Source organism: Shinella kummerowiae (assembly GCF_009827055.1).
GTDB lineage: Bacteria > Pseudomonadota > Alphaproteobacteria > Rhizobiales > Rhizobiaceae > Shinella > Shinella kummerowiae.
Window position 1 is genome coordinate 225,519 of record NZ_WUMK01000008.1, and the last position, 55,592, is coordinate 281,110.

Here is a 55,592-nt window from a genome sequence, read left to right on the forward strand (position 1 = left end):
TGAGCAGGTTTTCGATCGCCGCCCGCTCGAAGCCGCCGATGCCCTCGGAAATATCGGCCTTGATCGCTGCGGCCACGGCATCCTCGTCGCGTTTGCGCAGCGCCTCGATCGCCTCCTGGTGGCGATCGACGAAATAGAGCTGGGCGACATGCTCCATGGCGATGCCGAGGAACGGGCCGAGCTGGAGCCAGATGCTCTCCACCATCGGCATGATCACCTGCTCGGGATTGGCAGTATATAGCGTGCGATGGAACTCTTGGTTCAGCAACAGGGCCGTCGCATTGTCCTTGCGGGAAATCGCCTCGTCCTGCGCCTTGTCGATCTCGGCGAGCCGGTCGATGCGTCGTTCCGTGATATGCGGCACGGCGCGGCGGGCGGCATGCTGCTCCAGCACGGAGCGCAGCGAGACCAGCTCGCTGAAACGATCCGCCGTCATGCGCGGCACCATGATTCGCCGGTTGTCGAGCACACGCAGCGCCCCTTCCGACGAAAGCCGCCGAAGGGCTTCGCGCACGGGGGTGGGACTGCTCTCCATCGCTTCGGCAATGCCACGGATGGTCAGCGATTCGCCCGGCCGGATGGAGCCCACCATGATCGCCTGGCGCAGACGCCGATGCGCATATTCATGCGTCGTCATGCCGTCCGGCCGGTCCAGCGGCTCAAGCGCCAAATTACCCAATCCATCCCTCCTGTGACCGGCTCCGGGGTGTTATCCTACCCCTTGCGACAGGTTCTAGCAGCTTGACCGACGACAAGAAAGTGTGCATATTTTCGAAATGTGATCACAAAAATGCTTATTTGATACAGAAAGACGAGGGCGATGAACGAAGATTCCAATTGGCTGATCGGTGCTGACGGCGTGGAAAGCATCCAGGCCGTTGTCTGCGATCTGAACGGCATCCTGCGCGGCAAGCGCGTGCCCGTGGGACAAGCGGAAAAAGTGCTGAAGGGCGGCATCCGCATGCCGCTGTCCATCGTCGGCGTGGACGTCTGGGGCGAGGATATCGTCGGCTCCAGCCACGTCTTCGCCTCGGGCGACATGGACGGCATCTGCGCGGCGACCGGCCGCGGCGCGCTGCCCGTCAGCTGGACGCTGAAACCGTCCGCCGTCGTGCCGCTCTGGCTGTTCAAGGAGAGCGGCGAGCCCTTCCTTGCCGATCCGCGCCAGGCGCTTGCCAACATCGTGCGCCAGTACCACGAACTTGGCCTGCGCCCCGTCGTCGCCTCGGAGATGGAATTCTACCTGATCGACGCCGAGCCGGACCATGCGCAGCCGCCAATCTCGCCCTATACCGGCAAACGGCTGGATTCCGACGCCATCCTGTCGATCGACGAACTCGACGACTTCGGCCAGTTCTTCTCCGACGTCTATGCGGAATGCGAGCGGCAGAACGTGCCGGCGGATTCGGCCGTTGCCGAAAACGGCATCGGCCAGTTCGAAATCAACCTGATGCATTCCGACGACCCGCTGAAGGCGGCCGACGACGCGCTGTTCTTCAAGCGCATCGTCAAGGGCATCGCCCGCAAACACGGCTTTGCCGCCACCTTCATGGCAAAACCCTACGGCATGCGCTCGGGTTCCGGCATGCACATGCATTTCAGCCTGATCGACGAAGACGGCAACAATGTCTTCGACGACGGCACGCCTGAGGGCTCCGACATCATGAAACATGCCGTCGCGGGCCTGACGCGCGGCATGGCGGAATCGACGCTTCTCTTCGCGCCGCATTTCAACTCCTACCGTCGCCTGCGGCCGGATACGCACGCACCGACCTCCGTCTCCTGGGGTTATGAAAACCGCACTGCGGCGATCCGCATTCCCGGCGGCAGCAACAAGGCGCGCCGCATCGAGCACCGCGTCGCCGGTGCGGACGCCAACCCCTATCTCGTCATGGCCGGCATCCTGGGTGCCGCCCTCGTCGGCATCCGCAACAAGTGGGAGCCGCCGGCACCGGTCTCCGGTCGCGCCTATCTCTCGCAGCTGCCGCGCATTCCCTCGGAATGGGGCTCCGCGGTCACCGCCTTCGAGAACGGCGCGATCGTATCGGAAATCTTCGATACGGACCTCCGCTCCATGCTGATCGCCTGCAAGCGGCAGGAAATCGCCGGCTTCTCCGAACAGGTGACCGACTTCGAATTCAGCGCCTACCTGGAAATCGTCTGATGGCTACCAATGAATCCTACGCCGGCAACGGCGCCTATCCCGACAGCTACTACGCCGCTTCCCGTAACATCGTCCGCACGCCAAAGGTGCTCGAAGGCGCGGTGACCGCTGACGTCGCCGTGCTCGGCGCCGGCTACTCCGGCCTGTCCACCGCCATCCACCTTGCCGAAAAGGGCTACAAGGTCGTGATGGTTGAAGGTGCCGGCATCGGCTGGGGCGCGTCCGGCCGCAATGGCGGCCAGATCGTCAACGGCCTGAACGCCAGCCTCGACACGATCAAGCGCCGCTATGGCGACCAGGCCGGCGCCTTTGTCGGCAGCCTCGTGCAGGAAGGTGGCAAGATCATCCGCCGCATCGTCTCGCAATACGACATCGATTGCGACATGAAGACCGGCAACATCTATGCCGCCTATACGCCCGCCCACATGAAGGACCTGGAGCACAAGAAGGCCCTGTGGAAGAGCTACGGCATGGACGACCACCAGATGCTCGACAAGGCGGCGATCCAGAAGCTCGTCAAGACCGATGCCTATATCGGCGGCATGCTGGACACGACCGGCGGCCACATGCACCCGCTGAACCTCACGCTCGGCGAGGCCAAGGCACTCGAATCGCTCGGCGGCGTGATCTACGAACAATCGCCGGTCATCCGCGTCGAGCATGAGGCCGAAAAGCCGGTCATCCACACCGCGCGCGGCAGCGTGACGGCGAACACCGCCGTGATCTGCGGCAACGCCTATCTCGGCCATGTCGTGCCGAAGCTGGTCTCGCGCGTCATGCCCGTCTCGACCCAGATGGTCGCCACCGAACCGCTCGGCGACCGCGCCGACGCGCTGATTCCGAGCGACATGTGCGTGGAAGACGTGCGCTACATCCTCGATTATTTCCGCCTGTCAGCCGATAAGCGCATGATCTTCGGCGGCGGCACCGTCTATGGCGGCACCGACCCGGCGGATGTACGGGCAAAAATCCGCCCCAACCTCGAAAAGGTCTTCCCCTCGCTGAAGGGCGTGAAGATCGACTATGCTTGGAGCGGCAATTTCGCGCTGTCCTTCTCGCGCGTGCCGCAGATGGGCACGATCGGCAAGAACACTTATTTCGCGCACGGCTATAGCGGCCACGGCGTCACCGGCTCGCACCTCTTCGGCAAGATCCTGAGCGAGGCGATCCACGGGGATCTCGCACGCTTCAGCCAGTTCGAGAAACTGCCGTGGATCCCCTTCCCCGGCGGGCGCATGTTCCGCGCGCAATATTCCACCATCGGGTCCTGGTGGTACCAGTTCAAGGACGCCTTCGGCCTCTGAGGCCGCAACCTCCCAAGCAAAAGGCCCGCTGTTGTTTCCAACAGCGGGCCTTTTCATGGACAGGTGGTCAATCAGCCGCGACGGTTGCGGGCGGCAAGCGTGCGCAGGCGCAGCGCGTTCAGCTTGATGAAGCCGGCGGCATCCTTCTGGTCATAGGCGCCCTGGTCATCTTCGAAGGTGACGAGCTTGTCGGAATAGAGCGACTTGTCCGATTCACGGCCGGTGACCATGACATTGCCCTTGTAGAGCTTCAGCGTCACTTCGCCTTCGACATGCGTCTGGCTCTTGTCGATAAGGGCCTGCAGCATCTCGCGCTCCGGCGAGAACCAGAAGCCGTAATAGATCAGCTCCGCATAACGCGGCATCAGTTCGTCCTTGAGGTGCGCCGCACCGCGGTCGAGCGTGATGGATTCAATAGCGCGGTGTGCCGCAAGCAGGATCGTGCCACCGGGCGTTTCGTAGACGCCGCGCGATTTCATGCCGACGAAGCGGTTTTCCACGAGGTCGAGACGACCGATGCCGTTGTCGCGGCCATAGGTGTTGAGGGTCGCGAGCAGGGTCGCCGGCGACATGCGCACGCCGTTGATCGAGACGGCATCACCGCGCTCGAAGCCAACCTTGATGGTGGTCGCCTTGTCGGGAGCGGCTTCCGGCGAAATCGTGCGCATATGCACATATTCCGGCGCCTCGACAGCCGGGTCTTCCAGCACCTTGCCTTCGGAGGAGGAGTGCAGGAGGTTCGCGTCGACGGAGAACGGCGCTTCGCCCTTCTTGTCCTTGGCGACCGGGATCTGGTGCTGCTCGGCGAATTCCAGCAGGTGCGTACGGCTCTTGAACGACCAGTCGCGCCACGGGGCGATGATCTTGATGTCCGGGTTCAGCGCATAGGCCGACAGCTCGAAACGGACCTGGTCGTTGCCCTTACCGGTGGCGCCATGCGCGATGGCATCGGCGCCGGTCTTGGCAGCGATCTCGATCAGGTGCTTGGAGATCAGCGGGCGGGCGATCGACGTGCCGAGCAGGTAGACGCCTTCATAGACCGCATTGGCACGGAACATCGGGAAGACGAAATCGCGCACGAATTCCTCGCGCACGTCCTCGATGAAGATCTCCTTGATGCCGAGCATCTCGGCCTTCTTGCGCGCCGGCTCCAACTCTTCACCCTGGCCGAGGTCGGCCGTGAAGGTCACGACTTCCGCATTGAGCTCGGTCTGCAGCCATTTCAGGATGATCGAGGTGTCGAGGCCGCCGGAATAGGCCAGCACGACTTTTTTCACGTCTTTGTAAGATGCCATGGTGATGAGGTCCGTTGCATGGAGAGGATCTGCGGCAAGCCCGCAAGGCCCGGTGTCGCGGCACTTTTAGCGAAGTTGGCGCGTGACGCAAGGGTGACGCGGGCGGCTTCCTGATGCAAGCCAGGTTTGACAGCGCGCCGCAGCAACCCATATTCGCCTCAGTGAACCATGGAAGGGATGCCCCATGACGAACATCAAGGACATCATCAAGCAATCCAATGTCGCCGTCGTCACCGGCGGCGCCTCCGGCATCGGACTGGCCGCAGCACGGCGTTTTGCCGAAGCCGGCATGTGCGTCGTGATCGCCGATCTCGGCGGCGACCGGCTGGGTGAAGCGCGCCTGGAACTCGAGGCCATCGCCGGCGAGGCCAACATCATGGCCGTGGAGACGGACGTCGCCCACCGCCACGAACTGGAGGCGCTGGAACGCGCCGTGCTGCAACGCTACGGCCGGGTGCATGTGCTGATGAACAATGCCGGCATCCAGCCCGCCACCTCGATCTTCAGCGCCGGGGCCAACTGGGACCATATCCTCGCCGTCAACCTGATGGGCGTCATTCACGGCAGCCAGGTTTTCGGCCCCAACATGCTGGCCCATGGCGAACCGGGCCTTATCATCAACACCGGCTCCAAACAGGGCATCACCACGCCGCCCGGCAATCCGGCCTACAACGTCTCCAAGGCCGGCGTGAAAGTGTTCACCGAAGCTCTCCAGCACGAATTGCGCAACACCGAGGGCGCAAACATTTCTGCCCATCTGCTCATCCCCGGCTTCGTCTTCACCGCATTGACCAAAGGCGACCGCACGGAAAAGCCCGATGCCGCCTGGACCTCGGCCCAGACCGTCGACTTCATGCTGGATAGCCTGGGACGCGGCGACTTCTACATCCTCTGCCCGGACAACGACGTTCCCCGCGCGCTCGACGAACGCCGCATGGCCTGGGCGATCGGCGACGTCATCGAGAACCGCCCGCCCCTGTCGCGCTGGCACAAGGACTTTTCCGCAAAATTCACGGCCTTCGTCGAAGGGGAATAGCGCCTAAAACCCCGCAATCTTCGTCGTGGTCGGGCTGGACCCGACCAGTGATGTCGCGCCTGCTACGTGGATCCTCGGCTCAAGGCCGAGGATGACGACGCGGGCGGGGCGGGCAAGTTTGTTGGCAAAACCATCGCGTTCATCGAGCGCCATGACGGTCTATCACAAGCTTTGATTGGTAATTTTCGGAAAGCCGGCTTAGGAGTTTCGCATTCTCTCCGGCCTTCAGGTACCGCCATGGATGTCCTGCCCACGCTCCCGACGCTTCTCGCCTTCACGGCCGCAAGCCTGCTGCTCGCCGCCACGCCCGGACCGGACATGACGCTGTCGATCAGCCGGGCGCTGTCGCAGGGCCGCGGTCCAGCACTCTTCGTGGTGGTCGGCACCGGCCTTGGCATCGTCGTGCACACCCTGCTCGTCGCCTTCGGCATTTCGGCGCTGATCACCGCCTCGCCGACGGCCTTCATGATCCTGAAGACCGGCGGTGCCGCCTATCTGCTGTGGCTCGCCATCCAGGCGATCCGCTACGGCTCGAATTTCACCGTCAACGCCGCAGCCGGCCCGCGCGGCACGGCGCTCGCCAACATTTCGTCCGGCTTCTGGGTGAACCTGCTCAACCCGAAGGTCATCATCTTCTTCATGACCTTCCTGCCGCAGTTCATCTCGGCCGGCGACCCTGATGTCACCGGCAAGCTGATCTTGCTCGGCCTGTTCTTCATCGTCGTCGGCATGCCGATAAACATCATCGTCATCCTCGCCGCCGACAAGCTCGCCGCCTGGCTGCAGCAGAACCCGAAGGTGCTGCGCGGCATCGACTACACCTTTGCCGGCGTCTTCTCGGTCTTCGCGATGAAGATCTTCTTCACGCAGGCAAAGTAGCGGCGGTCACACGCCGTAGCGGTAGTGCCCGGTGATCGGGTAGGCAAACAGCACGTCCTCCAGACGCGCGCCTGCACCGATATTGTGAACGACGAGCGGCCGGGCGCCATCGGATGAATGGGCATCCGCCACGATGCCGATATGCGGTAGATTGCCCGGCAGCATCTGCGAGATGATATCGCCCGGCCGGTAATCCGTGCCATTCTCGCTCAACGCCAGGGCCGCACCCGCGCGCTTGAAGAACGCCTGGAGGTTGGGTACCCGGCGGTGGTCGATGTTGCGGTCCGTCTTCTTCAGGCCCCAGAGCGCCGGATAGTCGGAGAAGGCGCGCCGCATGTCCTCATGCACCAGCACCTGAAGGTCGATGCCAAGCCCATCCCGGTAGGCCCGGACGAGCACATCGGTGCACACGCCCCGTTCGCGCGGCACGTCGCCGCCGGGATAATCGAGCCTGGAATAGGCTGCGTCATAGGTCAGTGTTACGCCGATCTGCTCTCGAGCCGCGGCAACGAGCCGATCCGCCGCAGGCGCCTCTGCCCGCAAGACCGTCGGCAAGGCGAGCACGACCCCTGAAGACAGGCCACCAGCCAGCAGCGTACGGCGAAACAGCATGCGCATCCCCCAAAATCCGACGGAAGAAAGCTGCTGGCGGATTCGGGCGCTTTGTGGGCGTCAGCCGATCAACAAGGCGTCGTCGTCGAGCGTCTGGCCGCGCATCTTGCGGAACATGGCGATCAGATCCTCGACCTGGAGGTCCTTGCGGCTGTCGCCGGCCACGTCCAGCACGATTTCGCCGCCATGCAGCATGACAGTGCGGTGCCCGTAGTCGAGCGCCTGGCGCATCGAATGCGTCACCATGAGGGTGGTCAGCTTGCGCTCGGACACGATCTTCTGCGTGAGGGTCATGATGAACTCCGCCATGCCCGGATCGAGCGCGGCCGTGTGTTCATCGAGCAGCAGCACATCGGAACCGGCAAGCGTCGCCATGACGAGCGAGACCGCCTGACGCTGGCCGCCCGAAAGCAGGTCCATGCGGTCGCGCATGCGGTTTTCGAGGCCGAGGTTCAGTTCGGCGATGCGCTCGCGAAAATGCGTGCGGCGCTGGGGGCCGAGCGCCGACGAAAGCCCGCGCCGTTCGCCGCGACGGGCGGCAAGGGCGAGGTTTTCCTCGATCGACAGCGCGCCGCAGCTTCCGGTCAGCGGATCCTGGAAGACGCGCGCGACCCGGCCGGCGCGCGCCGCCGTGCCCTGGCGGGTGACGTCCGTCGTGCCGATCTTCACCTGGCCTTCCGTCGCGATCACATCGCCGGCGAGAACGCCGAGCAGCGTCGACTTGCCCGCACCGTTGGAGCCGATGACGGTAACGAACTGGCCTTCCTCGATGGTCAGGCTGACGCCATTGAGCGCCTGTTTCTGCAGCGGCGTGCCCTTGCCGAAGGTGACCTTGATATCGGAAACGGAAATCATCAGGCGGCTCCCCCGCGACGAAGGCGCGGCAGAACGAGCGCCACGGTGACAAGCAGCGCCGTCACGAAATTGAGGTCGGAGGCCTGAAGGCCGAGCACGTCGGAGGACAGCGCCAGCTGGATTGCAATGCGGTAGAGGATCGAGCCGAGCACGCAGCCGATCAAGGCCATGAGAATACCGCGTGCGCCAAACAGCGTCTCACCGATAATGACGGCGGCAAGGCCGACGACGATGGTGCCGACGCCGGAAGTCACGTCGGCAAAGCCGTTCGTCTGGGCAAACAGCGCGCCGCCAAGCGCCACAAGCGCATTGGAGAGGGCGATGCCGAGATAGATCTGCCGGTTGGTATCGACGCCCTGCGCGCGGGCCATGCGGGCATTCGCACCCGTCGCACGCATCGACAGGCCGGCGTCGCTTTCCAGGAAGCGCCAGACGACGATGACCGCGACGACGACGAGAAGGCCGACGAACAGCGGCCGGACATAGAAGTCACGCAGGCCGAGGCCGAAGAACGGGCTGATCATCGTCTCGGCATTGATCAGCGCAACATTCGGCTTGCCCATCACGCGCAGGTTCACCGAAAAGAGCGCGATCATCGTCAGGATCGAGGCCAGCAGATTGAGGATGCGGAAGCGCACATTCAGCATCGCCGTCACGAGGCCCGCGCCGCCACCGGCCACCATGGCGACCGCCGCCGACAGCCAGGGGTTCACGCCCGCAATGATCAGCACCGCCGTAACGGCAGCGCCGAGCGGAAACGAACCGTCCACCGTCAGGTCCGGAAAATCCAGCACGCGGAAGGCAAGATAAACGCCGATGGCGACAAAGGCATAGACCAGCCCCAGTTCGACGGCACCCCAAAAGGCAATCAGGCTCACGGCTCTTGGCTTTCTCTTTTTTTGCCCTTTCCGCGGTCTCGCGGGAAGGCCCCTTTTAACAGATCAACCGCTGCCGGGCGATCCGGCAGCGGTTGGCTGCGATTGGAAATGTCCGGCGAACCGGCGGCTTATTCGATGATGCGGGTCGCGCGGCCGACGACGGCTTCCGGAAGGGTGACGCCCATCTTGGTGGCGGCGGACTTGTTGACCACGAGGTCGGTGCCCGCGGCAACCTTCACGGCGATGTCGCCCGGCTTTTCACCCTTAAGGATGCGCACAACGATCTCGCCCGTCTGCTTGCCGACGTCCTTGTAGTTGAAGCCGAGCGCGGCGATGGCACCGCGCGAAACGGAATCCGTGTCGGCGGTGAAGAGCGGCAGCTTGGCCTCTTCGGCAACGGCGACCGCGCCTTCCAGCGCCGAAATGATCGTGTTGTCCGTCGGGATGTAGATGGCATCGGCGCGGCCGACAAGCGCACGGGCGGCACCCTGCACTTCCGCGGACTTCGTGGCAGCGGATTCGACCACCGTCAGGCCGGCCTTCTCGGCTTCGGCCTTCAGCACGGCGAGCAGCGACACGGAGTTCGCCTCACCCGAATTGTAGAGGAAGCCGATCGTCTTGGCGTTCGGCAGGATTTCCTTGATCAGCGCCAGATGTTCGGCAACCGGCGACAGGTCGGACAGGCCGGTGACGTTGCCGCCGGGCTTGTCCATGTCGGTGACGAGCTGTGCGCCGAGCGGATCGGACACGGCCGTGAAGACAATCGGGATATCCTTCGTCGCGGAAACGACGGCCTGCGCCGACGGCGTGGAGATCGGCACGATCACGGTCGGATCCTCGCCGGCAAACTGGCGGGCGATCTGGGCGGCCGTCGCGGGATTGCCCTGTGCCGACTCGTAGAGGAACTTCAGGTTCTCGCCTTCCTTGTAGCCCGCCGCTTCCAGCGCTTCCTTGACGCCGTCACGGGCGGCATCCAGCGCCGGATGTTCGACGATGGCCGTTACGGCCACGGTGACGTCTTCGGCCTGGGCCGGCAGCGAAATCGCGAGCGTTGCCGCGAAAGCGAGCAGAAGTTGACGCATGGAGGGTCTCCCTAGAATGATTTTGACCCGTTTCTAGGCAAAACGGCCGTTCAAATCAATTCTCGGAATCCGCTTGTCCGATCACAATTTCTGATAGGAGCGCGGCAAAACAGCCGGATAAGGGAGTGCCCGAGAGCCCTCAGTCGTCCTCGCCATGGCCGACGATCATCATCGCCTCGAAGGCCATGCGGTCGACCTTGCGCATGCGCTCGGATTCCGACTTCAGCTGGCCGCAGGCGGCGAGAATGTCGCGGCCGCGCGGGGTGCGGATCGGCGAGGCATAGCCGGCCTGGTTGATGAAATCGGCGAAACGCTCGATCTGCTCCCAGTCCGAACACTGGTAGTTGGTGCCCGGCCAGGGATTGAACGGGATGAGGTTGATCTTCGCCGGAATGCCCTTCAGCAGCTGGGTGAGCAGCTTGGCGTCCTCCAGCGAGTCGTTGACGTCCTTCAGCATCACATATTCGAAGGTGATGCGGCGTGCATTCGACAGGCTCGGATAGGCCCGGCAGGCCTCGAGCAGGTCCTTCAGCGGATACTTCTTGTTGATCGGCACCAGCATGTCGCGCAGGTCGTCGCGCACCGCATGCAGCGAGATCGCCAGCATGACGCCGATCTCGGAGCCGGTGCGGTAGATTTCCGGCACGATGCCGGAGGTCGACAGCGTCACGCGGCGCCTGGAGAGCGACAGGCCGTCGCCGTCGGTGGCGATCAGCAGCGCCGTCTTCACGTTCTCGAAATTGTAGAGCGGCTCGCCCATGCCCATCATGACGATGTTGGAGACCTTGCGGCCTTCGGCCGGCGCAATCATGCCGACCGGCGTGTCGCGGTCGGGGAAATCGCCAAGGCGATCGCGGGCAAGCAGCAACTGGGCGAGGATTTCCTCGGCCGTCAGGTTGCGCACCAGCTTCTGCGTGCCGGTGTGACAGAAGGAGCAGGTGAGCGTGCAGCCGACCTGGCTGGAAATGCACAGCGTACCGCGACCTTCTTCCGGGATATAGACGGTCTCGATCTCGACCGGCCGGCCCGCGCCGCGCGGCGGGAAACGCAGCAGCCACTTGCGCGTGCCATCGGCGGAAACCTGCTCCTCGACGATCTCCGGACGGGCGATGGTGAAATGCGTCTTCAGCATTTCGCGCATGTCCTTGGAGATATTCGCCATGTCGTCGAAATCGGAAACACCGCGCACATAGAGCCAGTGCCAGAGCTGGCTGACGCGCATCTTCACCTGCCGCTCGGGAATGCCCTTTTCGGCGAGCGCCCGGCCCATGTCCTCACGCGAAAGGCCGATCAGCGACGGCTTTTCCGCGGCGGGAAGGGTGCGGACGACCGGTGCCTTGACGGGATCGGCCGTGTTGAGAAAATCCATGCTTGCCATCGGGTCATCCTCAAGAACAGGCCAGGCTGGCGCAGGCTGTTGCGCCGCAAGCGGTCCATGCTCGACAGAAGTTCGTTGCGGGCCCACCGGCGCCGCTCGATGCGGCTCAGGGCCCAGTTGCCGGCCCTTTAGCATTGTTCTGGCAGAAAGTCACCTGCCTTGCCGGCGCAGACCTCGCGGAAGCACTGGCGCAGCCAGCGATGCGCCGGATCGGCATCCATCCGCGGATGCCAGAGCATGGAAATGGTGAACTCCGGCAGATCGATCGGCAGCGGAAAACTCGCCATGTCGTCGCGCAGCGACAGGGTCGAACGGTCCGACACCTGGGCAATCAGGTCGGAATGCCGCGCAAGCGTCACGGCCTCCGCAAAGCTCGCGACGGTCACGGCGACGGTGCGCGTCAGCCCCATCAGAGCCAGTGCCTCGTCGGCCGGGCCGCGCTCCCGCCTGCCGCGGGACACGAGGATATGGCTGCCCTCAACGTAGCGCTCCGGCGTGATCGGGCCGGCGAGCAGCGGGTGCCCCTTGCGCACGACGCCGATGAAACGATCGCGAAACAGCGCCTGCGCGCGCACTTCCGGTCCCGTCGTATCGCCGATCACGCCGGTTTCGAGATCGACCGTTCCGTCGCGCAGCGGCGTGCTTTCCTTGTCCGGCTTTGGAACGAAGCGGATTTTCACATGGGGCGCCTCCCGCGTGAGGCGCGCCAGCAAGGCGGGCCCGAACGTATCGACGAAACCCTCACGGTTGCGGAGCGTAAACGTCCGCGCGAGGGTTGCGAGATCAAGATGCTTTGCCGGGCGCAACAGCGCTTCGGCTGCCGCAACGACCTGGCCGACCTCGTCACGCAACTCCAGCGCCCGCGGCGTCGGCACCAGCCCCCGTCCGGCGCGCACGAGCAGCGGATCGCCGGTCACCTCCCGCAACCGCGCGAGCGCACGGCTCATCGCCGAGGGGCTGAGCCGCAGCCTTTGCGCCGCCCGCGCCACATTGCCCTCGGCGAGCAGCACATCGAGCGTGACGAGAAGATTGAGATCGGGTCGTGACATGGTCCGATCCTAGCATGCCCGCGAAAAGATGACATGGCGTCAAACGCACGAATAAAATGCAAATGATGCGTCTTCCGCCTTATCACGCGGAGGACTACCTGCTCTGAGGACCCCAAGGAGCAAAACCATGCACGATACAGAGACCATAACGGCGAACCGTCACCGGGCCGGAGCCCTTGCCGGCCTCTCGCTCGCCATCCTCTTGTCCTCCCTCGGCACCAGCATCGCCAATGTTGCCCTGCCGACACTAGCGGATGTCTTTGCAGCACCCTTCCAGCATGTGCAGTGGGTCGTGCTCGCCTATCTCCTGACCAGCACCGTGCTGATCGCCAGCATCGGCCGCCTCGGTGACCTATTCGGCCGACGCCGCCTGTTGCTGGCGGGCCTTGCGGTGTTTTCTGCCGCCTCTTTGCTGGCGGGCCTGTCGCCGTCGCTGCCCCTCCTCATTGCCGCCCGCGCCGTTCAGGGGGCGGGTGCGGCTGCGATGATGGCGCTTGCCATGGCCTTCGTCAGCGAAACCGTGCCGAAGGAAAGGATCGGCAGCGTCATGGGCCTGCTCGGCACCATGTCCGCCGTTGGCACAGCGCTCGGCCCGTCGCTCGGCGGTCTGCTGATTTCGGGCTTCGGCTGGCACGCGATCTTTCTCGTCGCCGTACCTTTCGGCCTGTCCGCCTTCGCCCTCGTCCACCATTTCCTGCCCGACGACCGCAAAGCCGCCACGACCGGCCGTTTCGACCTCGTCGGCGCCGGCCTGCTGGCAGCAACGCTGGCGGCCTATGCACTGGCGATGACGGTGGGCGAGGGCCGGGTCGGTCCGCTGAATGTCGCGCTCGTCGCCGCCTCGGCCGTGGGTGCCGGACTCTTCGTGCTTCGGCAACGCCGGATCGCCTTTCCGCTGATCCGGCCTGCCGCCTTCCGCCGTCCCGGTTTTCCCGCAAGCCTTGCGGCGAATATCCTCGTTGCGACGGTGATCATGGTGACGCTGGTCGTCGGACCGTTCTACCTGTCGCGCACGCTCGGCCTCGGTCCGGCCCATGTCGGCTTCGTGCTGGCGATCGGCCCCGTGGTGTCCGTGCTGACCGGTGTTGTTGCCGGACGGTTCGTCGATCGGTTCGGCGCAACACCCATGGTCGCCGCCGGGCTCGCCACGATGGTGGCGGGCACTGCTAGCCTGCCCGTGCTGTCCGCCCTGTTCGGCCTTTCCGGCTATATCACGGCGATCGTCGTACTCACGCCCGGCTACCAGCTCTTCCAGGCCGCCAACAATGCAGCCGTCATGACGGGCGTTCCCGCAGAGGAGCGCGGCATCACATCAGGCCTGCTCAACCTGTCGCGCAATCTCGGCCTGATCACCGGCGCCTCGCTGATGGGCGCGATCTTTACGCTCGCCGTCGGCACGAAGGACATGATGGGCGCCAGCGCGCCGGCCGTCGCAACCGGCATGCATGTCACCTTCGCCGTGGCCGCCGTCTTGCTGCTGGCCGCGCTCACTCTTGTGCGCGGCGTCAAGCGCAAGGCCTGAAACGACAAGACCTCCGCCGAACGGCGGAGGTCTCTCCAGAACACAGCAAACCGGCCTCGACAGCCTTCGTTCGATCAGCCCATGCGCTCGGAAGCGTAGGAACCGGGGCTCGGCGGGAAGACGATGGTCTTGTTGCCGTTCATGAAGGTGCGGTGGTGGATATGCGCATGCACCGCACGGGCAAGCACCTGGCTCTCCACATCCCGGCCGATCGACACATAGTCCTCCGCCGACTGCGCATGCGTGATGCGCGCCACATCCTGCTCGATGATCGGACCCTCGTCGAGATCCTCCGTCACATAATGCGCCGTAGCACCAATCAGCTTCACGCCGCGCTCGAACGCCTGCTTATACGGATTTGCCCCCTTGAACGACGGCAGGAACGAGTGGTGGATGTTGATGATCCGGCCCGACATCTTCTTGCACACCGCATCCGACAGAACCTGCATGTAACGGGCGAGCACGATCAGTTCGGCACCGGACTGCTCCACCACCTCCATCAGGCGGGCTTCGGCCTGCGGCTTGTTCTCCTTCGTCACCTTGATGTGGTGGAAGGGGATGTCGTGGTTGACGATGACCTTCTGGTAATCGAAGTGGTTCGACACGACGCCGACGATGTCGATCGGCAGCGCGCCGATCGTCCAGCGATAGAGCAGGTCGTTCAGGCAATGGCCGAAGCGCGACACCATCAGCAGCACCTTCATGCGCTCGTCGCTGTCGTTGAAGCGATAGGTCATGCCGAAGGGCTTGGCGACCGGAGTGAAGCCCTGCTTGATGTCCTCCTCCGAAACACCTTCTTGGCTGAGGAAGGTCAGGCGCATGAAGAACAGGCCCGTTTCCAGGTCGTCGAACTGCGAACTGTCGGAGATGTAACACCCCTTCTCGGCGAGGTAGCCGGTGATCGCGGCGACGATGCCGCGGGTCGATTGGCACGATACTGTCAGGACGTGGCTTTTCATCGGTTCGTTTCTCGCGTTCGGCCGATGCTGGGGCAAGCACCGGCGATCCCCTTGTCATGCGGGCCGCACGTGCGGCACGGCGCATATTTCAGTCCGCTTGCGCCAGCGCAAGCCCCTGCAATGGCGAGAAGCTACGCCGCCTCTTGCAAGGAATCCCTCCGGTTCGCGACATCCAGTGCGTCGAAAATGCCAACGGTGCCGTTCCAAGGCGTCGTTCGCCTCGCGCCGCCGTTCCGCATGAGCCCGCGTGAAAGGCCGCCGCATCGAATCTTTCACGGATGCAAGCCCGCCTGCCGTGCCGCCAAAATCCATCTGGACACTATTGTGGACACATGTTCTAAGAATTGGACATAACCAACTGGAGCACGCCATGCACCTTTCCATGTGGACCTACCCCTGGGACATCCAGGACCAGGGGCTCGAGACGCTTGCCGCCGATCTTGCCGGCCGGGCCGGCCTCAACACGGTGAGTGTGGCGACCTCCTACCATGCAGGCCGCTTCCTCCAGCCGCGCAGCCCGAGCCAGAAGGCCTATTTCCCGGAAGACGGCACCGTCTATTTCCGCCCGGACGACACGCTCTGGCAGGACAAGGTGATCCGCCCACTGGTGGCGCAGAACGTTCTCGATCGCGGCGACATGGTGGACGCGCTGACGACGGCGCGTGAAACGACCGGCCTGAAGGTTTCCTGCTGGACCGTCTGCCTGCACAACAGCCGCCTCGGCCTGCTGCACCCCGACCACGTGACCCGCAACGCCTTCGGCAACGCCAACTACTACAATCTCTGCCCGTCGAGCCCGGCGGCGCGCGACTATGTCGTGACCCTCGTGCGTGACATCACGACGAACTACCGGCCGGATATGCTGGAACTCGAAAGCCCCAATTTCATGGGCTTCGCGCATGAATACCACCATGAGAAGGACGGCGTCGGCCTCACCGCCGAGGACGATTTCCTGCTCTCGCTATGCTTCTGCGACCATTGCACCGCACGCGCTGAGAAAGCCGGCGTGCCGGTGGAAGGCGCCCGAAAGACGGTCGCCCGTTTCATTGCCGAACTGTGCGAGCGGGCCGTGCCCGAAAAACAGTTTCCCGATTTTCCCGCGGCCGGCATCGATGCCTTCCGCGCACATCCCGATCTTCACGCCTTCCTGGTCTGGCGCTTCGAACCGGTAACCAGCCTGATCGGCGAGATCAAGGCGGCCGCCGACCCGGCGACGCGCATCGTGCTGATCGACCTCAAGGACGGCTGGCTCGGCGGGGTCGACCTTGCAGCCGTGGCAAAGCTCTGCGACGGCGCGATCCTCTGCTGCTACGACATGACGCCCGAGGCCGTCGCCGATGTCATGCGCACCGGCCGCGCCCTGCTTGGCTCGGAAAAGTTCTTGGGCCTGGGCCTGCGCGTCTTCTATCCCGAAGTCGACGGGCCGGCGATCCTGGCCGCCCGCGCCAAGGCCGCCGTCGAGGCCGGTGCCGACGGCGTGAACTTCTACAACTACGGCCTCATTCCGGCAAAACGCCTCGACTGGGTCCGCGCGGCGGTCGACGCGATCACCTGATCGCGACGACAGCTGTCCTCACCCGTCGATCGGCTCGGCGACCTGGATCAGGCAGTCGCCGGCCTGGCTGTCGCAATGCAGACGATGGGAGATGACGATGCCGCCTTCGGCAAAACGCAGCTCCTCCTCCGGCTGCTCCAGCCGTTCGAGATCGTGATACCAGCCGGCACGGTCGCCGACCGCGACCCGTGTTCCGAGTGCGACAGCCGGCTCGAACCAGCCGCGGCGATTGGCATAGATGCCCTGACTGTGCCGTGACAGCGAGAGAAGCTGTAACGCCGGCGGCGCCGGCAGGGATGCGCGCGACAGCACGGGAGCCTGGACGATGCCGAGCGCCACGAGCAGGCGGTCGATCGCCCCGGCCGTGAACGCCATGGTCTCCGGTGTCACCGTGCCCCCGCCACCGAACTCGCCCGAAAGGCCGATCGCCCCGGCCCGGCCCGCTGCCCCCATCGAAGTCGGTGCTGCCGGCCCGTTGTCGGCGATGAAGGCATGCGCGGCACCCATGGCCCGCATCAGCGAGACGGCGCGGGCAAAACGCGCGGCATCCGCCTGCCGCTCGATCAGTGTGCAGGGCAGATGCGCCATGGAGGTGCCACCCGAATGCAGATCGAGCACCACGTCGTGCGCCGGGAAAAGCACGTGTTCGAGGAAATGTGCCATCCGCGCCGTCGGCGTGCCGGCCGGATCGCCGGGAAAGGCGCGGTTGAGATTGCCGCCGTCGAAGGGCGAGCAGCGCTTCGCCGCCATCACTGCCGGCAGGTTCGCCATCGGCAGGATGGTGACGGCGCCGCGGATCTTGCCGATGTCGAGCAGACGCATCAGCCGCCCGAGCTGGAGCTCACCTTCATATTCATCGCCATGATTGCCGGCGATCAGCAGCAGGCTCGGCCCCTCACCGTTCCTGAGGCGCAAGATCGGTACGCGGATCTGATAATAGGGCGAACGGTCGATCGAATAGGGAATAGCAAGATGGCCGGACTGCCGGCCTTCCTGCGCAAAATCGATCGGGTTGACGAGGCCGCTGTGCATGATGCGCCTCTCAAAGCGCCGCGACGGCGGTCATTTCGACGCGCAGGTCGGGATCGGCAAGGCGCGCCTCGACACAGGCGCGGGCCGGCGGGTTCGCCGGGTCGATCCAGGCATCGTAGACGCCGTTCATGGCATCGAAATCGACGATCGCCGGCAGGAAGACATTGACGGCAAGCAGCTTCGAACGGTCGGTGCCGGCCTCCGTCAGCAGGGCGTCGATCTTGCCGAGCACGTCGCGCGTCTGGTCCTCGATGGCGGCCTTGCGGTCTTCCGCAACCTGGCCGGCAATATAGACGAGCCCGCCGAAGCTGACGGCCTGGCTCATGCGCGAGCCCTTCTGATAGCGCTGGATCATAGCGTGTTTTCCTTTTTTTGCCTTGGGAGGAGGGGGTCAGCCGAAGCTGGTGAGATAGGCGGTCACGACCCTGTGGTCCGGGTCGAGGCCGTAGAGGATGGCGTGCCGGTCGAGGCAGGTGCAGGGATGCGAAATGCCGAACTCGACCACGTCGCCGATGGCCACATCGCTGCCGGCGGGCAGGGTCACGAAGGCGTGCTGGTCGTTGAGGCGCAGCACGGCGGCACCGATGAAATCGGCGCGGCGCGCGCCGTCCCGATAAAGCGCAAGCGGCCGCGGCAGGCCCTGGTCGATCGCCACGTCGCGGAGGCCCATGCCGCAGATTGCAAGCCCCGGCTCGGGCCGCGACAGCACCTCGGCCCAGACCCGCAGCGCCGGCTTGAAGCCCTCTGATGCCGCGTGCGTCGTTTCTCCGAAGCGGAAACCGCCGCGCGCGTCGAGACCGGCAAGGCCGCGTTCATAAACGCCGTGATCGTGGAAGAAGATCGCCCCGCTGCGCAGCACCAGGCGGCAATCCGGATCGGCCGAGACCGCTGCCGAAAGCCCGGCCACGACCCTGTCGAAAAACACCGAGCCGCCTGCCGTCAGAATAAGTGGTCGCTCGCCGCCGATTCGGGCTCGGACAGTTGGCAGGAAGGCCGCCGTCATGGTGACCAGCCCGTCGATCCGAAGCAGGGTTTCATCGGCATCCGCCGTCGCAGCAGCGCCCTCATAGGCGGCGATGCCGGTCAGACGGAAGTTCGGCGTCTCGGCCGCAAGGATGGCGTCGACAATCGCGCCCGCCGCCTCAGGATCGCGCGCTCCGGCGCGTCCGGCCCCCAGTTCCACCATCAGGCCGAGCGACGGCAGATCGTCGCGCCCGCGCCAGGCGGCGGCCAGTGCGGCGGCGAGCGGGACGGAATCGACGAAGACATGCACCTCCGCATCGGGATAGCAGGCAAGCAAGGTGGCCAGCCGGCGTGCGGCGGCAAGGCCGCCGATCTCGTTGGCAAGCATCAGCCGGCGCTGGCCGGCCTTCAGCATCACCGCGGCCTGGCGGATATCCGCAACCGTCGTGCCCCAGGCGCCGGCCGCCAGCAGCGCAGCGGCAATCGCCGTCGACATCGGCGTCTTGGCATGCGGGGCGATGTCGACGCCATGATCCTTCACATAGGCCATCATCAGATCGATATTGCCGGCGAAAGCCTGCTGGTCGAGCGAGATCAGCGGCAACGCCATCGCACCGTCATAGGGTTTCCAGCCCTGCTCGCCGAGTGCCGCGAGCGGCAGGGGCGCATGTCCCGGCGGAAAACCGCGAATGCGGTCGTCGATCAGCGGATTGTCGGCGCCATTGGCGTGAAGGTCAGACATGGTTTTCTCCTTCGCCCGAGGCAGGATCGTTCATCCCGAGGCGGTAGGTATCGTTGGCGGTGGTGAAGAAGAGGGCCCGCTGCTCATCGATAGAGAGCGGAGCAGCAACGGCGCGGAAAACGTCGTAGACCTCGTCGAAAGAAGCGTGCAGGCCGGCGACGGGAAAATCGCTGGCAAACATCGACCGCTCCGGCCCAAAACAGTCGAGGCAGTGCTCGATCACCGGGCCAAGGCTTCCGGGCGTCCAGGCATTGTCGTAGGCGACGAGGTCGGAGATCTTCAGGCGGACATTCGGCTGCCTGCCGAGCGCACGAAGGCCGCTGCGCCAGAGCGCCATGCCGCCCTCCGTACGATCGGCCGGGCTGCCGCCGTGGTTGAGCACGAAGAGCGTATCGGGAAAGGCACCCACCAGGTCGAGCGCCTCGACCATCTGCCAGGGATAGAGCATGAGATCGAAGACCAGGCCGAGCCTTGAGGCATGGCCCAACCCGGCCCGCCAGACGGGATCGACCATCCGATAGGCGCGCGCGGCAAAACTCTTTGCCGGCTCAGGATGCCAGCTGACGATGTCGCGGATGCCAACCACGTTAGGATTGTCCGCTTCCGCATCGAGCAACCGAAACGCCTCGGGACTATCGAGGGGAACACGCACAACATAGCGCCTCGCCACGCCGGAACTGCGATCGAGGCCGTCCAGCCAGCGGCTTTCCTCGAGTGGATGGGCATCCGACCAGCCTGCCTCGACATGCACGGTGGCGACCACGTTCTGGTTTGCGGCATCGGCACGGTAGTCCGCGATGCCATAGTCGCGCAGGATCGGTACGAGGCTGCCGAAAACCATCTCCTCGCCGGCGATGTGCGCCTTTTCCAGCCAGGGATGGCGTTTCAGCGACAGGTCCCAGAGATGATGATGCGGGTCGATCGCCGGCCCGTCGTACCGCCCCGTCATCGTCGCGCCTCGCGGCCGGATACCAGCAGAAGCGACAGGATCAACGTGCCGAACATGATGGAGCGCCAGCCGGGTGAGGCATTGACGACGGTGATCAGCGCCGTCGTGGTGACAAGCAGGATGGCGCCGGGAATGGTGCCAGCATAGGTGCCGCGCCCACCGAGGATGGAGGTGCCGCCGAGCACGACGGCAGCGATCGACGTCAGCAGATAGGGATCGCCGATGCCGACATAACCCTGCCGGTTCATGCCAAGCACCAGAATGCCGGCAAGGCCCGCGAAGAAGCCGGACAACGCATAGAGGATCAGCGTGTTGCGCGCCACGCTGACCCCGGACAGGCGGGCGGCGAGCGGGTTTGCGCCGAGCGCCAGGAACCGTGCGCCGATCGGCATGCGGTGGATGATGAGCAGCACGGCCGCCGAAACCACGAGCCAGAGCAGGATGCCGGCCGGAACCCCGAGCGGTCTTGCCTGCCCCAAGAGAAGCACGGCGGGATTGCTGACGGTGACCGCGCTGCCGCCGGCGACGACGACAAGCAGGCCTTGCAGGAAGGTCGCCATGGCAAGCGTCATGATGATCGGCGGCACACGCAGATAGGCAGCACCCGCACCATTGAGGAAGCCGATGCCGGTGGCGATCGTCAACGCGAGGGCGACACCAACAAGGCCGGTCGGATCCCAGGCGGGCGAAATCAGCGGCACGAGGATCGCCGTGACGGTGATGACCGCGCCGACCGAAAGGTCGATGCCGCCCATCAGGATCACGAGCGTCTGGCCGGCGGCGGCAATGCCGATGACGGCGGCAAGCTCCAGCAGATAGCGCAGGTGCCCATAGGCGCCGAAGCCGCTCAGCGTGAGGCCGGCAACCAGCCAGACGAGCGCCACAAGAACGAGGGTGAGCAGCGGCGGATTGCGGAACAGGGATTTGACGGCCTTCATCGCCTGGCTCTCCACTGCTTGAGAAGTTCCGGCACCGCAACGGCACCGACGATGATGAGGCCCTGCGCGATGTATTGCGCGACCGGCGGGAAGCCGAGGAAGAACATCACGTTGATCATCACCGACAGCAGCAGGCTGCCGCAGACCGCCCCGCGCATCGTGCCCTTGCCGCCGAGGAAACCGACGCCGCCGAGCACCGCCGCGGCAATCGAGTTGAGCGTGAAGGGCGCGCCGATGACCGGATCACCCGAACCGGTCTGCGCGGCGACAAAGAGCCCCGCCAGTGCGGTCAGCAGGCCGGACAGCGCGAAGGCGGCGATCTTCACCCGCTCGACCGGCACGCCGGAGCGGAAGGCGCCGATCGGATTGTCGCCCGCCGCATAGATGCCGAGGCCGAGCGGCGTCGCCAGAAACACCTTCCACAGAAGCAGGATGAGGACGAGCAACAGGAAGGCGACGGGTGTGTGGCCGGCAAGCCCGGTGGAGAGCCAGCCGGGAATAAAACCGCCCGGGCGTGGCAGAAGAAGCAGCGCCACGCCGGTGATGATGAAGGAGCCGGCCAGCGTGACGATGATCGCCGGCAGGCGCAGTTGCGCCACGATGACGCCGATGACGGCGCCGATGCCAAGGCCGGTCAAGGCGACGGCGAGAATGCCGCCCGGCACGCCGAACACGCCGCCCATGGTGGTTGCCGCGATCACCGCGCCGAGACTGACGAGCGGGCCGATCGCCAGCGTGATGCCGCCGTTTAGCATCAACAGCGCCTGGGCCATGGTGACGAGCGCCAGCGGGAACCAGTTCTGCGTGAACTTGGAAAAGCCGCCGACCGAAAGGATGCCCGGGAAGAGCACGACATAAAGCACGAGGAAGGCGGCGACGACGAGGTAGAGACCGCCAAGGCCGCGATTGCGACGGCTTTGGATGGCACCGTACAGCCAGCCGGAGGACGAAACAGCGCTCATGCGGCCGCTCCCTTTCGATCGACGCCCATGGCCGCGCCGACAATGGCCTCTTCGCTGATAGCGTCACCGACAAGGGTCGCGGCGACATGGCCCTCGCGCAGCACGACGACGCGGTCGCACAGATGCACGAGTTCCGGCGTATCGGAGCTGGCGAGGATGATGAGCCGCCCTTCGGCGGCGAAGGCGCGCAGCATCAGGTAGATCTCCCGTTTGGTCTCGATATCGACGCCGCGTGTCGGGTCGTTGAGCAGCAACACGGAGGGATCGAGCGGCAGCCATTTGGCGAGCGCCACCTTCTGCTGGTTGCCGCCGGACAGCGCCTGAACCGGGCGGGCGACGTCGCCCTTGATGGTGAGCCGGCGCGCCAGATCGGCGATGAGGCCGGTCTCCGCCGGACGGTCGCGAAACCCGTTGCGCGCGAGCCGGCCGAGCGAAGGCAGGATGAGGTTCGATGCGATGGAATGGGGCAGGACCAGCCCCTCATGTTTGCGGTCGGCCGGCACATAGACGAGGCCGGCGGCATTCGCCGCGCCGACATCCGCGGGCAAGCCGGATTTTCCGGAAACCTCCGCGCTGGAGGCCTTGGCCGGGATCGCTCCATAAAGGCCCAGCAGCAGATCTTCCTGCCCCTGCCCGACAAGCCCGCCGATGCCGACGATTTCGCCGGCGCGGGCAGAGAAGGCGATGTCGCGCACGAGGCCTGCGGAAAAACCCGTAACGTCCACGCGCGGCGCGCCGGGCGTGCAGGCCGGGCGCGGCGGAAAGAGGTCACCCGTCTCGCGGCCGACCATCAGGCGCACCAGCCCTTCACCATCGATACCCGATAGCGACTGGTCCGCCGTGACACCGCCGTCCTTCAGCACGGTGACATGCGCGCAGAGCGCCTGCACCTCGTTGAGGCGGTGGGAAATGTAGAGAAGTGCTGTGCCGCGGTCCCGCAGCATCTCGATGACGCCGGCCAGAATGCCCGCCTCATGGGCGGAAAGCGAGGAGGTCGGCTCATCGAGGATGAGCACACGCGGCTTGCGGAACAGCGCCTTGGCGATCTCCACCATCTGGCGACGGCCAAGGGCGAGATCGGCAACCGGCATGTCGAGCGGCTCGGTCAACCCCACCATGGCGCAGACCTCTCGCACACCACGGTGCAGGGCTGCATAGTCGATCAGGCCGAAGCGGCGCGGGAAGGCGCCGAGCCCGATGTTTTCAGCAATCGACAGGTCGGCGGTGAGGCTGAGTTCCTGCTGCACCACGGCGATGCCGGCCGCGCGGGCGGTGGCCGGGCTGAAACGCCCGACCGGCCGACCGTCGACGGCAATCGCGCCGCTATCCGGCTGGAGAGCGCCGGAAAGAAGATTGATGAGTGTGGACTTTCCAGCGCCGTTCTCCCCCAGCAGGGCGTGCACCCTGCCGGGATGAAGGGCGATATCGACGCCCTTCAGAACGGGATTGCCGAAAAATCCCTTGAACACCTGCCGGGCCTCCAGCAGGGGTTTTTTGTCCGTCATGACGGCATCCTTCACGCGGATTACTGGGCGAGCAGCTTGTCGAACAGCGCCTTGTCGTAATCCGAGTAGATGTAACCGTCGGCCGGGAACTTGTCGGCACGGGCGAGGTAGCTATCGATCGTGCTGTCGTCGATGACCGGCAGCGGCACCCTGATGAAGGCCGGCACGTCCTTGCCTTCCAGCGCCTGCACGGCCGTATAGACCGAGAATGCGCCGAGCCAGTTCGGCTGCATGGTGGCCCAGCCCTTCAGGCCCTTTTCCTTCCACAGTTCGAGGAACTGGCGGGCGTTCTCGCCGGTGATCGGCACCTGCTCGCGACCCTGGCGGTCGAAGGCCATGACGGAACCGGCCGAGATTGCGCCGCCGAGCGACAGCACGCCGTCGATTTCCGGATTGGCGAAGAGCAGGCTGGTCATCGCTTCCTGTGCGGGGGCAGCGTTGTATTCGGTGTTCGTCTCGGTGATGATTTCGAGACCCGGATTGGCGTCGAGCACCGGCTGGGCACCCTTGCGGCGGTCGTCGCTGACGGAAATGCCGGCCGGGCCGTTCATGACGATGATCTTGCCCTTGCCGCCGAGCTGCTCGGACAGCCACTTGGCGGCGCCCGCACCCCATTCGGCGGAATCGGTGTTGATCTTCGCCGTCACCTTGTCGGTGTTGACGAGGCTGTCGAAGTTGACGACGGCGATACCCTTGTCGCAGGCGTCCGAAATCACGCGGTCGAGCGCATTGGACGAGCCGGCGATGATGACGATGGCGTCGACATTGGCGTCGATCATCGACTGGATGTGCTGGATCTGCGTCTGCGCATTGCCCTGCGCGTCGGTTATCATCAGATCCTTGACCAGGCCGGCCTTCTTCAGCTCCTCAACTTCGGCGGCAATCGTGCCTTCCGTCTGCTTCATCCAGGTCGGCACGGAATAGATGTTCGCCCAACCGACCGTATAGGGCGCCTTGCGGTCGCCCTTGATGCAGTTGGCGGCGGCCGACGCCGTGCCGGTCGACAGGACGAGGAGGGCGGCGAAAGCGGCAGCACCCGCCAGAAGACGGCTGCGCAGTCCCGTGGAGAGGTGATTTTCAGAATTTTTCATGGCGTTCCCCTTTTTGTTCGGCCAGCGGTTACGGGCTTGCCATCCGCTAAAGTCCAATATACCGTACATATGATCTAAATATTGGACGTCGCGATCTTATGCAGATTTTCACCGCCTGCAAGAGGGGGCTGGAAATTTCATGCGGCGCGACGGAAGCCTGCGGATTGACAGATGTCACGGCGGGCGTGAGAAGCTTGGCTGACGAAGGGCAGGGACCGACAAGAATGGATGCACTTTCCGACGATGCCGGGGGAAAACGGGCCCGCGGGCTCGACCGCGCCTTCGAGATCCTCGATTTCCTGCGCCAGAAGCGCCAGGCGCTGAAACCGAACGAGATCGCCGCGCAGATCGGCGCGCCGCGTTCATCCGTCTATGAGTTGGTGAATCTCCTGCTGCGCAACGGCATTCTGGAATTCACCGGTGGCGAGGGCCGCGTCTATCTCGGCCGCAAGCTCTACTTCCTCGGCGCTGCCTACGAGAACCATTTCGACTTCACCCGCGAATGCGAGGCGGTGCTGGAACGGCTGGCCGACGAGACGCGCGAGACCGCGCAGTTCTGCATGCTAGACGGCAACAAATACACGGTCGTGCGCATGCGCGAGGGTGCGCGACCCTTCCGCATCTCCACGGATGTCGGTCAGTCGGTGCCGATCCCGTGGACGGCGTCCGGCCGACTGCTCGTGGCACATATGAGCAATGAGGACATCCTGACCTTCATTCCGCCGCAGGATTTCTGCCTGCCGAGCGGCGAGTGGCTCGATCCGCAAGCCTTCCTCGCCGAGGTGCGCCAGGCCGAGCGGGACGGGCTTTTTACCTTCAACAGCATCGTCGACAGCTTTACGCATTGCTTCGCCGTGCCGGTCACCGACGAAGAGGGCCATGTGGCGGCAACGCTCTGCCTCGTCGCACCGCGCGATGACGGGCTTGCCAACCGCGAACGTTATCTCGACTGCCTGAAGGACGCAGCCCGCGGCCTCAGCCATGCCCCGGCGCGGCCGAAGCGGAGCTGAAGTCCGGCGTCAGGGCGCCGGATTGCATAGCCAGCGATCCATACCCGCTGCCGCCGCCCGGCCGGTCGCGAAACAGGCCGTCAGGAGATAGCCCCCGGTCGGCGCTTCCCAGTCGAGCATTTCGCCGGCGACGAAGACACCCGGCATAGATTTCAGCATATAGGCCTCGTCGATGGCATCGAAACGAATGCCGCCGGCCGACGAAATTGCCTCGGCAATCGGCCGCGGCCGAACGAGGCCGAGCGGCAAGGCCTTGATCGCGGCGGCCAGTGCTGCCGGCGCGAGGCCCGCAGCATCGGCACGGCATTCGCGCAGCAGCGCCGCCTTCACACCATCGAGCCCCACCGCCTTGCGCAGGCGCGTGGAAAAACTCGCCTTGCTCCCCTGCCGGACGAGATCCGCCGCAAGCCGTTCGGCCGAGCGCCCCGGCGCCAGATCGAGCACCAGCCTTGCCGCACCCGTTTCCTCCAGCGCATCGCGAAGCGCCGCGGCATGGGCATAGATCAGGCTGCCTTCGGCGCCGGTTTTTGCGATGACGAATTCGCCGGGGATCGTTCCGGCCGCCGATGTCGCGGTGACACCCTTGACCGGCGCACCGGCAAACCTTTCCACGAACACAGCCGACCAATCGACGTCGAAGCCACAGTTGGCCGGGCGGAGAGGCGCAATATCGACACCCTTTTCTGCAAGCTCGCCAACCCATGCGGCATCCGAGCCGAGCCGTGGCCAACTCGCCCCGCCAAGCGCCAGCAGCACGGCAGCGAAAGCCAGCACGGCCTCACCCTCCGGCGTTTCGACGAGCAGACCTTCGGACGCAAAACCCTTCCAGCGGTGACGCACGCGGATTTCGACACCCTGTTTTTCCAGCCGCGCCCGCCAGGCACGCAGCAAGGGCGAGGCCTTCATCACCGTGGGAAACACCCGGCCGGACGTGCCGACGAAGGTTTCGCTGCCGAGCGCCAGCGCCCAGGCCCGCAGATCCTCCGGTGTGAAGGCATCGAGCGCCGGGCGCAGCCGGTCATTCGCCGCGCCGAAACGGCTGACGAAACGCGCATACGGCTCCGAATGAGTGATGTTGAGGCCCGACTTGCCGGCCAGCAGGAATTTCCGCCCGATGGTCGGCATGGCCTCCAGCACGGTCACGGCATGGCCGCGTGCGGACAGCGCGTCTGCCGCCATCAGCCCGGCCGGCCCGCCGCCGACGATCGCGATCCGCTTGCTCATGCTGCTCCACCTTGAAAATCCTGGCCATCCTCATAAGTCGTCTCCGATGGCTGCGCCAGTGATCGCGCGCCGTCGGGCGTGTAAGGTCGCACAAACGAATCGGAGACGGTCATGGACATCAAGCGCAACGGCACCAATCCTTCGACGCCCGGCCCGGCGGATTATTTCACCGGCAATGTCCGCCTCGACACGCCGTTCAAGGCCGAGGCGCCCGGCCGCGCCGGCGGCGCGATCGTCACCTTCGAGCCCGGAGCGCGCACCGCCTGGCACACCCATCCGCTCGGCCAGCTCATCATCGTCACCACCGGCCTCGGCTGGGCGCAGCACGAGGGCGGACCGATCGAGGAAATCCGCCCCGGCGACGTCGTCTGGTTTCCACCCGGCGAAAAACACTGGCACGGCGCCACAGACCGGACCGCAATGACCCATGTCGCCATCGCCGAGTCGCAGGACGGCTCGCCGGTGACCTGGCTGGAAAAAGTGACGGACGAACAATACCGCGGCGGAAAGGCCTGACGATCAATCGGCCGACGGATCGTATTTGCGTGTGAAGGGCACGCCGTTGAACGTGTGCGTACAGCAGGCGCAGCCAGGCTCCATATGCTCGACACGCAAGTCCGGGTCGACCTGCCGTAGCCGGTTGTCCGCGTCAACGAAAAGACCACTGTAATAGGCGTTTTCGCCGATCAGCACGAACGGGCTTTTCTCCGTATCCGACCGGGCAACCATCCAGAAGATCGGCTCGGGCCTGTCGAGCCGCGCCACCGCCTCGGCATGCACGGCATCCCAATCCTCACCAAGGCGCGACAGCAGGAATTTGAAGAGCGGCGTATAATCAAGCCCGCGGCGCTGCTTGCCACGCATGGCGCCGTCATGCACCCGGTCTTCCCGGCGCCGCGACCAGCGATAGTCGCCGCCGGACCTATGAAAGACACCGCGGGTTCGCGTGTTGACGCTTCGATAAAGCGGTTTCTTTTGCCGCATGTGTGCTCCAGCCGTGCGATCACACCGCGTTTTAGCGTGAAAGGCCGGCCGAAGACAGCCGGTCAGTTGGGCAGGCCAGGCGCCTCATGGCCGGTCTGCGCGACATATTCGGTATAACCGCCCGGATATTGATGCACATCGTCGCCGTTGAGTTCCAGCACGCGGTTCGACAGCGCACCGAGGAAACGCCGGTCGTGCGAAACGAACAGCATCGTGCCTTCATATTCCGACAGGGCCTTGATCAGCATTTCCTTGGTGTCGAGGTCGAGATGGTTCGTCGGCTCGTCGAGGATCAAAAAGTTCGGCGGATCGAACAGCATCGCCGCCATCACGAGACGCGCCTTCTCGCCGCCGGAAAGCACCCGGCATTTCTTCTCGACGTCATCGCCGGAAAAACCGAAGCAGCCCGCCAGCGTGCGCAACGGCCCCTGCCCTGCCCGCGGAAACTCCGCCTCCAGCCATTCGAACACCGTCAGGTCGCCGTCCAGCAGATCCATAGCATGCTGTGCAAAGTAGCCGACCTTGACGCTCGCCCCGACCGTCACGCTGCCCTCGTCCGGCGTCGCCGCGCCCGCAATGAGCTTCAGCAATGTCGACTTGCCGGCACCGTTGATGCCCATCACGCACCAGCGCTCCTTGCGACGGATCAGGAAGCTGAAATCGCGGTAGATCGACCGGCTGCCATAGGCCTTGTTGACGTTCCTGAGATTGACAACGTCCTCGCCGGAACGCGGCGCCGGCTGGAATTCGAACATCACCGTCTGGCGCCGGCGCGGCGGCTCGACCCGCTCGATCTTGTCGAGCTTCTTCACCCGGCTCTGCACCTGGGCGGCATGCGAGGCGCGCGCCTTGAAGCGCTCGATGAATTTGATTTCCTTGGCAAGCATCGCCTGCTGGCGCTCGAACTGCGCCTGCTGCTGCTTCTCGTTCTGCGCCCGCTGTCCCTCGTAGAAGCCGTAGTCGCCGGAATAGGTGGTCAGCGAGCCGGCGTCGATCTCGATGATCTTTGTCACGATGCGGTTCATGAACTCACGGTCGTGCGAGGTCATCAGCAGCGCGCCGTCATAGCCCTTCAGGAACTGCTCCAGCCAGATCAGGCTTTCGAGGTCGAGATGGTTGCTCGGCTCGTCGAGCAGCATGACGTCCGGCCGCATCAGAAGGATGCGGGCAAGCGCTACGCGCATCTTCCAGCCGCCGGAAAGCTTGCCGACGTCGCCGTCCATCATCTCCTGGCTGAAACTCAGGCCCGCCAGCACCTCGCGCGCCCGACTCTCCAGCCCATAGCCGTCGAGTTCCTCGTAACGCGCCTGCACCTCGCCATACCGCTCGATGATTGCGTCCATCTCGTCGAGCCGCTCCGGATCGACCATCGCCGCCTCGAGGTCACGCAGTTCGGCGGCCACCGTGCTCACCGGCCCCACCCCGTCCATCACCTCGGTGACGGCGCTGCGCCCGGCCATCTCGCCGACGTCCTGGCTGAAATAACCGACCGAGACATTCTTCTCGACCGAAACCTGCCCCTCGTCTGGCGCCTCCTGCCCGGTGATCATGCGGAAAAGCGTCGTCTTGCCGGCACCGTTTGGCCCCACAAGTCCGATCTTCTCGCCACGGTTCAACGCGGCCGATGCCTCGATGAAGAGGATGCGATGGCTGTTGGACTTGCTGATGTTCTCGATGCGGATCATGAAAAGCGGGCCTCGTCGTGTTCCGCGCCCTATGCCATGCCGCAGTGCAGCGAGTCCATGCCGCGGATGCAGGAAAACCGGCAAATTCAGGCTGTAGTGCCGCTCTTCGCGTTCTATCTCGCGCCAGCGGCCCATCTCGGAGGAAGGCGAGAGGCATGAGCCTCATCCATCAAAAAATGCATGTCGATGGAATAAGACGCCAAACGTCCCGTTCTTCCCTCGCAACACGGCAATGGTGCCTGTGAACCGAGGAGTTTTCAAATGGTGACGAAACGCGGAAACGACGACGACAACCGGATCGTCGGCACGAACCAGACGGATTACCTCTATGGCCGTTCGGGCGATGACCTGCTGTACGGCTATGGCGGCGACGACTTCCTCTATGGCGAGGAAGGCAATGACCGTATCGATGCCGGCAGCGGCCACAACCAGGTCTGGGGTGGCTCGGGCAACGACCGTATCGTGTCCGGCAATGGCAACGACAAGCTGTGGGGCGGCGAGGGCGACGATGTGCTGCGCGCCGGCGACGGCAACAACCGGCTGATCCTCGACGAAGGCAACGACTACGCCGTCGCCGGCAAGGGCAGCGATTATATCAGCGGCGGCGAAGGCAATGACAGGATCTATGCCGGGGCGGGCAACGACACGCTTTCCGGCGGCGAGGGTGACGACACGATCTTCGGCCAGTCCGGCAACGATCGCATCGTCGCGCATGAAGGCAACGACGTCCTGAACGGCGGCGCCGGCAACGACCGGATGACCGGCGGCGAAGGCGCCGACCTCTTCGTCTTCAACGGCGGTCGCGACACCCTCACCGACTTCGAGAACGGCGACGACCGCATCGACGTATCGTTCTACAATCAGTTCGACAGCTATTCCAACATTCGCAGCGCCGCCAAGCAAGTCGGCACCGACGTCATCCTCCGCGCCGGCAGCGACTATCTGGTGATCGAGGACACACGCCTCAGCGAACTCAGCCACGACGACTTCAGCTGGTAAGGCGTCGATCGAGGCCAGCTTTGTGCACATCCCGGAGCCAATCAAACGCCGCCGATCCCCCCGGCGGCGTTCGTTGACCGCAACACGGTTCCGCAAACTCAAACGCAGGCTCCCGCCAACCGCCAAGCGGCCCGGAACCCGGCTCCAAGCGCCGGCTCAATCAATTGAAAAGTTGGAATATATGGCGGAGAGGGTGGGATTCGAACCCACGATACGGTTGCCCGTATGCCGCATTTCGAGTGCGGTGCTTTCGACCACTCAGCCACCTCTCCGCTTTGCTGGTCGGCGCTCTTCAGCGCGGGGCGGTACATAGCGGGTGTCGGACGGGCTTGCAAGGGGGCTGGAGGCCGGAATGTTCATCTATTTGTCACGGTGACGGAAATTCCCTTGACAGTTTTCATCGCCTCACCTATTGCGCAAGGTGCAGTGGCATAGGTTTAGCCCGTGCCGCGACGCTGGTTCTTTGTGCCGCACATCCTTGGATCTTTCAAGCGTGGCACCGTGCACGGAACCATTTGGGCCGGTGATGCGCCAATGCATCGCCATAATCGACTGACAAAAAGACGGCCGTGCCTTTCCAGGGCAAAGAGCCGGCACGAACATGAAAGGATATAAAATGTTCGCAGTCATCAAGACCGGCGGTAAGCAGTACCGCGTGGCCGCCAACGACGTTCTGACAATCGAAAAGCTGTCGGGCGACGCTGGTGCGAAGATCGAATTCACCGAAGTGCTGATGGTCGGCGTCGGTGCCGATGCGACGATTGGTGCACCCTTCGTCGAAGGCGCCATCGTCACCGCAGAAGTCGTCGAGCATGGCCGCGCCAAGAAGGTTATCGCCTTCAAGAAGCGTCGTCGCCAGAACTCGAAGCGCTCGCGCGGCCATCGTCAGCACAACACGACTGTCCGTATCATCGACATCGCCGCAGCCGGCAAGGCAAAGAAGGCTTCCAAGAAGTCTGAAGCCGCCGCTGAAGCAGCAGCCGAATAATCCGGACAGGTAAAGGAGAACTCCCATGGCACACAAAAAAGCTGGCGGCTCCTCGCGCAACGGTCGCGATTCCGAGTCCAAGCGCCTTGGCGTGAAGAAGTTCGGCGGCGAAGCCGTCATCGCAGGCAACATTATCGTCCGTCAGCGCGGCACGCAGTGGCATCCCGGTGCCAATGTCGGCCTGGGCAAGGATCACACGATCTTCGCTCTTACAGCTGGCAATGTGAATTTCCGTACGAAGGCCAACGGTCGCGTCTACGTGTCTGTCGCCCCGAAAGCGGAAGCAGCGGAATAAGCCGGTAGCGCTCTAAAACAGCCGGCGTCTCATCGACCCGGCTGGCGCTACAGGTTTCAGGCCTGAAGAAGAAAACAGGGGAGATGGGGCAACACCCATCTCCCCTTTTTTGTTCTGGAGGACTGAACCATGCAAACCGAATTGTTGAGAGGAGACCAATCGCGGTCTCCCAAGGAAAGGCTGAGGCCTGAACGGTCAAGGACCGATTGCCCGATCTTGCTGTCGCAGAGGCTCGTCATGAGAGCCCCGCACGAAGACGACATCGACGCCCTTGCCCATCTCGCCAACAACGCCAACATCGCCAACATGGTCGCCCGCATGCCCCACCCTTACACGGTGGCGGATGCCGCCGATTTCGTGCGACGCACACGCGCCGGCGCGATTGGCAAGTGCGTCTATGCCATTACCAAAGCCGACAACGGCGCCTTCCTCGGTTGCTGCGGTATCGAACCGCATGAGGACGGACGCACGGTCGAGCTTGGCTATTGGCTGGGCGAGCCCTACTGGAACCAGGGATACGTCACCGAAGCGGCCCACGCGCTGATCGACATGGTCTTCCGCACCCGCGACGTCGAGCAGATCGACGCACGCTGCCGGGTCATGAACATCCCGTCGCGCCGGGTCATCCAGAAGTGCGGCTTCCAGTTCCAGGCGACTGGCATGGTGCAGAGTCTTTCGGTCGGCGGCATGGTGCCCGTCGAATGGTACAGGCTCGACCGCAAGACCTGGGTCTCGCTGAAGAGCTGGGGAGGCATGCGATGAACGCGATGCAAACCCAGATCGACCGCGAGCGCGTCACCGGTCCCGGGCCCTGCCCGGTCGTCACGACGCCGCGTCTCGTGCTGCGCCCGCATCGCCTGTCCGATGCGGACGCGATCGCCCAGTCGCTTGCCGACTTCCAGGTCTCGCGCATGCTGGCGCGGGTGCCCGCCCCCTATGATCGGCAGGATGCGACCGAATGGCTCTCGGTCATCACGACCGATCTCTTCGAGGGCTGGGCCTTCGCCATCACCGCAGGAGACGACGTGCATATCGGCTGCGTCTCCTTCGAGCGCCGCGGCAGCGAATGGGAGCTGGGCTACTGGCTCAACCGCTTCTATTGGGCGCGCGGCTACATGAGCGAGGCGGTGCATGCGGCAACGGCCCGTTTCCTGATGCGGATGCCGGGCACGGACATCCACTCCGGCATCTTCGCCGACAATGTCGCTTCGCTGAGGGTGCAGGAAAAGACGGGCTTCCGCATCACCGGATGCAGCGATGTGTTCAGTGTCGCCCGTGGCGCGATGGTGGCGCATATCGAGACACGGCTGGAGCCGGGCGATTTCCGGCCGGCCGCACCACGGCATTGATAGGAACCGGGGCGGAGAAATCCGCCCCGGTTTTCTCACGAAAGCTCGAACCAGACCGGCATGTGATCGGAACCGAAGGCGGTTTCGTCGACCCAGGCATCCGTCAGCCGCTCGACGAGGCCATGGCTGAGGAAACAATAATCGAGGAAGAGGCGATCGGCATGATCCTTGGGGTTGATCCAGCTGAAGCTTGCCGCATGGCGCTTGCCGAGACCAGCCACCGCATCGACCGGATGGGTGGCACGGATCTGCCGGCCGTAAAGCGCATCGATCCCGCCGACCATTTCGCAGTATTCCGGCGATTCCGGCACCATGTTGAAATCGCCCATCAGCACATAATCCTCCGGCACCGGCGGCTCGGCCACGCCGAATTCATGCGCACCGGAAATCGCCCCGCCCTCGAAGCCGTAAAGCTGGGCGCGGTCCTTGAGGTAGCGGATCTGCGCGATGCGCTCGTCGCGGTGGACATGGTCGAGATGCACGGAGTAGACGCGGATCGGCCCCTTCGGCGTGGCAATTACCGCTTCGGTGGCGCCCCGTTGCAGGTTGAGCTTGTCGAGCGTACGCGTGCGCGGCAGCGGGATGAGCCGGGTCGACAGGATCGGCCAGCGCGAAAAGATCATGTTGCCGAACTGGAAGCGGCGGTTGACCACCCGGCCCTTCTCGATCGCCGAGCCGGCATCGAGATCGCAGGCCGGCCAGTAGACGGAGTAATGGTTGGCGAGCAGGGTCTGCAATTCTGCGACCATGTCGACATTCCCATTGCGGTGAAAGTTGCGGGTCACCTCCTGCAGCGCGATGATATCGGCGCCGTGGATGCTGGAGACGATGCGCGGCAGGTCGAATCGGTCATCGAGGCCGATCCCGTACTGGACGTTGTAGCTGACGAATTTCACGATAGTCTTTGACCTCTGCGGGAAGCGGCTATATCGAAGACGGCAAAATGACCACGACCATACAAATAAAGCGAACGGCGAGCCTATGAAGTTCCTGGACGAAGCAAAAGTCTATATCCGGTCCGGCGACGGCGGGGCAGGGGCTGTCTCCTTCCGACGCGAAAAATTCATCGAATTCGGCGGACCGGACGGCGGCGACGGCGGGCGCGGCGGCGACGTGTGGGTGGAGGCCGTCAATGGTCTCAACACGCTGATCGATTTCCGCTTCCAGCAGCACTTCAAGGCTTCGACCGGCACGCACGGCATGGGCCGAAACCGCACCGGCGCGAATGGCGCGAGCGTCACGCTGAAAGTGCCGGTGGGCACGCAGATCTTCGAGGAAGACAACGAGACGCTGATCGTCGACATGGTCGTGGAAGGCCAGCGCTTCAAGTTGGCGGCCGGCGGTAATGGCGGCTTCGGCAACACGCATTTCAAGTCGGCCACCAACCAGGCGCCGAACTGGGCCAATCCGGGCCTCGAGGGCGATGAAAAGACCATCTGGCTCCGGCTCAAGCTGATTGCCGATGCCGGCCTCGTCGGCCTGCCCAATGCCGGCAAGTCGACCTTCCTCGCGACCTGCACGCGCGCGCGACCGAAGATCGCCAACTATCCGTTCACGACGCTGCACCCGAACCTCGGTGTCGCGACGATCGATGGCGGCGAATTCATCCTTGCCGACATTCCGGGCCTCATCGAAGGCGCGCATGACGGTGTCGGTCTCGGCGACCGCTTCCTCGGCCATGTAGAGCGCACACGCGTGTTGTTGCACCTCGTCTCCGCACAGGAGGAGGATGTCGCCAAGGCCTACAAGACGGTAAAACACGAGCTGGAAGCCTATGGCGGCGGCATTACCGACAAGCCGGAGATTGTCGCGCTCTCGCAGATCGACCTGCTGGACGAGGACGAACTGAAGAAAAAGACCAAGGCGCTTCAAAAAGCCTGCGGGCAGAAACCGCTCCAGCTGTCCGCCATCGCCAATGTCGGCATGATCGCCACGCTCCGGGCGCTGCGTGACGTCATCGTTGAAGCAAAGAATTCCGGATCCGACGACTGAGATGACGAAAAACCGCAAACCGCTCGGAAAGTACCGCCGGATTGTGATCAAGATCGGCTCGGCCCTGCTCGTCGACCGGGCGACGGGGCTGAAAAAGGCATGGCTCGATGCCATGTGCCAGGACATTGCCGCACTGAGGGCCGGCGGCACCGAGGTGCTTGTCGTCTCCTCGGGCGCCATCGCGCTCGGCCGCTCGGTGCTGAACGTGCCCGCCGGCGTGCTGAAGCTGGAGGAGAGCCAGGCAGCGGCGGCCGTCGGCCAGATCGCGCTCGCCCGTGCCTGGTCGGAAAGCCTGTCGGCCGATGGCATCGTCGCCGGGCAGATTCTCCTGACGCTCGGCGATACGGAAGAGCGCCGCCGCTATCTCAATGCGCGCGCGACGATAAACCAGCTGCTGAAGCTCGGCGCGGTGCCGATCATCAACGAGAACGATACGGTCGCCACCACGGAAATCCGCTACGGCGACAACGACCGGCTCGCCGCCCGCGTCGCCACCATGACGGGCGCCGACCTGCTCGTGCTGCTCTCAGATATCGACGGGCTCTACACGGCCCCGCCACATCTCGACCCCGACGCACGTTTCCTCGAAACGATCGACGCGATCACGCCTGACATCGAGGCGATGGCCGGCGGGGCGGCGTCCGAACTGTCGCGCGGCGGCATGCGCACCAAGATCGATGCCGGCAAGATCGCGACGGGCGCCGGCTGCGCCATGATCATCGCGTCGGGCAAGGTCGACCATCCGCTGCGTGCCGTCGAAGAGGGTGCCCGCTCCTCCTGGTTCGCGCCTTCCGGTTCGCCCGTGACGGCGCGTAAAACCTGGATTGCCGGGCAGTTGCAGCCGGCCGGGCGTCTGGAGATCGATGCCGGTGCCGAAACGGCGCTCGCATCGGGCAAGAGCCTGCTGCCCGCCGGTGTGCGCGGCGTCTGGGGCTCGTTTTCGCGGGGTGACACGGTTTCGATCTATGGCACGAACGGCCGCGAGATTGCCCGTGGGCTTGCCGGCTACGATGCCGACGAAGCGCGCCTCATCGTCGGCAAGAAATCGGCGGAGATCGCGACCATTCTCGGCTATGCCGGACGCGCTGCGATGGTGCACAGGGACGATCTCGTGGTGACCGGCCATTCCACGCCGATCGCCCAGGAGGCGGGGAAGGATTTGAGCCATGCTTGATCAGGTCAAGACCGACATCGACGCCCTGATGGCCGAGATCGGCCGCAACGCCCGCGCGGCCGCCCGCCCGCTGGCCATTGCCAGCGCCGAGCAGAAGAACCGCGCGCTGGAGGCCATTGCGGCAGAGATCTTTGCCGGCCGGGAGGCCATTCTCGCGGCAAACGCCATCGACCTTGCCAATGCCAGGGAAAGCGGCGTTGCCGCCTCCTTCATCGACCGCCTGACGCTGACGCCCGAGCGCATCGAGGGCATCGCCACGGCGATCCGCGACATCGCGGACCTGAAGGATCCGGTCGGCGATATCATCGCCGAATGGGACCGTCCGAACGGCCTGCATATCGAGCGCGTGCGCACGCCGCTCGGCGTGATCGGCGTGATCTATGAAAGCCGGCCGAACGTGACGGCGGATGCCGGCGCGCTGTGCCTGAAGGCCGGCAATGCCGTCATCCTGCGTGGCGGTTCGGACAGCGTAAATTCATCGCAGGCTATCCATTCCTGCCTTGTCGCCGGCCTGAAGAGTACCGGCCTGCCGGAACATGCGATCCAGTATGTGCCGGTGACCGACCGCGCCGCCGTGGGTGCCATGCTGTCTGGCCTCAACGGATCGATCGACGTCATCGTGCCGCGCGGGGGGAAAAGCCTCGTCGCGCGGGTGCAGAGCGAGGCGCGCGTACCGGTCTTCGCCCATCTCGAAGGCCTGTGCCATATCTACGTCGACAAATCGGCCGAGCTCGGCATGGCCCAAAAGATCGTCGTCAACGCCAAGATGCGCCGCACCGGCATCTGTGGTGCTGCGGAAACGCTGCTGATCGACCGCACCGTCGCCGATACGCATCTGGCACCGCTGGTCGAGGGCCTGCGCGCCTCCGGCTGCGAAGTGCGCGCGACGGAGGAAATCCGCGCCCGCATCCCCGACCTCGTCGCGGCCACGGAAACGGACTGGTCGACGGAATATCTCGACGCCATCATTTCCGTCTCGCTGGTCGACGGCATTTCCGGCGCGATCGAGCACATCAACCGCTGGTCTTCCGCCCATACGGAAGCGGTCATCGCCGAGGATCCGGCGGTCGTCGAGCGTTTCTTCGCCGAGATCGATTCGGCGATCCTCGTGCACAACGCCTCCACGCAGTTCGCCGATGGCGGCGAGTTCGGCATGGGCGGCGAGATCGGCATCGCCACCGGCAAGATGCATGCGCGCGGCCCCGTTGGCGTCGAGCAGCTCACCTCGTTCAAATACCGGGTGCGCGGCACCGGACAGGTGCGGCCCTGAGGTGACGTCGGACGCGGTTGCAGACCACTATCTGAAAATGCCGCATGTTGAAAAAGGCATGTCGGTCGGCCTGTTCGGCGGCTCCTTCAATCCGCCGCACCAGGGCCATGCGCTAGTCGCCGAAACGGCGCTCCGCCGCCTGGGGCTCGATCAGCTCTGGTGGATGGTGACGCCCGGCAATCCGCTGAAGGACCACCGCGAACTGGCCCCACTCGCCGAGCGTATCCGCCTGAGCGAGGCCATGGCGCCCGGCCCGCGCGTCAAGGTGACCGCCTTCGAAAAGCGGCTCGGCCAGAACTATACGGCCAAGACGTTGGAACGTGTGCAGGCGCTGAACCGCGGCGTGCACTTCGTCTGGATCATGGGTGCCGACAATCTCAAGAATTTCCACAAGTGGCAGAACTGGCAGAAGATCGCCCGAACCTTCCCGATCGCCGTGATCGACCGTCCGGGTTCGACGCTCTCCTACCTTTCCTCGCGCATGGCAAAAACCTTCGACTATGCCCGTGTTGACGAGGAGGATGCCATGTCGCTGCCCGGTCGCCCAGCGCCCGCCTGGACCTTCATTCACGGGCCACGTTCGGGGTTAAGTTCCACAGCGTTGCGGACCGCACAGAGCTAAAGCATGTCCAGCCGAAGCGGCATCGCTTCGCCGTCGGATAATGCGGTAAAAACAAAAATCTGGAGCAGCTCGGGTGTTTCGAAATTCACCGGAAATGCTCTAGAGAAAACCATCCATCAGAAGTACGTCTTGAAACTGGCACCTATTGATGCCTACATTTAGTATGTACCGGTCCGGTATGCCGGTACGAGATGTGCTGTCCTGGTACCCAGAAAGGAACGAACCTGACAACAGTGCACGCAAAGGGAAGCGCCAAAAGCGTTTTCTCGAAAAGCCCGGGACGTGGCGACGATGCCGCCGACCGTGCGCTTCAACTGGTCCTCGCAAGCCTCGAGGACTCCAAGGCAGAAGATATCGTCAGCATCAACATTGCCGGTAAATCGGCGCTGGGCGACTACATGGTGGTCGTGTCCGGACGCTCGAACCGTCATGTCATGGCGATCGCCGATCACCTCATTTCCGATCTCAAGGACGAAGGCCTGGGCAATGCCCGTGTCGAAGGCCTCGAGGCGGGCGACTGGGTGCTGATCGACGCGGGCGATATCATCATCCACGTGTTCCGGCCGGAAGTCCGGGAGTTCTACAACATCGAACGGATGTGGGCAGCTCCCGAGATCGAGGACGGCACCGTACACTGAGCAATTCCGGCAAAGCGCGACGCGGCTTTGCGTCCGGAATTGCGCATCGCGATAACGCCGGGCACCTGTCCGGTGAAGAACAGGGGTGACGCGATTTCGCGCCACCGTGAACGGACAGGACGAAGGCAATGCGGGTTGGACTTTTTTCGGTGGGACGGCTGAAGGCCGGCCCGGAGAAGGATCTTGCGGCCCGCTACATTGACCGTTTCGCGAAGGCCGGTCCCGCCATCGGCCTCGAACTCGGCAAACTTGCCGAAGTCGGCGAAAGCCGCGCCGGCAATGCCGAGACGCGCAAGCGCGAGGAAGCGGCGATGCTGGAAAAGGCGCTGCCCGACGGCGCCGTGCTGATCCTGCTCGACGAGCGCGGCAAATCGCTCGATTCACCCGCCTTTGCCGATCTCATCGCCGGTTTCCGCGACGGCGGCAAACGCGATCTGATGATCGCCATCGGCGGCGCCGACGGGCTCGATCCGGCGCTCTACGCCCGCGCCGACGCCACCCTCTGCCTCGGCAAACTCACCTGGCCGCACCAGCTCGTGCGCATTCTCCTCGCCGAGCAGCTCTATCGCGCCGTCACCATTCTGTCCGGCCACCCGTATCACCGCAGCTGACATGCGCAATCGCCACGCAAGGCTGGAAGCGCAGGGTGGCAGAGGCCGTATTTTTGGCGCTGTTTGTTGCCCAAGTGATTCCGTGATCGCGGGATTTCTTGGCGAAAGCGCCAAATCAGCTTAGAGCGGTGGGAACGGACGTTCGGGAGACGATGAGGAAAACCGGCACAATCAACCGGGATGAAGGGTTTGGCCGCCTGCTGCGACCGGCTTTGCTTTCGGCTGCCATCATGCTGGCCATTGCACCCCATCCGATTGCCGCCGAGCCGAACGAGGCCGAGGTCACGCAGGAAAAGACCGGTTCGCTGCCGAAGGCCGAACCTGATCCGGCCGCAGCCCTGGCACTTCGCCGCGACAGCACGCGCCGGGAGCTGGAAACGCTCTCCCAGTCGATCACCGTCTCGACGGAAAAGACAAAAGCGCTGGAAGCGGAAATCGCCACGCTCGAAAAATCGCGGCAGAGCCTGCGCGAGGCGATCGTCAAATCCGCCGCCACGCGCAAGGACATGGAAGAGAAGATCCTCGCCGGCGAAAAGCGGCTGGAGGGCATGCGCGAGCGCGAGGCCGGTGTGCGCGCCTCGCTGCACGACCGTCGCGGCCTTCTGGCGGAGGTGCTGGCGGCCCTCCAGCGCATGGGCCGCAACCCGCCGCCCGCCTTGCTGGTGACGCCCGAAGACGCGCTGTCTTCCGTGCGCAGCGCCATTCTTCTTGGCGCGGTCGTGCCGGGTATCCGCAAGGAAACCAATGCGCTTGTCGACGACCTTGCAGCCCTGATGGACATCAAGAGCGATATCGACCGCGAAAAGACCGAGCTGACCGACGCGATGCAGGTGCGCATCGAGGAAGAGAAGCGCTCGGAGCTGCTGGTCGCCCAGAACGAGGCTCTGGCGGAAAACAACAACCGCACGCTGGCAGCCGAACGCCGGCGCGCCGGCGAACTCGCAGCCCGCGCGACCAGCCTCGAAGGCCTGATCGGCAGCCTGGAGCGCGACATCGGCTCGGTGCGCGATGCGGCCGCCCTTGCCCGCGCCAAGGAAGAGGAACTGCGCAACCTGAGCGCGGCCGAGCGGGAGAAGGCGCGGGCCATCGCGCGCGATGCGGTGCCCGACAAAAACCGCATTGCTCCGGCATACGAATTCTCCGAACTGCAGGCAAAACTCGATTATCCCGTGGCAGGCGACGTTCTGCGCCGATTTGGCGAAGCGGACGGCACCGGCCATGATTCGCAGGGGCTGACGCTGGCCGCCAATCCGGGCGCGCTGGTCACGGCGCCGTCGGATGGCTGGATCGTCTTTGCCGGCACGTTCCGCAGTTATGGGCGCATGATCATCCTGAATGCCGGGGCGGGCTACCATCTTGTTCTCTCCGGCATGGACCGGGTGAATGTACGAGAGGGTCAATTCGTCGTGGCGGGAGAGCCGCTTGCCGTGATGGGTGAAAAAAGGGTTGCGAGTGTCAACGCTTTGACGCTGGAAACAGACAAGCCGACACTTTACATTGAATTCCGAAAGAACGGAAAACCGGTTGATTCCCGGCCGTGGTGGTCCGCAAAATATTCTGGAAAGGCACGCAATGATACGTAGGGCTTCTCTTGTTCTCGTCGGTGCACTCATGGGTGCCACGGCGATGAGCGTCATCAACACGGCAACATTGCCTGCCGAAGCCGCGGGCTCGTCGACCTACCGCGAGCTTTCCATCTTCGGTGACGTCTTCGAGCGTGTGCGCGCCCAGTATGTGACGCCGCCGAAGGAAGACCAGCTGATCGAGAATGCCATCAACGGCATGCTCACCTCGCTCGACCCGCATTCGTCCTACATGAATGCAAAGGATGCCGAGGACATGCGCACGCAGACGCGCGGTGAATTCGGCGGTCTCGGCATCGAAGTCACCATGGAAGACGAACTCGTCAAGGTCATCACGCCGATCGACGACACGCCGGCATCCCGCGCGGGCGTTCTGGCCGGCGACTTCATTGCCAAGATCGACGGCGCGGAAGTGCGCGGCCTGAAGCTGGAAGAAGCCGTCGAAAAGATGCGTGGCGCCGTCAACACGCCGATCAAGCTGACGCTGATCCGCAAGGGCGCCGACAAGCCGATCGAACTCACCATCATGCGCGATATCATCGCCGTGAAGGCAGTGAAGTCCCGCGTCGAGGGCGATGTCGGTTACCTCCGCGTCATCTCGTTCACGGAAAAGACCTATGACGACCTCGAAGCCGCGATCGAGAAGATCAAGGAAGAGGTCCCGGCCGACAAGCTGAAGGGCTATGTGCTCGACCTGCGCCTCAACCCGGGTGGCCTGCTCGACCAGGCGATCAACGTTTCCGACGCCTTCCTGGAACGCGGCGAGGTCGTCTCGACCCGCGGCCGCAACGAGGATGAAACCCGCCGCTTCAACGCGACGCCGGGCGACATCACCGACGGCAAGCCGGTCATCGTCATGGTCAATGGCGGTTCGGCCTCGGCTTCGGAAATCGTTGCCGGCGCTCTCCAGGACCTGCGCCGCGCCACCGTGCTCGGCACGCGCTCCTTCGGCAAGGGCTCGGTCCAGACCATCATCCCGATGGGCGACGCCGGTGCGCTTCGCCTGACGACGGCGCTCTACTACACGCCGTCGGGCAAATCGATCCAGGGCACCGGGATCACGCCGGACGTCACGGTCGAGCAGCCGCTGCCACCTGAATTGCAGGGCAAGCTGGAAGCCGCCGGCGAATCGAACCTGCGCGGCCACATCCAGGGCCAGAGCGAGACCGAATCCGGTTCGGGTTCGTCCGCCTATGTGCCGCCGGAAGCCAAGGACGACCTGCAGCTTCAGTACGCGCTGGAACTGCTGCGCGGCCAGAAGAGCGACCCGTCCTTCCCGGCCAATCCGGAAAAGGCCGAACTGAAGAAGTAAGACGCATTCGCAGGGCCCGTCGCAGCGCGGGCCCTGTTTTCCTCCGCACCTTCCGGCCAGCGCGGACTGACCTTGGGCACAGACATTCACGCACCTCTCGGCCAGGACCGCAAGGCAAGGCCAGGACCGGCGGGACCCTCACGGTTCTCCGCTGGCAATGTCGTGTTTGCCATCGCCATTGTGGGCCTCCTCGGCTTTTCCGGTTGGGCATCGCTGGCACCGAGCGGGCTGCGCACCGCGCCGCTCACCACCCTTGCTGAAGAAGCCACATCCCAGACGGCGACCGACACCAAGGCCGACCAGAAGACGGCCGATGCCACGGACGGCGTGCGCCGGGCCAATGGGCTTTCCGGCGCGCAGGTCGAGGAAACGCTGACCGACGACGGCAACATCGTGCGCAAATATTCGCCAGGCACACGCGACGGCAACGGCCCGCTGATCATCGAGGCGAACCGCATTGGCCAGGATGCGCGCACGGCGGCCTTCCCGAATGACGACCTGCTCGAAGACACATCCGACGGCAAGATCCCGATCATCGGCCCCGACGGCACCCGTCCGATGGACCAGTATGCCCGGCCGTGGTCCGGTGCGCGCGGCACGCGTATCGCCATCGTCGTCGGCGGGCTCGGCCTCAGCCAGACGGGTACGCAGCGTGCCATCCGCCAGCTGCCGGGAGAAGTGACGCTCGCCTTTGCAGCCAGCGGCAACAGCCTGTCGCGCTGGATGCAGGAGGCGCGCCGCAAGGGTCACGAAATCCTGCTGCAAGTGCCGCTGGAGCCCTTCGACTACCCGCAAAACGATCCGGGCCGTTACACGCTGCGCACCGATTTCAACGAGACCAAGAACCTCGCCGAACTGCATCGCGCCATGGCCCAGGTCACCAACTATACCGGTGTGGTGAACTTCCTCGGCGGCCGCTTCCTGTCCGATGCCGAGGCGCTGGAGCCGGTGATTCGCGATATCTCGAACCGTGGCCTGTTCTTCCTCGACGACGGCAGCTCGGCGCAATCGCTGTCGGGCACGATCGCCGGCGCGGTCGAGGCGCCCCATGCCTTTGCCGACCTGCAGCTCGACGCCGACCTTTCGCGCGATGCGGTGCTGAAGAAACTCGACGAACTGGAACGTATCGCACGCCGCAACGGCACGGCGATCGGCGTGGCGTCGGCCTTCGACCAAAGCGTAGACGCCATTCGCGAATGGTGCGAGGAAGCTGGCGGTCGTGGCATCGAGATCGTCGGCGTCGCGTCGCTTGCAGCCGTTCCCGCCAGAAAATAGGAATTTTCGATGAGCAAGGATAAAAACAAGGTGGTTCGGGCCGAGGACCTGCCTTACCGCCCCTGCGTCGGCATCATGGTGCTGAACGCCGACAACAAGGTCTGGGCCGGCCGGCGGATCCCCGTCGGCAATTCCGAGTACGATGGTTCGCCACAGCTCTGGCAGATGCCGCAGGGCGGCATCGACAAGGACGAGGACCCGCTGGCGGCAGCCTATCGCGAACTTTACGAAGAGACCGGCATGAAGAGCGTGTCGCTTCTTGGCGATGCGGGCCGCTGGATCAATTACGATCTGCCGACCCAGCTGATCGGCATCGGCCTCAAGGGCAAATTCCGTGGCCAGACGCAGCGCTGGTATGCCTTCCGTTTCGAAGGCGAGGAAAACGAAATCGCCATCAACCCGCCGCCCGGCGGCCATGAGGCGGAGTTCGACGCCTGGGACTGGAAGCCGATGCGCGACCTACCGGAGTTGATCGTTCCCTTCAAGCGCCAGGTCTACAAGGAGGTCGTCGCGGCCTTCGCACATCTCGCGCCCTGACGGCAAAACCCTCCCCGGTACGCCGGGGAGGGGCCTTTCTTTGGGGGAGGATCAGAGCAACCCGAAGTCGCTGGTCGTCAGCGTCTTGACGCCCTGCAGCGTCGCGACCAGTTCCAGATCGGCGTCTGTCCCCTTGCCGTCCGCATCGAACCAGAGGCGGCCATTGTCGCTTTCGAACAGGAACGTGCCCTTCGTGCTGGTCGCGACCGGGTCGGCACCGACCACCAGCGTGACAACCGTGTCGCCGGTCGCGACACCATAGTCGCTGCGGTCGATCATCAGCTTGTCCTGGCCACGGGTGAAGTCGGTGATGACGTCACCCTCACCATCCCGGCCCGCCAGGTTGAAGACGAACTGGTCGTTGCCGGTTCCGCCGGTCAGCCAGTCGTCCCCCGCGCCGCCGACAAGAACGTCATTGCCGGCGCGCCCCTGCAACACGTCGTCGGCATCATTGCCATAGAGCGTGTTGTTGCTGGCATCACCGCGGATGTCGTCGTCTGCGCTGCTGCCGTGGATGATCTCAAAACCCTTGACGGTCAGGCCGAGGGCGAGGCCCTTGTTCTTCGCCTGGGTTTCGAGATCGAGCACGACCGAGGTCGGACCATCGTCGAACATCAGCGTATCCGTGCCCGAACCGCCGTCGAAGACGTCCTTGCCGGTGAACGCGGTGCGCACCAGCACGTCGTTTCCGGCATCGCCGAACAGCTGGTCGCTGCCCTCGCCATCTTCCAGCACGTCGTTGCCGCCTGCACCACGCAGGATGTCGTTGCCGGCATTGCCTTCCAGCCTGTCGGCAAGCGCGCCGCCGGTCACGGTGTCCTTGCCCTTGCTGCCATCGTAGTTCAGCGCCTCGAAGGCATTGAAGCTGGTCGTGCTGTCGACCGTGACCTTGCCTGTCGAGAAAGTGAAGGTGATGTCCTTCGTCTGCTCCGCGACGTCCAGGTTGAGGGTGTCGGTACCGGCACCCCCATCCGCAAGATCGCCGATGCCAGCCCCGACCGTGTCATTGCCGTTCTCGCCATAGATCTTGTCGCGGCCTCCGGTCTTGTTGAGGCCGTCGCCATAGAGCGTGTCGTTGCCTTCGCCGCCGCGCAGCGTGTCCGCACCGGCATCGCCGGAGAGGGTGTCGTTGCCCGCACCGCCGGTGAGTGCGTCGTTGCCCGCACCGCCCCGCAGATCATCGTTCAACGCACCGCCGGTGAACGTGTCGTTGCCGGTACCGCCGATGAGCGAAACGCGCTCGATGTTCTTCACCGTCACCGGCGCCCCGGTAACCGTGACGTTCGGCGACAGGTTGAAGACGATGCCCGTGGAGTATTTGCTGAAATCGATTGAGGCGGAATCCGTGCCCGTGCCGCCATCGAGCGTCAGCTTGCCGGTGGATGCCGTGCGGTAGAAGCTGTCATTTCCCGTACCGAGATCGACAGTGTTGTGGCCAACGGATTTTGCGCTGTCGCCGACGCGGACGACGTCATTGCCATCGCCGGCGCTGATCGTGTTGGTACCGCCCTGGTCGTACAGCGTATCGTTGCCGGCACCGGAGGTCAGCTTGTCATTGCCTTCACCGCCGTCGAGCGTATCGGCGCCGGCCGTGCCGATCAGCGTGTCATTGCCGGCAAAACCGAGGAAATGCACGGCGGATGCCGAACCTACGGATTTCACGACGTCATTGCCCGAGCCGAAAGCCACTTCGATGACCTCGAAGTTGTTCAGTGTCGTTCCGTCGCTGATCTTGGCGGCGGCACCTGCGGCTTCGAAGGTCAGGCTGGTCGTCGTCGAACGGCGATCGACGGAGACATAGTCGAAATCCGCACCGCCATCCGCCTTGTCCGCACCGCCTTCGCCCAATTCCACGAAGTCATTGCCGGCACCGGCATTGACCGTATCCTTCCCGGCGGCCGTGTCGATGATGTCGTTGCCGGCACCCGTGGTGATCACGTTGGCGCCCGAGCCGGTGGCCGTGATGGTGTAGTGCTCGAAGCCCTTGATGGTCGTGCCGCCGGCCAGCGTATTGACCACGTTCGCCGCCTTGGCCGTGAAATTGCCGGTGAACGCCTCGATGACCAGGCGGTCGCTGCCGCTGACATCGGTGATCGTGTCCTTGCCCTCACCATAGGTGTAGGTGATCGTGTCGTTGCCGACATTGCCCTCGATGACGTCGTCGCCACGGCCACCGTCGAGGATGTCGTCACCCGATCCGCCGTTCAGCGTGTCGTTTCCGTCTCCACCATCGATGATGTCATTGCCCGCGTCGCCATAGAGCTTGTCGTTGCCGGCGTCGCCGTTGATCAGGTCCAGACCGTCGCCGCCATAGACCGTGTCGTTGCCCGTGCCGCCGCTGATCAGGTCGGTCCCCTGGTCACCGTAGAGCTTGTCGTCACCGGCGCCACCATCGAGATAGTCGGTTCCGTAACCGCCCCGGATCGTGTCATTGCCGTCCTCACCCATCAGCATATCCATGCCTCGACCGCCGGACAGCACATCGTCACCACGCCCGCCTCTCAGCGTATCGGCATAGTTGCCGCCCGTAATGCGGTCGTTGAGATTTGTGCCGGTGATCTGGAAACTTTCGACATTCACCGCGCTGACATTGCCGGTCAGCGTTTGCGGCGAAATCCAGTCCTTGATCGTGATGTTGAGGGCGGTCGCCTGATCGGAATAGTCGATGATCATCGCATCGGTACCCGATCCACCGTCTAGCACATCGCCGGACGCGGTCGCGAGCTTGCCGACCATCAGCATGTCACGCCCCGAGCCGCCATAAAGCTTGTCCGCCCCGGCGCCCCCATCGATGATGTCGCTACCACTGTCGCCGTAGAGCGTGTCCTTGCCCCCGTCCCCCATGATCATGTCGTCCTGGAACGAGCCGTTGACCGTATCATCGCCTTCACCGGCCATGATTGTATCACCACCCATGCCGCCATTGACCTTGTCGGCGCCTCCAAGCGCCATGATGAAATCATCCTCGAGATCGCTGCCGAGCAGAGTGTCGACGCCATCCGTACCCATTATCGTACCCATTCGGGTCTCCTCATCGTGTGTTCTGGACGCGCGCCGGCCGCCCGCGGCCCCGATGGGGGACCACGCCGGAATGTGTCAAAGGTCCTGGAAGGAAATGCCTCAAGCCGGGACCGGCTTCGTCCACCCAATCGAACGCTGCGGACTGCAAACGTTCTGCCGCTATATTCTGCAAAAAAAGCCGGGTCCCTGTTCCGTCCGGAACTGACAAGGGCGAAACGGATGGCGGACGAAGCGGCCCTGTTACCGAGGTTACAGGCGGGGCATGCGCTATCCCGGGAACGAAAAATCCCCGGACAAGCCGGGGATTTCGCAAAGTTGGAAACGATAAATTTTGAAGGGCTCGGAAGCGTTACTCGGCTTCGTTGGCCGGTGCGGCGTTGAGCTGGCCGTACTTTTCCGCGCCGAGCTTGCCGAGAAGCTCAAGCTGGGTCTCGAGGAAGTCGATATGGCCTTCCTCGTCGATCAGAAGCTCTTCGAAAAGTTTCATGGTGACGTAGTCGCCGGCGTCATGACAGATGTCGCGCGACTTCTTGTAGGCCTTGCGGGCGTCGTATTCGCCGGCGAGGTCGGCTTCCAGCACTTCCTTGACGTTCTGGCCGATGCGAAGCGGCGCGACGGTCTGGAGGTTCGGGTGGCCTTCGAGGAAGATGATGCGGGCAACCAGCTTGTCGGCGTGCTGCATCTCTTCGATGGACTCGGCACGTTCCTTCTTGGCGAGAAGCGTGTAACCCCAGTCCTCGAGAAGGCGGTAGTGGAGCCAGTACTGGTTGACAGCACCCAGCTCGAGATGCAGCGCTTCGTTAAGCTGCTCGATGACTTTTTTGTCGCCTTTCAAGATCCGCTCTCCTGTTTTCTTCATGGAATTGTTTGAGGCGGGTCATGAAATCAAATATCTCGTCGCCCGTCGAGTGGCGGTCGGCGTGATACTGCTCGGTGGTGCGGACGATGATGTCCACCACGTTGGGGAAACAGCCGCAGCAGCGGCCCCGTTTTTGCATCGCGTGATAGACTTTTGCAGGCACGATAAGCTGCCAACAGTCCTCGTCGAGGAGGCTGTTGATCACGTCGACAATGTCCTTATCGGTGATGAAGTTGCAGCTGCAAACCAGCATTTCGTCCTGCCTGCTATACGCAAAGTACTGAGTTTCCGGCATTAAGCAAAAGAGGACATTGGCTGTCAAGAATGAACGGGTCAGCCTTACTGACTCATTAATTTAGAGTCATTCTAATCTTGAATAGAAATGTCGCCTTTTCAGAGGCTTACGTCTTCTTGGCAAGGTCGGTACGCAAGGCCACGTGCGGCAAACTGACCGATCACGATTTGTTGCAAAAACGGCTCCGGACGACGATTTTTTGGAAAGCCCACGTCTCACGGCGCACCCGGCATAGAACCAGACCTGCCGCGCAATCCGCTCGATTTGCACGCGGGAGACAGGCAGGACATGCAAATTCAACCCTCGAAAAGCGCTGAAAATCGTCTATATGACGCTCAAAGGAGTGCCCATGGCCCGCATAGACCAGACCGACGATTGGCGGACGCGCCATGCCCCGACGATCAGCGCGTTCGAATCGCTGGCGCTGGAGGCCTATGGCCATCTGCCGGAAGAATTCCGCGCGCTCACCGGCAACCTCATCATCGAGATCGCCGAGTTCCCGAGCGACGACGTCTTTGAAGACATGGCACTGGAAACGCCGTTCGACCTGCTCGGCCTGTTCGAGGGCCGCGGCATCAGCGAACGTTTTACCGTCGAGACCGGCGAAATGCCGAACCGCATCACGCTCTATCGCCGGCCGATCCTCGACTACTGGGCGGAAAACGAAGAAACGCTGGGCGACATCATCACCCATGTGCTCATCCACGAGATCGGCCACCATTTCGGCCTGTCCGACGACGACATGGAGCGCATCGAGGCGAGCGCAGAGATCGCGGCGGGCTAAGCCGCCGCCAGTTCGCTATATAAACGCCCTCACCTCTCGGTCGTCATCCTCGGGCTCGACCCGAGGATCCATTTTCTCGACATGCCGATGGATGGATGGTCGGGTCAAGCCCGGCCAAGACTATAGAATGGTGAGCGGGCTTGCCGCCTCATCGAACGCTTACTGCTCGGACAGCTTGATGTCCGGCGTGTATTCCTTGCCGGGAACGTCCTTCACCACCGCCTGGCCGCATTGCATGATCTTGGCGTCGGCATTGTAGGCATAGGTCGGCGAGCCATGCAGCTCCCAGCCCTTGTTCAGCGCCAGCGTCACCTTGTGGCAGAACGAGGCATCGTCGGGAGCGGTCAGCAGGCGGTAGACTTTCATGCGTTTCTCTTTCTCTCGTTGATCAGATCGACCTTGGCGAGCAGACGCCCGGCCTGGTCGGCGTGAAGCTTTTCGACCATGCGGCCCCGCAGATCAATGACCGCCTTGCCGGCATTTTCGGGTGCGGCGAAGGCGGCGACGATGGCAAGCGCCTCCGCGGCCTCCCCCTCGGAAACCCCAAAGGCCTCGTTGGCGACGGCAATCTGGGTCGGATGAATCAGCATCTTGCCGTCGAAACCCATCTGGCTTCCCTGCCGGCATTCCGCTTCAAGACCGTCGGTATCCGAGAAATCGTTGAAGACGGCATCGACGATATCGAGCCCCGAGGCGCGCGCCGCCACGACCACCTGCAGGAGCAGCGGAACGAGAAAAGGCCGGCCCGGAATATCGGCAATGCCGGTCTCCTTGCGCAGGTCGTTGAGCCCGACGACGAAACAATCCAGCCGGCCGCCCTGGGTGCGGCCCGTCTCGGCAATAGCCGTAAGGTTGAGCAGGCCGGCCGCCGTCTCGATCATCGCCCAGAGCCGCGGGCCGTCATCCGCACCCGCCTCGGAAAGCCAGTCGGCGACGGTCAGCACGTCCTGCGGCTCGGAAACCTTCGGCAGCAGCACGGCGTCGGGCATGCAGTCCAGCACCGCTTCGAGATCCAGCGCGCCATCCGGGCCGTCGAGCGAATTGATCCGGATGACATGTTCGCAACCGGAGGCCCGGTCGAGCCCCTTGAAGTGGTCGATGAGGGCAGCGCGCGCCTCCGCCTTCTTTTCCGGAAGGACCGAATCCTCCAGGTCGAAGATGATCGCGTCGCAATCGAGCGCGGCGGATTTGGCGAGCGCCCGCGGATTTGCGGCTGGAACGCTCAGCACCGAACGGCGCAGGCGAAGCGGATGGTGGTGCGGGGTTCTGTTCATCCGTCCTTTTTGCCGCGCTTTGACGCAGCCGGCAAGCGCTCGCGTATCGCACGGTCTTCGGGACGTGCGACGGGGGCGGCGGCGCAACGAATCCGGCAAATCCGGCCTTGCAATGGACAAAATCGGCCCCCACATTGCAATCTAGAGAAAGGGCAAATCCATGCAGCGCATACGCTCCATCGTCTTCACCGTCCTCGCCACGCTGATCGCCGGCGCGACTTTTCTGTTCGCAGCCTCCGTCGGCCTCGCCATCGCCGGCATTGTCGCCGTGCTGATGCTTGGCTCGATGCTTGCCGGCAAACTTCAGCCGGCCCCGGTCCGGGCAAGGGCCCGCGCGCGCAACAATCGCACGGCCCCCGGCCAGCGCGAGCCGCGCATCTGGAACGACGGCCGCGGCACGATCATCGATCTCTAAGCCGTATTGCTCTCCATTCGGAGACACCGGGCGCAGACCGCGCCCGGCTTTTTGCGTCTGTTCAGCCCGGTTTCCCGAAGATTCTCCTTCAAATTCCCGGAAAACTGATCTAAACGCTGGACCGAAACGACATCACCGACTTTCGAGGTATCCGCATGGACAAGTTCGTCAAGCTGACCGGCGTCGCCGCGCCGCTTCCCGTCGTCAACATCGACACGGACATGATCATTCCCAAGGATTACCTCAAGACCATCAAGCGCACCGGTCTCGGCACCGGACTTTTCGCCGAGGCGCGCTACCATGAAGACGGCAGCGTCAACGAAGACTTCGTGCTGAACAAGCCCGCCTACCAGAACGCCACGATCCTGGTTGCCGGCGACAATTTCGGCTGCGGCTCCTCGCGCGAACACGCACCGTGGGCGCTGCTCGACTTCGGCATCCGCTGCGTCATCTCCACCAGCTTCGCCGACATCTTCTACAACAACTGTTTCAAGAACGGCATCCTGCCGATCGTCGTCAGCCAGGACGACCTCGACAAGCTGATGGACGATGCCAGCCGCGGCTCCAACGCCATCCTGACGGTCGACCTGGAAGCCCAGGAAATCACCGGTCCCGACGGCGGCCGCATCGGCTTCGAGATCGACGCCTTCCGTCGCCACTGCCTGCTGAACGGCCTGGACGACATCGGCCTGACGCTGGAAAAGGCAACGTCGATCGACAGCTTCGAAAAGCAGAACGCCTCCTCGCGCCCCTGGGCCTGAGACGATGCGCCGGCTGATCTCGTCCGGTTCTCCCTTCGAACTGAAGGCGGGCTATTCGCGCGCCGTCGTCCAGGGTGACTGGTGCTTCGTGTCCGGCACGACCGGTTACGACTACGCGACGATGACCATGCCCGAGAGCGTCGAAGAGCAGACGCGCCGTTGCCTCGCCACCATCGGCGAGGTTCTGGACGAAGCCGGCTTCTCCTTTGCCGAAGTCGTGCGCTGCCATTATTACGTGACCGAAGCCGCCTTCGCCGACCGCGTCTTTCCGATCCTCGGCGAGACCTTCGGCAAGATCCGCCCCGCCGCCACCATGGTCGTCTGCGACCTCATCCGGCCGGAAATGCTGATCGAAATCGAAGTCACGGCACTTCGGCAGCGCTGAATCAGTCACGCAAAAATCTTTCGTCCCGGCGATTTTCCTTGAACGGAAGTTGCGCTAAGAAGCGCGCGACCAATCCGTGACATCAAGGAAATTGCCATGACAGCGCGTACCCTCCTCCTCCTGCCCGGCGACGGCATCGGCCCGGAAGCCATGGCGGAAGTCCGCAAGATCATCGCCTATATGAACGCCGAGCTCGGCGCGGGCTTTGAGACCGACGAAGGCCTCGTCGGCGGTTCGGCCTATGACGCGCACGGCGCGGCGATCTCGGAAGGCGACATGGAGAAGGCGCTGGCCGCCGATGCCGTGCTGTTCGGCGCCGTCGGCGGCCCGAAATGGGATGCCGTACCTTACGAGGTCCGCCCGGAAGCCGGCCTGCTGCGCCTGCGCAAGGACCTCAAGCTTTTTGCGAACCTGCGCCCGGCCATCTGCTACCCGGCGCTTGCCAACGCGTCCTCGCTGAAGCCCGAACTCGTCGAAGGCCTCGACATCCTCATCGTGCGCGAGCTGACGGGTGGCGTCTATTTCGGCGAGCCGAAGGAGATCATCGACCTCGGCAACGGCCAGAAGCGCGGCATCGACACGCAGGTCTACGACACCTACGAGATCGAGCGCATCGCCGGCGTTGCCTTTGAACTGGCCCGCACGCGCGGCAACCGCGTCTGCTCGATGGAAAAGCGCAACGTCATGAAGTCCGGCGTGCTCTGGAACCAAGTCGTGACGGAAACGCACAAGCGCGCCTATTCCGACGTGCAGCTCGAGCACATGCTGGCCGATGCCGGCGGCATGCAGCTGGTGCGTGCTCCCAAGCAGTTCGACGTCATCGTCACCGACAACCTGTTCGGCGACATGCTCTCCGACGTCGCCGCCATGCTGACCGGTTCGCTCGGCATGCTGCCGTCCGCCTCGCTCGGCGCGCCGGATGCCAAGGGCCAGCGCAAGGCGCTCTACGAGCCCGTGCATGGCTCGGCGCCGGACATTGCGGGCAAGGGCATCGCCAACCCGATCGCCATGATCGCCTCCTTCGCCATGTGCCTGCGCTACTCGTTCAACATGGTCGCCGAAGCCGATAACCTCGAAAAGGCGATCGCCGAGGTTCTCGACAGCGGTGTGCGCACCGGCGACATCATGTCGGAAGGCAGCCGCCAGGTCGGCACCACCGAAATGGGCGACGCCATCCTCACCGCGTTCAAGGCACTCTCGGCCTGAGAGAAATCCCCCTCATCCGGCCCCTCGGGCCACCTTCTCCCCGTTGGGGAGAAGGATAAAGGATGCAACGCCTCGGATTTCCCCTTCTCCCCCGCGGGGAGAAGGTGCCGGCAGGCGGATGAGGGGGCAGCACCCCAACCAGCAAAGGCCCCCGATGCATCCGCTCCGGGGGCCTTTTTCGTTTCCGTCCCTTGAAAAGCCGCCTTCCGCCAACACATGGAAGCCACGCCAGTTACAAGGGATAGATATGAACCGTTCGCTCGCGACCTCATCGCTCTGGATCTTCGCCGCCACCGTCGTGCTCGTCGTGGCGCTCGTCCCGTTCGATCCGGCCATCTCGCAGCGTGCCCAGGGGCTTCCCGGTGCCGTCGTCACGTTCAACCAGCGCATCACCGATTTCGGCACCTTTGCCTGGATGATCTACGGCTCCGGATTGCTCGTCATCCTGGCCTATGTCGCCTATCGCATCAGCCGGAACGAGACGCTTACAGGCAGAACCAGGACCGCGTGGCGGCTGCCGCTCTATTTCTTCGTCACGACAGGCGCGACAAGCGCGCTCGTACATCTCTTCAAATTGATCGTCGGACGGGCACGGCCGGAGCTTTTTGCCGAGCATGGCGCCTACAGCCTGACCCCCTTTGCCTATGACAATCTCTATGCCAGCTTTCCCTCCGGCCATTCGGCCGCTGTCGGCGCCTTTTTCGGCGCGTTCTCGATGCTGGTGCCGCGCCTTCGCCCGCTCTTCCTCGTCGGCGCCCTGATGATCGGTATTTCGCGCGTCATCGTCGGCGCGCATTACCCGAGCGATGTGGCGGCGGGCCTGCTGCTCGGCCTTTGGACAGCCGTCGCGACCGCCTTCGTCTTCGCCCGCAAGGAATGGCTGTTCCGCTTCAACGAGAACGGCTGGCCGCTGCCGAAATCGCTTCTTCCCGCAAAAGCCCAATGAAAAACCCGGCCCGTGTTGCCACGGGCCGGGTCGCCATGACCGATCGGAAGGGGGAGATCAATCCATGGCGTGGATGTCGCGATCCTTGGTTTCCGGCAGGAACAGCAGGCCGATGACCAGCGTGATGCCTGCGAAGACGATCGGATACCAGAGACCGTAGTAGATATCGCCCTGGGCAGCACTCATCGCGAAGGCCGTTGCCGGCAGCAGACCGCCGAACCAGCCGTTGCCGATATGGTAGGGCAACGACATGCCGGTGTAGCGGATGCGGGTCGGGAAGAGTTCGACCAAGAGGGCGGCGATCGGGCCGTAGACCATCGTGACGTAGATCACGAGGACCGTCAGCACGGCGATGATGGTGATCCAGTTCACGCCGGCCGGATCGGCCACCATGGTGAAGGTGCCGCCGCCGGCAATGGTATAGACCGGCATGTCGGTGACACCGGCGGCTTCTTCCGCCGTCAGCAGCTTGCCTGCGACGAGATCGGCTGCCGGCATACTTGCCTTTTCACCCGCGCGGATGGCAGCAGCATCGAGCGCAAGCTCCGGGTTTGCCGCGACGAACGCGTCGAGCTTGCTGTCCGGAACCTTCGCCGCACCGCGGACCAGCGGATAGCCGGCATCGTGAAGCGCGATGTTGGTCTGCTTCTGGAAGGCACCGTCGAGCGCCTTGGCCTGGTCGCCAGCCGCAATCGCGTCATAGCTGTTGATCGTCTGTTCGCCGATCTTCACCGTTGCCGCCGTGCCGGCAGCCGCCGTAGTGACGACGTCATAGGGCACCGAGTTCTTGGTGAGGAACGAGGTCGCGATATCGCAAGAGGTGGTGAACTTCGCCGTGCCCGTCGGGTTGAACTGGAACTTGCAGTCCTCGGGGGCTGCGGTGACGGTCGCGCGGACCGTATCCTGTGCCGTTGCGAGTGCCGGGTTGCCGGCCCAGGTCAGCGCCTTGAACAGCGGGAAGTAGGTGAGCATGGCGAGCAGCAGGCCGGCCATGATGATCGGCTTGCGGCCGATCTTGTCGGACAGCCAGCCGAAGAAGACGAAGAAGCCGGTGCCAAGGAGCAGCGAGCAGGCGACCATGATATTGGCCGACTGGCCGTCCACCTTCAGCACGCCTGTCAGGAAGAACAGCGCGTAGAACTGGCCGGAATACCAAACCACGGCCTGGCCGACGACGGCGCCGAACAGCGCGAGCAGCGCGATCTTGGCGTTGCGCCACTGGCCGAAGGCTTCCGTCAGCGGTGCCTTGGAGCCCTTGCCCTCTTCCTTCATCTTCGCGAAGGCCGGCGATTCGTTCATCTTCAGACGGATCCAGACGGAAACGCCGAGCAGAACGACCGACAGCAGG

The 55,592-nt window shown here is 64.0% G+C and carries 57 protein-coding genes and 1 tRNA gene (2 of these 58 cut by a window edge); 29 read left to right on the forward strand and 29 right to left on the reverse strand.

Annotated elements, in window-relative coordinates; translation table 11 throughout:
- Positions 1-637, reverse strand: the 5' portion of a protein-coding gene (locus GR138_RS21360) for a GntR family transcriptional regulator (protein ID WP_160861433.1). Its footprint begins 17 nt before the window's first position; the window shows 637 of its 654 coding nt (coding positions 1-637); it begins with the start codon at positions 635-637; the stop codon falls past the left edge of the window.
- Between the two features lie 183 nt (positions 638-820).
- On the opposite strand from GR138_RS21360, the gene GR138_RS21365 reads away from it, so the two are divergent.
- Positions 821-2,164 carry a glutamine synthetase family protein gene (locus tag GR138_RS21365; RefSeq protein ID WP_160861290.1) on the forward strand — a complete coding sequence of 448 codons (1,344 nt, stop codon included), beginning with the start codon at positions 821-823 and terminating at the stop codon, positions 2,162-2,164.
- The gene (locus tag GR138_RS21370) at positions 2,164-3,468 is read left to right on the forward strand and encodes an NAD(P)/FAD-dependent oxidoreductase (protein ID WP_160861291.1); all 1,305 of its coding nucleotides are present in this window, start codon (positions 2,164-2,166) and stop codon (positions 3,466-3,468) included. The genes GR138_RS21365 and GR138_RS21370 overlap by 1 nt, the downstream gene beginning before the upstream one ends.
- A gap of 71 nt (positions 3,469-3,539) precedes the next feature.
- Here GR138_RS21370 and GR138_RS21375 read toward each other — a convergent pair whose 3' ends face one another.
- Positions 3,540-4,763, reverse strand: coding sequence for an argininosuccinate synthase (locus GR138_RS21375; RefSeq protein ID WP_160861292.1), 1,224 nt, complete (start codon positions 4,761-4,763; stop codon positions 3,540-3,542).
- Positions 4,764-4,947: 184 nt separating this feature from the next.
- On the opposite strand from GR138_RS21375, the gene GR138_RS21380 reads away from it, so the two are divergent.
- On the forward strand, positions 4,948-5,799 hold the full coding sequence (locus GR138_RS21380) for an SDR family NAD(P)-dependent oxidoreductase (RefSeq protein ID WP_160861293.1): 852 nt from the start codon (positions 4,948-4,950) through the stop codon (positions 5,797-5,799).
- 3 nt (positions 5,800-5,802) lie between these two features.
- Here GR138_RS21380 and GR138_RS21385 read toward each other — a convergent pair whose 3' ends face one another.
- Positions 5,803-5,952 (reverse strand): hypothetical protein, encoded by a 150-nt coding sequence (locus GR138_RS21385; RefSeq protein WP_160861294.1) that lies wholly within the window; start codon positions 5,950-5,952, stop codon positions 5,803-5,805.
- Between the two features lie 84 nt (positions 5,953-6,036).
- Between GR138_RS21385 and GR138_RS21390 the strand changes: the two genes are divergently transcribed.
- On the forward strand, positions 6,037-6,678 hold the full coding sequence (locus GR138_RS21390) for a LysE family translocator (protein WP_160861295.1): 642 nt from the start codon (positions 6,037-6,039) through the stop codon (positions 6,676-6,678).
- 6 nt (positions 6,679-6,684) lie between these two features.
- Here the strand turns inward: GR138_RS21390 and GR138_RS21395 are convergent, their stop codons facing one another.
- From GR138_RS21395 to GR138_RS21420, 6 genes are all read right to left on the reverse strand, one after another.
- The gene (locus GR138_RS21395) at positions 6,685-7,290 is read right to left on the reverse strand and encodes a DUF1287 domain-containing protein (protein WP_160861296.1); all 606 of its coding nucleotides are present in this window, start codon (positions 7,288-7,290) and stop codon (positions 6,685-6,687) included.
- Positions 7,291-7,350: 60 nt separating this feature from the next.
- Positions 7,351-8,145 (reverse strand): ABC transporter ATP-binding protein, encoded by a 795-nt coding sequence (locus GR138_RS21400; protein ID WP_160861297.1) that lies wholly within the window; start codon positions 8,143-8,145, stop codon positions 7,351-7,353.
- Complete coding sequence (locus GR138_RS21405; protein WP_160861298.1) at positions 8,145-9,023, reverse strand: ABC transporter permease subunit; 879 nt, start codon at positions 9,021-9,023, stop codon at positions 8,145-8,147. The genes GR138_RS21400 and GR138_RS21405 overlap by 1 nt, the downstream gene beginning before the upstream one ends.
- A 128-nt stretch (positions 9,024-9,151) precedes the next feature.
- A complete protein-coding gene (locus GR138_RS21410; protein ID WP_160861299.1) occupies positions 9,152-10,105 on the reverse strand; it encodes an ABC transporter substrate-binding protein in 954 nt (317 codons plus the stop codon).
- A 139-nt stretch (positions 10,106-10,244) separates the two neighbouring features.
- A complete protein-coding gene (rlmN, locus tag GR138_RS21415; RefSeq protein ID WP_420853696.1) occupies positions 10,245-11,474 on the reverse strand; it encodes a dual-specificity RNA methyltransferase RlmN in 1,230 nt (409 codons plus the stop codon).
- 137 nt (positions 11,475-11,611) lie between these two features.
- Positions 11,612-12,532: a LysR family transcriptional regulator gene (locus tag GR138_RS21420; RefSeq protein ID WP_160861301.1), complete on the reverse strand. Its 921-nt coding sequence runs from the start codon at positions 12,530-12,532 to the stop codon at positions 11,612-11,614.
- A gap of 127 nt (positions 12,533-12,659) precedes the next feature.
- Between GR138_RS21420 and GR138_RS21425 the strand changes: the two genes are divergently transcribed.
- Positions 12,660-14,054 carry an MFS transporter gene (locus GR138_RS21425; RefSeq protein WP_160861302.1) on the forward strand — a complete coding sequence of 465 codons (1,395 nt, stop codon included), beginning with the start codon at positions 12,660-12,662 and terminating at the stop codon, positions 14,052-14,054.
- Between the two features lie 74 nt (positions 14,055-14,128).
- Here the strand turns inward: GR138_RS21425 and purU are convergent, their stop codons facing one another.
- The gene (gene purU, locus GR138_RS21430; protein ID WP_160861303.1) at positions 14,129-15,013 is read right to left on the reverse strand and encodes a formyltetrahydrofolate deformylase; all 885 of its coding nucleotides are present in this window, start codon (positions 15,011-15,013) and stop codon (positions 14,129-14,131) included.
- 370 nt (positions 15,014-15,383) lie between these two features.
- On the opposite strand from purU, the gene GR138_RS21435 reads away from it, so the two are divergent.
- Positions 15,384-16,568 (forward strand): hypothetical protein, encoded by a 1,185-nt coding sequence (locus GR138_RS21435; protein ID WP_160861304.1) that lies wholly within the window; start codon positions 15,384-15,386, stop codon positions 16,566-16,568.
- Positions 16,569-16,586: 18 nt separating this feature from the next.
- Here the strand turns inward: GR138_RS21435 and GR138_RS21440 are convergent, their stop codons facing one another.
- The 8 genes from GR138_RS21440 to GR138_RS21475 are packed head-to-tail and all read right to left on the reverse strand — an operon-like array spanning position 16,587 to position 24,750.
- Positions 16,587-17,600 carry a M14 family metallopeptidase gene (locus GR138_RS21440; RefSeq protein WP_160861305.1) on the reverse strand — a complete coding sequence of 338 codons (1,014 nt, stop codon included), beginning with the start codon at positions 17,598-17,600 and terminating at the stop codon, positions 16,587-16,589.
- 10 nt (positions 17,601-17,610) lie between these two features.
- The gene (locus tag GR138_RS21445) at positions 17,611-17,955 is read right to left on the reverse strand and encodes a RidA family protein (RefSeq protein WP_160861306.1); all 345 of its coding nucleotides are present in this window, start codon (positions 17,953-17,955) and stop codon (positions 17,611-17,613) included.
- 36 nt (positions 17,956-17,991) lie between these two features.
- Positions 17,992-19,305: an alanine racemase gene (locus tag GR138_RS21450; protein WP_160861307.1), complete on the reverse strand. Its 1,314-nt coding sequence runs from the start codon at positions 19,303-19,305 to the stop codon at positions 17,992-17,994.
- A complete protein-coding gene (locus GR138_RS21455; protein ID WP_160861308.1) occupies positions 19,298-20,254 on the reverse strand; it encodes an amidohydrolase family protein in 957 nt (318 codons plus the stop codon). The genes GR138_RS21450 and GR138_RS21455 overlap by 8 nt, the downstream gene beginning before the upstream one ends.
- Positions 20,251-21,192, reverse strand: coding sequence for an ABC transporter permease (locus GR138_RS21460; protein ID WP_160861309.1), 942 nt, complete (start codon positions 21,190-21,192; stop codon positions 20,251-20,253). The genes GR138_RS21455 and GR138_RS21460 overlap by 4 nt, the downstream gene beginning before the upstream one ends.
- Positions 21,189-22,154: an ABC transporter permease gene (locus GR138_RS21465; RefSeq protein WP_160861310.1), complete on the reverse strand. Its 966-nt coding sequence runs from the start codon at positions 22,152-22,154 to the stop codon at positions 21,189-21,191. Before GR138_RS21465 ends, GR138_RS21460 begins: the two co-directional genes overlap by 4 nt.
- Positions 22,151-23,659 carry a sugar ABC transporter ATP-binding protein gene (locus tag GR138_RS21470; protein ID WP_160861311.1) on the reverse strand — a complete coding sequence of 503 codons (1,509 nt, stop codon included), beginning with the start codon at positions 23,657-23,659 and terminating at the stop codon, positions 22,151-22,153. Before GR138_RS21470 ends, GR138_RS21465 begins: the two co-directional genes overlap by 4 nt.
- Before the next feature lie 20 nt (positions 23,660-23,679).
- Positions 23,680-24,750: an ABC transporter substrate-binding protein gene (locus tag GR138_RS21475; protein ID WP_160861312.1), complete on the reverse strand. Its 1,071-nt coding sequence runs from the start codon at positions 24,748-24,750 to the stop codon at positions 23,680-23,682.
- Positions 24,751-24,974: 224 nt separating this feature from the next.
- On the opposite strand from GR138_RS21475, the gene GR138_RS21480 reads away from it, so the two are divergent.
- Positions 24,975-25,760, forward strand: a complete 786-nt coding sequence (locus tag GR138_RS21480; protein ID WP_160861313.1) for an IclR family transcriptional regulator — start codon at positions 24,975-24,977, stop codon at positions 25,758-25,760.
- A gap of 9 nt (positions 25,761-25,769) precedes the next feature.
- Here the strand turns inward: GR138_RS21480 and GR138_RS21485 are convergent, their stop codons facing one another.
- Positions 25,770-26,984, reverse strand: a complete 1,215-nt coding sequence (locus tag GR138_RS21485) for a TIGR03862 family flavoprotein (RefSeq protein WP_160861314.1) — start codon at positions 26,982-26,984, stop codon at positions 25,770-25,772.
- A gap of 111 nt (positions 26,985-27,095) precedes the next feature.
- On the opposite strand from GR138_RS21485, the gene GR138_RS21490 reads away from it, so the two are divergent.
- Positions 27,096-27,500 (forward strand): (R)-mandelonitrile lyase, encoded by a 405-nt coding sequence (locus tag GR138_RS21490; RefSeq protein ID WP_160861315.1) that lies wholly within the window; start codon positions 27,096-27,098, stop codon positions 27,498-27,500.
- Positions 27,501-27,503: 3 nt separating this feature from the next.
- On the opposite strand, the gene GR138_RS21495 is transcribed toward GR138_RS21490, so the two are convergent.
- Together GR138_RS21495 and GR138_RS21500 are read right to left on the reverse strand one after the other, a co-directional pair.
- Complete coding sequence (locus GR138_RS21495) at positions 27,504-27,968, reverse strand: hypothetical protein (RefSeq protein ID WP_160861316.1); 465 nt, start codon at positions 27,966-27,968, stop codon at positions 27,504-27,506.
- A gap of 62 nt (positions 27,969-28,030) precedes the next feature.
- Positions 28,031-29,653 carry an ABC-F family ATP-binding cassette domain-containing protein gene (locus GR138_RS21500; RefSeq protein ID WP_160861317.1) on the reverse strand — a complete coding sequence of 541 codons (1,623 nt, stop codon included), beginning with the start codon at positions 29,651-29,653 and terminating at the stop codon, positions 28,031-28,033.
- A 261-nt stretch (positions 29,654-29,914) separates the two neighbouring features.
- Between GR138_RS21500 and GR138_RS21505 the strand changes: the two genes are divergently transcribed.
- Complete coding sequence (locus GR138_RS21505; protein ID WP_160861318.1) at positions 29,915-30,652, forward strand: calcium-binding protein; 738 nt, start codon at positions 29,915-29,917, stop codon at positions 30,650-30,652.
- Positions 30,653-30,834: 182 nt separating this feature from the next.
- Here the strand turns inward: GR138_RS21505 and GR138_RS21510 are convergent.
- Positions 30,835-30,924, reverse strand: a tRNA-Ser gene (locus GR138_RS21510).
- Positions 30,925-31,268: 344 nt separating this feature from the next.
- Here GR138_RS21510 and rplU point away from each other — a divergent pair.
- The 4 genes from rplU to GR138_RS21530 all read left to right on the forward strand — a co-directional run bounded on the left by rplU (position 31,269) and on the right by GR138_RS21530 (position 33,284).
- Entirely contained in the window at positions 31,269-31,640 is a 372-nt protein-coding gene (gene rplU / locus GR138_RS21515; protein WP_160861319.1) for a 50S ribosomal protein L21, read from the forward strand.
- A gap of 25 nt (positions 31,641-31,665) precedes the next feature.
- The gene (gene rpmA, locus GR138_RS21520; RefSeq protein ID WP_160861320.1) at positions 31,666-31,935 is read left to right on the forward strand and encodes a 50S ribosomal protein L27; all 270 of its coding nucleotides are present in this window, start codon (positions 31,666-31,668) and stop codon (positions 31,933-31,935) included.
- A gap of 129 nt (positions 31,936-32,064) precedes the next feature.
- Positions 32,065-32,697, forward strand: coding sequence for a GNAT family N-acetyltransferase (locus GR138_RS21525; RefSeq protein ID WP_160861321.1), 633 nt, complete (start codon positions 32,065-32,067; stop codon positions 32,695-32,697).
- Entirely contained in the window at positions 32,694-33,284 is a 591-nt protein-coding gene (locus GR138_RS21530) for a GNAT family N-acetyltransferase (protein WP_160861322.1), read from the forward strand. The genes GR138_RS21525 and GR138_RS21530 overlap by 4 nt, the downstream gene beginning before the upstream one ends.
- Before the next feature lie 35 nt (positions 33,285-33,319).
- Here GR138_RS21530 and GR138_RS21535 read toward each other — a convergent pair whose 3' ends face one another.
- Complete coding sequence (locus tag GR138_RS21535; protein ID WP_160861323.1) at positions 33,320-34,180, reverse strand: endonuclease/exonuclease/phosphatase family protein; 861 nt, start codon at positions 34,178-34,180, stop codon at positions 33,320-33,322.
- Positions 34,181-34,265: 85 nt separating this feature from the next.
- Between GR138_RS21535 and obgE the strand changes: the two genes are divergently transcribed.
- The 10 genes from obgE to GR138_RS21585 all read left to right on the forward strand — a co-directional run bounded on the left by obgE (position 34,266) and on the right by GR138_RS21585 (position 44,298).
- Positions 34,266-35,276: a GTPase ObgE gene (gene obgE, locus GR138_RS21540; RefSeq protein ID WP_160861324.1), complete on the forward strand. Its 1,011-nt coding sequence runs from the start codon at positions 34,266-34,268 to the stop codon at positions 35,274-35,276.
- 1 nt (position 35,277) lies between these two features.
- Positions 35,278-36,450 (forward strand): glutamate 5-kinase, encoded by a 1,173-nt coding sequence (proB, locus tag GR138_RS21545; RefSeq protein ID WP_160861325.1) that lies wholly within the window; start codon positions 35,278-35,280, stop codon positions 36,448-36,450.
- Positions 36,443-37,720 (forward strand): glutamate-5-semialdehyde dehydrogenase, encoded by a 1,278-nt coding sequence (locus GR138_RS21550; protein WP_160861326.1) that lies wholly within the window; start codon positions 36,443-36,445, stop codon positions 37,718-37,720. Before proB ends, GR138_RS21550 begins: the two co-directional genes overlap by 8 nt.
- A 37-nt stretch (positions 37,721-37,757) precedes the next feature.
- On the forward strand, positions 37,758-38,342 hold the full coding sequence (locus GR138_RS21555) for a nicotinate-nucleotide adenylyltransferase (protein WP_246200621.1): 585 nt from the start codon (positions 37,758-37,760) through the stop codon (positions 38,340-38,342).
- Positions 38,343-38,533: 191 nt separating this feature from the next.
- On the forward strand, positions 38,534-38,980 hold the full coding sequence (rsfS, locus tag GR138_RS21560; RefSeq protein ID WP_160861328.1) for a ribosome silencing factor: 447 nt from the start codon (positions 38,534-38,536) through the stop codon (positions 38,978-38,980).
- A gap of 128 nt (positions 38,981-39,108) precedes the next feature.
- The gene (rlmH, locus tag GR138_RS21565) at positions 39,109-39,591 is read left to right on the forward strand and encodes a 23S rRNA (pseudouridine(1915)-N(3))-methyltransferase RlmH (protein WP_160861329.1); all 483 of its coding nucleotides are present in this window, start codon (positions 39,109-39,111) and stop codon (positions 39,589-39,591) included.
- A gap of 152 nt (positions 39,592-39,743) precedes the next feature.
- On the forward strand, positions 39,744-41,174 hold the full coding sequence (locus tag GR138_RS21570; protein ID WP_246200614.1) for a murein hydrolase activator EnvC family protein: 1,431 nt from the start codon (positions 39,744-39,746) through the stop codon (positions 41,172-41,174).
- A complete protein-coding gene (locus GR138_RS21575) occupies positions 41,164-42,486 on the forward strand; it encodes a S41 family peptidase (protein WP_160861330.1) in 1,323 nt (440 codons plus the stop codon). Before GR138_RS21570 ends, GR138_RS21575 begins: the two co-directional genes overlap by 11 nt.
- 72 nt (positions 42,487-42,558) lie before the next feature.
- Positions 42,559-43,761: a divergent polysaccharide deacetylase family protein gene (locus GR138_RS21580; RefSeq protein WP_160861331.1), complete on the forward strand. Its 1,203-nt coding sequence runs from the start codon at positions 42,559-42,561 to the stop codon at positions 43,759-43,761.
- Positions 43,762-43,770: 9 nt separating this feature from the next.
- Positions 43,771-44,298, forward strand: a complete 528-nt coding sequence (locus GR138_RS21585) for an RNA pyrophosphohydrolase (protein ID WP_160861332.1) — start codon at positions 43,771-43,773, stop codon at positions 44,296-44,298.
- A gap of 51 nt (positions 44,299-44,349) precedes the next feature.
- On the opposite strand, the gene GR138_RS21590 is transcribed toward GR138_RS21585, so the two are convergent.
- The 3 genes from GR138_RS21590 to GR138_RS21600 all read right to left on the reverse strand — a co-directional run bounded on the left by GR138_RS21590 (position 44,350) and on the right by GR138_RS21600 (position 48,473).
- Positions 44,350-47,319 (reverse strand): calcium-binding protein, encoded by a 2,970-nt coding sequence (locus GR138_RS21590; RefSeq protein ID WP_160861333.1) that lies wholly within the window; start codon positions 47,317-47,319, stop codon positions 44,350-44,352.
- A 349-nt stretch (positions 47,320-47,668) separates the two neighbouring features.
- On the reverse strand, positions 47,669-48,154 hold the full coding sequence (bfr, locus tag GR138_RS21595; protein WP_069060575.1) for a bacterioferritin: 486 nt from the start codon (positions 48,152-48,154) through the stop codon (positions 47,669-47,671).
- Positions 48,120-48,473, reverse strand: a complete 354-nt coding sequence (locus tag GR138_RS21600) for a (2Fe-2S)-binding protein (protein WP_160861435.1) — start codon at positions 48,471-48,473, stop codon at positions 48,120-48,122. The genes bfr and GR138_RS21600 overlap by 35 nt, the downstream gene beginning before the upstream one ends.
- A gap of 349 nt (positions 48,474-48,822) precedes the next feature.
- On the opposite strand from GR138_RS21600, the gene GR138_RS21605 reads away from it, so the two are divergent.
- A complete protein-coding gene (locus GR138_RS21605; protein WP_069061576.1) occupies positions 48,823-49,257 on the forward strand; it encodes a metallopeptidase family protein in 435 nt (144 codons plus the stop codon).
- A 159-nt stretch (positions 49,258-49,416) separates the two neighbouring features.
- Here GR138_RS21605 and GR138_RS21610 read toward each other — a convergent pair whose 3' ends face one another.
- On the reverse strand, positions 49,417-49,623 hold the full coding sequence (locus GR138_RS21610) for a DUF1737 domain-containing protein (RefSeq protein WP_160861334.1): 207 nt from the start codon (positions 49,621-49,623) through the stop codon (positions 49,417-49,419).
- Positions 49,620-50,531, reverse strand: a complete 912-nt coding sequence (locus tag GR138_RS21615; RefSeq protein ID WP_160861335.1) for an HpcH/HpaI aldolase/citrate lyase family protein — start codon at positions 50,529-50,531, stop codon at positions 49,620-49,622. Before GR138_RS21615 ends, GR138_RS21610 begins: the two co-directional genes overlap by 4 nt.
- A 160-nt stretch (positions 50,532-50,691) precedes the next feature.
- Here GR138_RS21615 and GR138_RS21620 point away from each other — a divergent pair, with 160 nt between their 5' ends.
- The 5 genes from GR138_RS21620 (at position 50,692) to GR138_RS21640 (ending at position 54,244) form a co-directional block, all read left to right on the forward strand.
- Positions 50,692-50,946, forward strand: a complete 255-nt coding sequence (locus tag GR138_RS21620) for a hypothetical protein (RefSeq protein ID WP_160861336.1) — start codon at positions 50,692-50,694, stop codon at positions 50,944-50,946.
- Positions 50,947-51,101: 155 nt separating this feature from the next.
- Positions 51,102-51,707, forward strand: coding sequence for a 3-isopropylmalate dehydratase small subunit (leuD, locus tag GR138_RS21625; protein ID WP_160861337.1), 606 nt, complete (start codon positions 51,102-51,104; stop codon positions 51,705-51,707).
- 4 nt (positions 51,708-51,711) lie between these two features.
- Positions 51,712-52,092 carry a RidA family protein gene (locus GR138_RS21630; protein ID WP_160861338.1) on the forward strand — a complete coding sequence of 127 codons (381 nt, stop codon included), beginning with the start codon at positions 51,712-51,714 and terminating at the stop codon, positions 52,090-52,092.
- Positions 52,093-52,188: 96 nt separating this feature from the next.
- Entirely contained in the window at positions 52,189-53,298 is a 1,110-nt protein-coding gene (gene leuB / locus GR138_RS21635; protein WP_160861339.1) for a 3-isopropylmalate dehydrogenase, read from the forward strand.
- Positions 53,299-53,545: 247 nt separating this feature from the next.
- Positions 53,546-54,244: a phosphatase PAP2 family protein gene (locus tag GR138_RS21640; protein WP_160861340.1), complete on the forward strand. Its 699-nt coding sequence runs from the start codon at positions 53,546-53,548 to the stop codon at positions 54,242-54,244.
- A gap of 57 nt (positions 54,245-54,301) precedes the next feature.
- Here the strand turns inward: GR138_RS21640 and GR138_RS21645 are convergent, their stop codons facing one another.
- On the reverse strand, positions 54,302-55,592 hold the 3' portion of the coding sequence (locus GR138_RS21645; protein WP_160861341.1) for an MFS transporter. It continues 599 nt past the right edge of the window; only the last 1,291 of its 1,890 coding nucleotides appear in the window; the start codon falls outside the window, past its right edge; its stop codon occupies positions 54,302-54,304.

Bases quoted from the DNA above. Each gene is read 5' to 3' on its own strand.
- GR138_RS21365 (WP_160861290.1), top strand. From the start codon at position 821: ATGAACGAAGATTCCAATTGGCTGATCGGTGCTGACGGCGTGGAAAGC.
- GR138_RS21370 (WP_160861291.1), top strand. From the start codon at position 2,164: ATGGCTACCAATGAATCCTACGCCGGCAACGGCGCCTATCCCGACAGC.
- GR138_RS21375 (WP_160861292.1), bottom strand. From the start codon at position 4,763: ATGGCATCTTACAAAGACGTGAAAAAAGTCGTGCTGGCCTATTCCGGC.
- GR138_RS21380 (WP_160861293.1), top strand. From the start codon at position 4,948: ATGACGAACATCAAGGACATCATCAAGCAATCCAATGTCGCCGTCGTC.
- GR138_RS21385 (WP_160861294.1), bottom strand. From the start codon at position 5,952: ATGGCGCTCGATGAACGCGATGGTTTTGCCAACAAACTTGCCCGCCCC.
- GR138_RS21390 (WP_160861295.1), top strand. From the start codon at position 6,037: ATGGATGTCCTGCCCACGCTCCCGACGCTTCTCGCCTTCACGGCCGCA.
- GR138_RS21395 (WP_160861296.1), bottom strand. From the start codon at position 7,290: ATGCTGTTTCGCCGTACGCTGCTGGCTGGTGGCCTGTCTTCAGGGGTC.
- GR138_RS21400 (WP_160861297.1), bottom strand. From the start codon at position 8,145: ATGATTTCCGTTTCCGATATCAAGGTCACCTTCGGCAAGGGCACGCCG.
- GR138_RS21410 (WP_160861299.1), bottom strand. From the start codon at position 10,105: ATGCGTCAACTTCTGCTCGCTTTCGCGGCAACGCTCGCGATTTCGCTG.
- rlmN (WP_420853696.1), bottom strand. From the start codon at position 11,474: ATGGATTTTCTCAACACGGCCGATCCCGTCAAGGCACCGGTCGTCCGC.
- GR138_RS21420 (WP_160861301.1), bottom strand. From the start codon at position 12,532: ATGTCACGACCCGATCTCAATCTTCTCGTCACGCTCGATGTGCTGCTC.
- GR138_RS21425 (WP_160861302.1), top strand. From the start codon at position 12,660: ATGCACGATACAGAGACCATAACGGCGAACCGTCACCGGGCCGGAGCC.
- purU (WP_160861303.1), bottom strand. From the start codon at position 15,013: ATGAAAAGCCACGTCCTGACAGTATCGTGCCAATCGACCCGCGGCATC.
- GR138_RS21435 (WP_160861304.1), top strand. From the start codon at position 15,384: ATGCACCTTTCCATGTGGACCTACCCCTGGGACATCCAGGACCAGGGG.
- GR138_RS21440 (WP_160861305.1), bottom strand. From the start codon at position 17,600: ATGCACAGCGGCCTCGTCAACCCGATCGATTTTGCGCAGGAAGGCCGG.
- GR138_RS21445 (WP_160861306.1), bottom strand. From the start codon at position 17,955: ATGATCCAGCGCTATCAGAAGGGCTCGCGCATGAGCCAGGCCGTCAGC.
- GR138_RS21450 (WP_160861307.1), bottom strand. From the start codon at position 19,305: ATGTCTGACCTTCACGCCAATGGCGCCGACAATCCGCTGATCGACGAC.
- GR138_RS21455 (WP_160861308.1), bottom strand. From the start codon at position 20,254: ATGACGGGGCGGTACGACGGGCCGGCGATCGACCCGCATCATCATCTC.
- GR138_RS21460 (WP_160861309.1), bottom strand. From the start codon at position 21,192: ATGAAGGCCGTCAAATCCCTGTTCCGCAATCCGCCGCTGCTCACCCTC.
- GR138_RS21465 (WP_160861310.1), bottom strand. From the start codon at position 22,154: ATGAGCGCTGTTTCGTCCTCCGGCTGGCTGTACGGTGCCATCCAAAGC.
- GR138_RS21470 (WP_160861311.1), bottom strand. From the start codon at position 23,659: ATGACGGACAAAAAACCCCTGCTGGAGGCCCGGCAGGTGTTCAAGGGA.
- GR138_RS21475 (WP_160861312.1), bottom strand. From the start codon at position 24,750: ATGAAAAATTCTGAAAATCACCTCTCCACGGGACTGCGCAGCCGTCTT.
- GR138_RS21480 (WP_160861313.1), top strand. From the start codon at position 24,975: ATGGATGCACTTTCCGACGATGCCGGGGGAAAACGGGCCCGCGGGCTC.
- GR138_RS21485 (WP_160861314.1), bottom strand. From the start codon at position 26,984: ATGAGCAAGCGGATCGCGATCGTCGGCGGCGGGCCGGCCGGGCTGATG.
- GR138_RS21490 (WP_160861315.1), top strand. From the start codon at position 27,096: ATGGACATCAAGCGCAACGGCACCAATCCTTCGACGCCCGGCCCGGCG.
- GR138_RS21495 (WP_160861316.1), bottom strand. From the start codon at position 27,968: ATGCGGCAAAAGAAACCGCTTTATCGAAGCGTCAACACGCGAACCCGC.
- GR138_RS21500 (WP_160861317.1), bottom strand. From the start codon at position 29,653: ATGATCCGCATCGAGAACATCAGCAAGTCCAACAGCCATCGCATCCTC.
- GR138_RS21505 (WP_160861318.1), top strand. From the start codon at position 29,915: ATGGTGACGAAACGCGGAAACGACGACGACAACCGGATCGTCGGCACG.
- rplU (WP_160861319.1), top strand. From the start codon at position 31,269: ATGTTCGCAGTCATCAAGACCGGCGGTAAGCAGTACCGCGTGGCCGCC.
- rpmA (WP_160861320.1), top strand. From the start codon at position 31,666: ATGGCACACAAAAAAGCTGGCGGCTCCTCGCGCAACGGTCGCGATTCC.
- GR138_RS21525 (WP_160861321.1), top strand. From the start codon at position 32,065: ATGCAAACCGAATTGTTGAGAGGAGACCAATCGCGGTCTCCCAAGGAA.
- GR138_RS21530 (WP_160861322.1), top strand. From the start codon at position 32,694: ATGAACGCGATGCAAACCCAGATCGACCGCGAGCGCGTCACCGGTCCC.
- obgE (WP_160861324.1), top strand. From the start codon at position 34,266: ATGAAGTTCCTGGACGAAGCAAAAGTCTATATCCGGTCCGGCGACGGC.
- proB (WP_160861325.1), top strand. From the start codon at position 35,278: ATGACGAAAAACCGCAAACCGCTCGGAAAGTACCGCCGGATTGTGATC.
- GR138_RS21550 (WP_160861326.1), top strand. From the start codon at position 36,443: ATGCTTGATCAGGTCAAGACCGACATCGACGCCCTGATGGCCGAGATC.
- GR138_RS21555 (WP_246200621.1), top strand. From the start codon at position 37,758: ATGCCGCATGTTGAAAAAGGCATGTCGGTCGGCCTGTTCGGCGGCTCC.
- rsfS (WP_160861328.1), top strand. From the start codon at position 38,534: ATGTGCTGTCCTGGTACCCAGAAAGGAACGAACCTGACAACAGTGCAC.
- rlmH (WP_160861329.1), top strand. From the start codon at position 39,109: ATGCGGGTTGGACTTTTTTCGGTGGGACGGCTGAAGGCCGGCCCGGAG.
- GR138_RS21570 (WP_246200614.1), top strand. From the start codon at position 39,744: ATGAGGAAAACCGGCACAATCAACCGGGATGAAGGGTTTGGCCGCCTG.
- GR138_RS21575 (WP_160861330.1), top strand. From the start codon at position 41,164: ATGATACGTAGGGCTTCTCTTGTTCTCGTCGGTGCACTCATGGGTGCC.
- GR138_RS21585 (WP_160861332.1), top strand. From the start codon at position 43,771: ATGAGCAAGGATAAAAACAAGGTGGTTCGGGCCGAGGACCTGCCTTAC.
- GR138_RS21590 (WP_160861333.1), bottom strand. From the start codon at position 47,319: ATGGGTACGATAATGGGTACGGATGGCGTCGACACTCTGCTCGGCAGC.
- GR138_RS21600 (WP_160861435.1), bottom strand. From the start codon at position 48,473: ATGCCGGAAACTCAGTACTTTGCGTATAGCAGGCAGGACGAAATGCTG.
- GR138_RS21605 (WP_069061576.1), top strand. From the start codon at position 48,823: ATGGCCCGCATAGACCAGACCGACGATTGGCGGACGCGCCATGCCCCG.
- GR138_RS21610 (WP_160861334.1), bottom strand. From the start codon at position 49,623: ATGAAAGTCTACCGCCTGCTGACCGCTCCCGACGATGCCTCGTTCTGC.
- GR138_RS21615 (WP_160861335.1), bottom strand. From the start codon at position 50,531: ATGAACAGAACCCCGCACCACCATCCGCTTCGCCTGCGCCGTTCGGTG.
- GR138_RS21620 (WP_160861336.1), top strand. From the start codon at position 50,692: ATGCAGCGCATACGCTCCATCGTCTTCACCGTCCTCGCCACGCTGATC.
- leuD (WP_160861337.1), top strand. From the start codon at position 51,102: ATGGACAAGTTCGTCAAGCTGACCGGCGTCGCCGCGCCGCTTCCCGTC.
- GR138_RS21630 (WP_160861338.1), top strand. From the start codon at position 51,712: ATGCGCCGGCTGATCTCGTCCGGTTCTCCCTTCGAACTGAAGGCGGGC.
- leuB (WP_160861339.1), top strand. From the start codon at position 52,189: ATGACAGCGCGTACCCTCCTCCTCCTGCCCGGCGACGGCATCGGCCCG.
- GR138_RS21640 (WP_160861340.1), top strand. From the start codon at position 53,546: ATGAACCGTTCGCTCGCGACCTCATCGCTCTGGATCTTCGCCGCCACC.